We start from the raw sequence: 57,671 nt of genomic DNA, 5'->3' as shown, positions 1-57,671 counted from the left end.
TAGTCTCCCGAATCATCATCGCCATTATTCTAGGCGTTGGTGTGGCTCTGTTATTTCCTGAAGCTGCACCTTCCTTAAGCCTGTTGGGTGATCTGTTTATTAAGGCACTAAAATCCGTCGCGCCAGTTCTGGTTTTCATTCTGGTTCTTGCATCAATTGCAAATTTCCAGGTTGGCCAGACCAATTCAACGATAAGACCTATTATGCTGATGTATGCTGTCGGCATGTTCCTGGCAGCATTAAGCGCTGTGATCGCCAGTATTTTATTTCCAAGCACATTGTTCCTGGATATTGCAGCGCAAGGTGATTTACAGCCGCCAGGCAGCCTAGGTGAAATTCTCAAAAATTTGGTGCTGAGCTTTGTAGCGAACCCGGTGGTTGCCATTGCTGAAGCGAATTTTATTGGAATTCTGGCATGGTCAATTGCGTTAGGAATTGCCTTCCGTCATGCATCACACACAACTAAAACCTGTTTAAATGACGCTGCCAATGCAATCAATTATGTAATTCGTCTGGTGATCAGCTTTGCGCCAGTGGGTATTTTTGGTCTGGTTGCCGTGACTTTTGCTGAAGCGGGCCTAGATACCTTGACCAGCTATGCGCATTTATTAGCTGTTCTGCTGGGTACCATGGTATTTGTAGCCTTGGTGATTAACCCGTTAATGGTCGGTTTCATTACCCGTCGTAATCCGTATCCACTGGTCTTTACCTGCTTACGTGAAAGTGGCATTACCGCGTTCTTTACCCGCAGTTCTGCTGCCAATATTCCGGTAAACCTGGACTTGGCAAAACGCTTAGGTGTGAAAGAGACTACTTCAAGCGTAGCAATTCCTTTAGGTGCAGCAATTAACATGGCCGGTGCATCAGTGACGATTACCGTGTTGTCTTTAGCTGCAGTAAATACTTTAGGTGTTAATGTTGACTTCACTACTATGCTAATTCTTTCTATCGTAGCGACTGTGTCTGCGTGTGGTGCTTCAGGTGTGGCTGGTGGTTCACTATTGCTAATTCCCGTGGCTTGTGGCCTGTTCGGGATTTCTTCAGATATCGCAATGCAAGTGGTGGCAATTGGTATGGTGATCAGTGTATTGCAGGACTCTACCGAGACTGCACTCAACTCATCTACCGATGTTTTATTTACAACAGCAGTAGACCGCGCTACAGATTGATTTTATATTGAAGAATCAAGATGTTTTTCTAATGATATTGCCATGCCATTACAGCGTTTACCATCGTGGGTTCAATTGGGTGCATTCTTCCTTGCGGTAAATGCCGGAATGATTAATGTATTAGGACTGGTGACCGTGTTGCATCAGTCCGTTTCACATATGACCGGTAACGTCAGTATGCTGGCGATGGCGCTGCTGGACTGGCAACCACGCCAGATTTTGTATCTGATTCTGGTTACGCTCTGTTATGTGATTGGCTCGATGTATAGCGGGCTGATTTTAGGAAATAGTCACTTTCGCTTGGGACGCCTGTATGGTTATCCTTTAAGCCTGGTGGCTTTTTTTATATTCATTTGCTGGCTGTTATTGCCCTATTTCCCGCGTTATGCCTTGTTATGGGCCTGTGTCGCGATGGGTGTACAAAATGCCATGGTCAGCCACTATAAAGGTGCGATTATCCGGACCACCCATTTGTCTGGTGTACTGACCGATTTAGGTCTGGCTATGGGCTATCGCCTGCGTGGTCTGGTAGTAGAATCCCGTAAAGTGATCCTGCATATGCTGATTCTGGCCGGCTTTTTGGTGGGTGGCATACTTGCCAGCTGGATTTATCCTTATTTAAAATTAAATGCATTCCTGGTCCCTACAGTGTTAAGCCTGCTGCTTAGCCTGACCTATTGGGTGATCTATTTACGTTATCGACATCAACACGACTAATTTCTGGAAATTCTCATGGTTAAAAATGCATTACAGGCACAATTGTTAAAGGCAGGCTTGGTCGATAATAAAAAAGCCAAAAAACTGTCTAAACAGGCTGTACATGAAAAACGCACAGGTGACAGTAAAGAAGCCGAAATCAAGGCCAAGATTGAGCAGGACAAACAGGAAAAGCTGGCTAAAGACCAAGCCATTGAACAGGCGAAAAAAGCCCAGTTGCAGGAAAAAGAACTCAAAGCTGCCATCATGCAGATGATTAACCAGCATAAAATCCGCGATACGGATGGCGAAATTAGTTATCAGTTTATTGATGACAGCAAGATCAAGAAAGTTTATATCAACCAGCAGATTTATAATGCACTGGTCGCTGGCAGTCTGGTGATTGCACGTGAAAATGAGAGTTATGCCTTCCTGCCTAAAGCTCTGGCGGATCGCATCAATTCAAAAATGGAAGGCTTTATCATCGTGAATAATTCAGAGAAAAATGAAGAAACTACTGATGAAGAAGATCCATATGCAGCTTATGTGATTCCTGATGATTTAATGTGGTAAACACATTTTCCTTAAAAGAAAAGCATAAATAAAAAAACCGGCATACTTGCCGGTTTTTTTAATCTGTTTCATTAAGTCTATGTCAGCTTGTCTTTTGCATATTCTTGTTTTAATAGATAGCAAATTTCACTCAATTCAAATCCTATGTGGAAACTTCAGATTTCATATAACAGGCTTTAAATGAAAGCGCTAATAACTAAAATTTAGTCTGTAAATATTCAATAAATCCCTCAATTTTCTTAATCACGTATAAGCAGATATGCAAAGGACTCACGTTATTTTGCTGAGCTTTTTCTACCCTATACTTTGCTCTTTCTAAGAGTGCTATTACATAATGTATAGAGCTTTTAAGAATTTTTTCGTATCTTTTTTTGAATACAAGTAACAATCAATTTTTTCAAAAGATTCATCATTAACCACTATCTCTAATATAGTGTTATTAATTTCATGGCTTATTGATTGCTCAATATGTTCCAGTTCATAGGAATGTAAGCTTGTGCTATAACTATTTGAAGATTTTTCATTTTTAATGATTAAGATTATATGATTTTAATCCTAGCACTATCCCCTAAAAAAAGTAAGTATATAAAATGTAAAATAAACATTAAGTTATGTTGAACTAACATAATAAACGCTATACCAAATTCTTTAATTCACTCTGACCTTTTTTAATTTTTTAAAGTTTAAAAAGAAGCATAGGAATACCAAGTTAGGCTGTTCTATCGATTTTTCACATTTCCTAGCCATTAACCAATCAATTTTCATTGATCTATTCAATCTGAATTAACCTCAAGGAAAAAAATACTGTTCCGATAAAATAAAAACAAATGCCTGAATAGTGATTAAGTTTGCAGCCTCTAAGAAAGATATGTTTTAAAAGGTTATCCAAGATTAAAAAATTGCGTTTAAACCTATAAACTCTAACAAATTTTTTGAGTTAAAGAGAAAGATCAGTTGGAACAGTTTAATTTTATTCAGAATATTCGAGATTGGGCCGATCAGTACCCATGGCTGGAAATGTTATCTTCACTGAGTATTGTGATTTTACTGGCCATCCTTGCCAATGTGTTTGCCAAACAGATTGTCGTACGCGGTATTCGTCAACTGATTTCCAAAATGCCCTTTGCCAATAATCAGATTTTTGCTGAACATAGTGTGATTCGCCGGATTTCCAATATTGTTCCGGCAATCGTGATCATGAACGGGATTACCACTGTCCCGCATTTATCCGATAAGGTGCAAACCTTTGTGCAAATGGGTGCTCAGGCGTTTATTTTCCTGACCATTGCTCTGGCACTCGGTGAGTTACTGAATATCTTTAACCTGATTTATCAGCGTAATCCCAAGTCACGCAACAAGCCGATTAAAGGTTATTTACAGCTGGTCAAGCTGATCATCTTCATTGTTTGTGGCTTGATGATTTTAGGCACTTTCCTGAAAAAAGATGTATTCACCTTGCTCGCTGGCTTTGGTGCGATGGCCGCTGTCCTGATGCTGGTCTTTCAAAATACGATTCTGTCACTGGTGGCTTCGGTTCAGATTTCATCTTATGACATGGTACGTATTGGTGACTGGATTGAAATGCCGACCCTAAATGCCGATGGTGATGTCATTGATATGTCATTACATACAGTGACTGTGCAGAACTTTGACAAGACTGTGACCACGATTCCGACCAATAAACTGGTGACTGATACCTTTAAAAACTGGCGCGGCATGCAGGAAGCGGGTGCCCGCCGGATCAAACGTTCAATTCATATTGATCAAACCAGCGTACATTTCATGACGGCTGAAGAACAGAACAAGCTGAAAAATTTTATCCTGCTGGATCAATATCTGAATACCAAATCAGAAGAACTAGAGAAGTTTAACCAGCAGCTCCAGCATCATTCACAATACAACCAGCGCCGTCTGACCAATTTAGGAACGTTCCGCGCTTATCTGGAATTTTATCTGCAACAGCATCCGGGTATTGCCAAAGATTTCTCATTGATGGTGCGTCAGTTACAACCGACCAGCGAAGGTTTGCCACTGGAAATTTATGCTTTCACCAATACGACGGTTTGGGCAGAGTATGAGAATATCCAGTCAGATATCATGGACCATATTCTGGCGATTATTCCGGAATTTGGATTGAAAGTTTATCAGGCGCCTTCTGGAAGTGATTTTAAAGAATCTTTTAACGCGAGTTCTTCATCTCCGATTATCACTTAAACTAACCTCTTAACTTAAGCCCGACATAATCTCTATTTCGGGCTTTTTTATTCTCAGTATTTAAAACGATTTCAAGCTCTTATTTTTAGTTTTCATATCAGCTGGCATAAATCTGGCATGAGTTTCTGCTCTGCAACCTAAAGTTTGATTTAGTTAAACATTTGTGGCAATTTCACTCAAATTCAGACTTCAAAAAGCAGAATCCTTTATAATCCTCGCAAAGAAAATACATGATAAGAGTACGTTAATGTTTCGATGGCTTGAACGGCTGGTAGACCCCTATCCCACCAAAAACCTGAATCAACCTTTACCCACCAGGTTTTTCCCCTTTGTCTGGCAAGCAGCTTATGGGGTACGCCGTTATTTGCTGATTCTAGTATTGTGTACCGCAGGTGCAGCCAGTTTTGAGGCCTTACTGTATTCAAAAATTGGTGATCTGGTGAACTGGTTGAGTCAAAGTCAGCCAGAGACTTTTTTAGATCAACATGCCAGCAACCTGACCTTATTGAGTATTATCTTGCTGGCCAATATCCTGTTTGCCAGTGCCCAGTCCCTGATCAAGCATCAGATTTTATACAGTAATTTCCCGATGCGTCTGCGTTGGCGCTTCCATAATTTATTGCTCAAACAGAGTTTGGACTTCTTCCATAATGATTTTGCCGGACGTTTATCGGCCAAAGTCATGCAAACGGCGCTGGCGATCCGGGAATTCTGGGTCATTTTGGGCGATATGTTGGCTTATGTGCTGATTTATTTCGTCACAATTAATATTGTTTTGGGTGCCATTTCACCCTTACTTATCTTGCCGCTTATGGTCTGGCTATTCTTGTTTATTTGTGCTGCTTGCTATTTCATTCCAAGATTAAGCAAAATTTCATCCTTACAAGCGGATGCGCGTGCAGTCATGACCGGACGTGTGACTGATGCCTATACCAATATTCAGACCGTAAAATTGTTTGCGCATGCGGGTCGTGAAAGCCAGTATGCCAAATCCTCTATGCAGGAATTTATGGTTACGGTGTATAAGCAAATGCGTCTGGGCGCTCAATACGAAATCAGCATTCTGATGCTGAGTGTTGTGCTATATGCAGGTGTGCTGGGTACTGCAATCTGGCTCTGGATGCAAGGTCAAGCGCAGCTCGGGATTATTGCAGCCACTACAGCGATGGTATTAAAGCTGAATAGTATTGCCGAGTTCATGATGTGGCAGACCTCTGCCCTGTTTGAAAATGTCGGTACCATTCAGGACGGGATGAAAACTCTAGGTCGTCGGATCAATATTCAAGACAAAGAAGATGCGAAAGAACTGGAGCTAAAACACGGTGAGATTAAATTTGATAATGTCACTTTTGCCTATAATGAAAAACCGGTCATTGACCAGTTTAATCTGACCATTCGCCCAGGTGAAAAAATCGGCATCGTGGGGCGTTCTGGAGCTGGTAAATCGACCCTGATTCAATTGCTATTGCATTTCTATCATCTGAATCAGGGCCGTATTCTGATTGATGATCAGGATATTGCCGATGTCACTCAGGACAGTTTGCGTAAAAATATTGCGCTGGTCACTCAGGATACGTCTTTGCTGCATCGTACCGTAGCTGAAAATATCAAATACGGTCGTCCGGATGCAACTGATGAAGAGATGTTTGAAGCTGTACGCAAGGCCAAAGCAGAAGAATTTATTCCGAATCTGACTGATTTGCGTGGCCGTAGAGGCTATGACGCCTATGTAGGTGAACGTGGCGTGAAGCTTTCTGGTGGACAGCGCCAACGTATTGCCATTTCCCGGGTATTCTTGAAAGATGCACCGATTCTGATTCTGGATGAAGCCACCAGTGCTCTGGATTCTGAGGTTGAAGCGGCTATTCAGAATAGTCTGGATGACTTGATGCAAGGCAAAACGGTTATTGCGATTGCGCATCGTCTTTCTACCATTGCGCAGATGGATCGTCTGATTGTGATGGATCAAGGTAAAATTGCCGAGCAAGGTACGCATGATGAACTGGTGGCCTTAAACGGAATCTATGCGCAGCTATGGCAGCGTCAAACCGGCGGGTTCTTGGTACAGCAACATGCCAAAACTGATAACTTACACGAAGCATAATCGCTCTATTCAGTAGTAGCTAAGCTCTACAACAGAAACCGAAGCATTCTATTTGAGTCACTTGAATAGCCATGCTTCGGTTTGCTTTTATGGGAATATCAACTATTCCACAAGCATTTTTAAATTCCAGATTATTCAAAAAACAGCCCTATTCTGAATTAATAGAAATCTGTAGGCTTAAAATTAAATCCCTAAAATATCTCTGGTTTACATTGATTTCCAACTTTAAGTTGAGCTACTCTGCTTGAAGTTGATTAAAATCTGCTTGTGGAAATTGCCACAGCTTTGTCCAACAATTTTTATCAAGAAAATGGCTTTTTCATGCCAATATGAAGTGAAAATAAAAAAATTTGAATGAGTGCAACGGATCGCGCATGAAAACAATAGCTCCACGCCAAGACCAAGGTATTCCAGGTGTATACGGTCTCTTGCTTCTCGATGTCATTTCCCGCTGGGGGTATAATAATGAGTCGCTTTTTAAGCCTTTTGGCCTGACCAGTGAACAGTTGGCAGATCCTGATTACCGTATTCCGACCCCTGTGGCCAATGAACTGGTCAAGCATGCCCTGAAGCTCACTGGTGAACCGACACTGGGTTATCACTTAGGTACCCAGATGCGGATTTCGATTCATGGCTTTATCGGTTATGCCATCATGACGGCGAATAATATTACCGAAGCTCTGGTGCTAGCGAACCGATTCATTCAGTTACGTTTACCCTTCCTGCAGCTATTTTTCTCGACCTTTGGCGCTAAGGCAACCGTACAGTTGCAAACTGATATTCAGCTGGAACCGCTTCGCACCGAAATTTCAATTGCCCTGATGATTGGCCTGATCAGTATGGCCAAAGCCATTACCGGGGTTAACGATGCAACCGGTGAAATCGACTTTGATTTCAAAAAACCGGAAGGTTTTGAGCGCTTCATGGCGAAATTTCCTACGCATCAGTTCCGTTTTGAACAGCCGCATTTAATTTTAAGCTTTGATAAAAGCTACCTGATGAACAAGTTGGTACACGCTGATCCGATTGCTAGCCAGATTGCGATTAACCAGTGTGAAGCTGAATTATCGGCACTTGGTGAACGGCACCGGATTGCCATGCGGGTACGGGATATTCTGACTCATTCCGAACAGCATTATCTGAGTATTGAAAGCGTAGCTGAACGGCTGCATATGTCGGATCGAACCTTAAAGCGTCAGTTGGCCGCTGAAGGTACTTCTTTCTCTACGCTAGTGGATGAAGTGCGCTACCGGCATGCCACTTCCTTATTATCCCGTACAGACTTTACTCTGGAGCAGATCGCTGATGAACTTGGCTATAGTGATGTGGCCAATTTTAGTCGGGCGTTTAAGCGCTGGAGTGGTCGTAGCCCGAGCAACTGGCGTAAAGATCCTTATTTATAAGCACGGATAAACCTTTTGTTTTGGCCAAAAAGAATGTATAAAACATATCAAAAATGATCTTAAGATTTTTAGGGAGTTATCAATGAATCATCCTTCAGAATTAAAGTACGCAAGTACGCATGAATGGGTACGCATTGAGGGTGATCTTGTTGTGACCGGTATTTCCGACCATGCACAGGATGCATTAGGTGATCTGGTTTATGTAGAAGCACCAGATCTTGACTCACATATTACTGCGGGCGAACAGGCTGGCGTGGTTGAATCAGTGAAAACTGCTTCTGATATTCATGCACCTGTCTCTGGTACAGTGGTTGAAATCAATGCTGCGCTTGAAGATGATCCTGACTTCATTAATGATGACCCGTATGGCAAAGGCTGGATCTATAAAATCAAACCGGACAATATGGCAGATGTAGAAAAGCTATTGTCTAATACAGAATATGAAGCTGGCCTATAAGCTACTTTGATTTAGTATGGAAAAATAAGAATCAGCCTGCGGGCTGATTTTTTTACGCATTGAAAACTTCGTATTTAAAGCTCACCATCAAATACAATGTATTTATATCGGAATTTTATTGTATTTTTCACACATTTTTCTTAAAGTCTTTGCTGTACCTGCTATCACTCGCATCAGATAGCTCAGGCTGCTTTATAAAAATAATATTCATGCTCATCGCAGCATTTCCCTATAGATCAATTTAGGAAAATTATGAAATCCAATCTATTGCCTTTATGGACCAAGCCTTTTGTGCTGTGTCTGGCCAATAACCTGTTTTTATTTATTTTCTATTTTGCACAAACCACGATTTTACCGATTTATATCCTGAAAGAATTAGGCGGAAACTTAGCCCAAGCTGGTCTGGCCATGACCTTGTTCATGATTTCAGCGATTGCTGTACGACCATTTAGTGGCCTAATTATTGAAAAATTGGGTATCCGTAAAACCCTGATTGTTTCTGGAATCTTTTTCAGTCTATTTTCCCTAGCCTACCTGCTTGCCGATCAGTTGACGACCTTATTTATCATCCGTTTTTTGCATGGGATCTGGTTTAGTATTTTGACTACCGTCTGTGTCCCTGTAGTAAATCAGTTTATTCCAGAACAGCGTAAAGGCGAAGGCATGGGCTATTACGTCATGTCAGTCAATCTGGGTATTGTTCTAGGACCATTGATTGGCTTAAGTCTGATTGAATACTGGTCTTATTTTCAGATCACAACGCTGCTTATTGCATTAGTTTTTATCGGATTTGCTTTCTGCTTAATGATTCCGGTCAAAGAGCCTGAGCACATCATTCAAACTATTCCTGAGAAAAAAGGACTGGTGTTGTCTGATGTTGTAGAAAAGAAAGCATTGCCTGTTGCTGTTCTGGCAGCTCTGATTTCTTTCTCTTATGCCAGCATCATGTCTTTTATTGCACCTTTTGCTGCCAGTAAAAACCTGATGGCTTATGCCAGTTTATTCTTTGTCGTATTCGCCATTTCCATGATGAGTTTACGTCCGATTACCGGAAAAATTTACGATCGCAAAGGTCCACAATATGTGATTTATCCTGCGCTACTCATCTTTAGCTTAGGACTCTTTTTACTCAGTCAGATTCAGACGTTGGGGGGATTCCTGCTGGCTGCGGTATTGATTGGTATCGGTTTTGGCAGCGCACAACCTTGCATTCAAACACTGGCCATTCAACGTGCACCGAAACACCGGATTGGTTATGCTACTTCGACCTTTTATACCTTCTATGATGTAGGAATTGCGGTCGGTTCGCTACTGATTGGGGCGCTTATTGCGACTTATAGTTATCAGTTCGCCTTTATTCTCTGTAGTTTACTCACCTTATGCAGTATTGTTTACTTTAAACTGGTCGTTCAAGTTAAGACTGCCTAATACAAGTTAATATCTAAATATAATAAAAAAACAGGCAGATGAACTGCCTGTTTTAATTCTGACACGAAGATGTATTTATTCAGATGCTGAAGTATTTTCCTGTTCTTTTTCTTCAGCTTTCGGTTCTTGCATCATCGTGAATTGTGTTGCTTCTCCAGCAGCAGGATTATCCTGGCGGTTGCTTTTCAGCTTGATCTGTAAACGTAATTCATTAGTCGAATCAGCATTACGCAATGCTTCCTCATAAGAAATCGCACCCTCGTTATACAGGTCAAATAAGGCCTGATCGAAAGTCTGCATGCCCAGTTCACGAGATTTGCCCATAATGGCTTTCAGCTCATGAAACTCACCTTTTAGAATCAGATCAGAAATCAAAGGTGTATTTAACATGATTTCAATTGCAGCCCGACGCCCTTTTCCATCCTGAGTACGAATCAGACGCTGGGAAATAATCGCCTTCATATTCGAAGATAAATCCATTAATAACTGATTACGGCGTTCTTCCGGGAAGAAGTTAATAATCCGGTCCAAAGTCTGGTTAGCATTATTGGAATGCAGTGTACCCAGACATAAATGTCCGGTTTCAGCAAAGGCAATTGCGTGTTCCATGGTTTCGGTATCCCGAATCTCACCGATCAGAATTACATCGGGGGCCTGACGCAAGGTATTTTTCAGCGCATTGTGCCAGGAATGGCAATCGACTCCAACTTCACGGTGAGTAATCATGGATTTCTTGTGTTTATGTACATATTCCACCGGATCTTCCACGGTAATGATATGCCCCGCCGAATTTTCATTGCGGTAGTCAATCATCGCTGCCAGAGAGGTCGATTTACCTGAACCCGTTCCTCCTACAACCAGTACCAGACCGCGTTTTTCCATAATCACGTGTTTCAATGATTCTGGTAATTTCAGTTTCTGGAAATTTGGAATTTCTGCCGTAATGGTCCGGATTACCATCCCGACCTGAAGCTGTTGTACAAAAACATTTACCCGGAAGCGCGATACACCCGGTACAGTAATCGCGAAGTTACATTCTAGTTCAGCTTCAAACTCTTGACGCTGTTTATCATTCATCAAGCTATAAGCAAACAGTTTGGTTTTTTCAGCAGTAAGAATTTGTTGTCCAAAGGGCTTCATTAAGCCCTGATGTTTAATACTCGGTGGAAAATCTGCGGTAATAAATAAGTCTGAGCCCCCATATTCCACTACTTTGGTCAGCATGTGATGCATGAATTTTTTTGCTTCGTCCAACAGTTCTGCCGTGAACATTCTCTTCCCCTGGAAATACACAATTACATGAATTTAAATGCTTGATTCATGCCAATATCATTTGATTTTTATTGTGCAGCGTTTTTTTTAAAGCCTCAAACAGATTTGATTTATAAAGAAAATATTTTTTAAAATTTATATGATGTAGTTCAATTAAATATCAATTAAGTAGACATATATTGCCTTTTAAAACCTATTTCATTTTAAAAGAATATTACAATGAAAAAGATCATATTCAGGATAAATGCAAGACGGTGAAACTGAATTCACCAGGCAAGTAAGGATAAAATTAAAAAATTAGATAGGTGGCCTAAAACTGCCTTGCTTAAAAGCCACCATTAAAGAAGATTTATGACTCAGTTCTATTGAACTGAATAGTAGTCTGTTTATTAAAAAGCCAAGATTAATCAGGAGAAAGTGCACGCGATCTGGACTGTTCCAGAAGTGAAATCTGTGCATTTTCTGCCTGTAAAACAGGATTAATACGACTGCTCTTCAGCTTGATTTGCAAACGTAATTCATTGCTGGAGTCTGCATTACGCAAGGCTTCTTCATAAGAAATAATGCCTTGGTTATATAAATCAAATAATGCCTGATCAAAGGTTTGCATGCCCAGTTCCCGCGAACGAGCCATAATCGTTTTAAGTTCATGGAATTCACCTTTACGAATCAGGTCAGAAACTAAAGGAGTATTTTGCAGAATTTCTACCGCAGCCCGACGACCTTTACCATCTTCAGTGCGAATTAGCCGCTGAGAAATCACGGCTTTGATATTAGCTGATAAATCTAGCAGTAACTGATTACGGCGTTCTTCTGGAAAGAAGTTAATAATCCGGTCCAGTGCCTGATCGGCATTATTAGAATGGAGTGTTGCAAGACATAAATGGCCAGATTCAGCAAAGGCAATTGCATGCTCCATACTGTCTGTATCCCTGATTTCGCCAATCACGATAACGTCAGGTGCCTGCCGCATGGTATTAATCAGTGCATTGTGCCAGGAAACGCAATCTACACCAATTTCACGCTGGGTGATCATCGAGTTTTTATGCTGATAGACATATTCCACCGGGTCTTCGATCGTAATAATATGCCCTTCAGTATGAGTATTACGATAATCAATCATGGCTGCCAATGTAGTCGATTTCCCGACACCCGTTGCACCAACTACCAGCACCAAACCACGTTTCTGCATGATGACCTGTTGCAATGAAGCTGGTAAGCCTAACTGCTCAAAGCTTGGAATATCTGTCGTAATGACCCGAATCACCATGCCTACATTGTGCTGTTGCTGGAAGACATTAACCCGGAAGCGCGACACGCCCGGGATGCTAATACTAAAATTGCATTCCATCACCGATTCAAATTCCTGAATCTGTCGCTCATTCATCAAGGCATAAGCAAACAAACGGGTCTTATCGGCTGTGAGTTTCTGCTGGCCAAACGGTTTCATTAACCCTTGCTGTTTGATACTGGGCGGGAAATCAGCTGTAATAAAAAGATCGGAACCACCATATTCAACGACTTTGGTCAGCATATGGTGCATAAATTTACGTGCTTCATCGAGCAATTCAGTTGTATACATAGCAAGCTTCCTAGGATCATTACTCATCCGCTGTTTAAAAACAGTATCAGGCTGACCTCTAATAAATTATTGTTATTGTTTATTTTTTTAAATTAATTATTTTTTATGAATTTTTTAAAATCGTTTTAATACTCATTGTTTTAATTTTCAAAATATCGAATTGTTGCTTTCAGCATTTAGAAAAATACTTCTGAACAACCATATCCGATCATAATATCTTTCCTCAACGAATTGAGGAAAGATAAGATCGTGAGTTTAAGCGCTACGCTTTAAACTTTCGCATCGCAGTGAATCAGCCATATTTAACAATAATTGCTCGGTTTTTGTCCAGCCCAGACATCCATCAGTCACTGACTGGCCGTAAACCATATCTTCAGAGATTTTCTGATTGCCATCGACCAGATGACTTTCGAGCATTACACCCCGCACATTGCTGTGCAAACGTTCAGCGACGATTTGCTCCAGCACTTCAGGTTGTAGCATTGGGTTTTTTGAACTATTACCATGACTGCAATCAATAACCAGGGCCGGCAAATCGGTTGAGTGTTTCGCTTTAATTTTTTCAATTTCAGACAACTGGTAGTTCGGACCACTATTTGAACCACGCAGGATCAAATGTGCTTTTGGATTCCCTTTTGAGCTCAGGATACACGGCAGACCCGATTGGCTCATGCCCATGAACTGATGTGGATTGGAAGCTGACTGAATAGCATCAAGAGCAATTTGAATCGAACCATCTGTCCCATTTTTGAAACCGATGCTGTACGGCATATGGCTGGAAATTTCACGGTGAATTTGTGATTCACTGGTACGCGCGCCAATCGCACCCCAGGCCAATAGATCATCGAAATACGCCGTTGCCATTGGACTTAAGATCTCTGAGGCAATCGGCAGGCTCATGCCAATCAGTTTTAGGTACAGTGCACGAGATTTTTCCAGACCCAATTGCATATTGGATGAGCCATCGAGTTCTGGGTCATACAGGAAGCCTTTCCAGCCTACGGTGGTACGTGGTTTTTCAATATAGGCCCGCATAACCAGGAAAATTTGATCAGAAACCTGTTCCTGAAGCTGTTTTAATTTTTCTGCATATTCCAGTGCGGAAGCTTCATCATGAATGGAACATGGTCCGGTAATCACCATTAAACGGTGATCTTTACCCTCTAAAATATTTTGAATAATTTGACGCTGTTCAGCGACTTGTACAGCCAATTGCGGAGACAGTGGCAATTGCTGCTTAAGCTGCTGTGGTAAAGCTAAAATGGTTTCTGTTTGATGTTGTTGTGATGTATGTGCAATATTCATGACTTTAAATCCTGGGACTGGCAATCAGTCCAAACTTTTATTTGAGCGTTATGGGTCTAATCGAAGATGTCGAAAGCGTCATTAGCTGGCTAAAGTAAGACCAATAAAAGTTGCTAAAGTATGAATAGTTAAAGTTTGTCATGGCTGTCTCCAAAAAATTGTTAAATCACATGCATAAAAAAACCTGATCAGGGTTGCCGATCAGGTATTAACTGGTGGGCAACCTTTTCATTGCCCAAACGCATTCAGGCAATTATCTAAACTGCCAGAAATAAAAATAAGCGTTTGAAATGATAGGTTGCTTTAACATGTTTATGTCTTTCATAAAAATGTGAATCTGAAATTAAAATACGCGCTCTATCCAGTTTTGACAAGTAGTAAATATAAAAAAATATTTATCAGTATTTATACTTTTACTTATCGCCCTAGAATTCTAACCTTTCAGATATTAATAATGGACAAAGTCGTGACGGTCAGCAGACTTTGCCCATTTCCTTAAAACCAAGAGCATATTAGATCTTGGTTTTGGCATTTGCAATTAACGGGTTACGCGATTCCATGCATCACGTACTGCAAATTTTGCCTGTTCCCAGTTCAAGCGTGACTGGCCTTTTGCCTGTTCCCATTTTACTTTCAGATCGCTTTCTACATCTTCAAAACGGGTATTGGCATCATATGCCCCACGGTTTTCATAACCGACACGATAGGCCGCATCATAGTCACGATCGTAATCTAAATCGCTATACGTGGTACGGGCATCTGAATAATAAGGGGTTTCAACAGCATTATCTCGCCAGAAAGCTGCTTCTTCAGTCGGGTTCACAGCTTCGCCTACGCCTTTACCTGCGAGACCACCGACCACTGCCCCAACAACACCGCCTACTGCTGCACCGACCGGACCGCCTGCTGCACCGACTGCTGCACCTGCAGCTGCACCACCGGCGGCACCTACGCCTGTGCCAATAGGATGTGCACCTGGCTCGCCGCTAATTGGATCGGCGTTTAAATCATCACGGACATCTTTAGGAGAATTTTTAATACGATCAAATCTATCATTCGACATAGAGCTTATCCTTATTCTTTAAAATGATTCTTAAACATGGTTTTAATCGCGTCTATCGATACGCTTCTATTCACTATAAGCATCTGGCATGTAATGACCTTAGAAGCCTTGTGTTTTTTAGGTAAAGCTCTGTGGTGCTTTGATAGGCAAATGTATCTGATATACCTTAATTATTAAAATAAAAAGGCCGGTGTTCACCGGCCTTTATGAAGTTTAAATCGCTAAATCATCTTAATCAAAATGAATCACGCTACGGATCGACTTGCCTTCATGCATCAAATCAAAGGCTTCATTGATCTGTTCTAATGGCATCGTATGTGTCACAAATGGTTCTAATTGAATTTCGCCTTTCATGGCCTGCTCAACCATGCCCGGTAATTGAGAACGACCTTTAACACCACCAAATGCCGTACCCATCCATTTACGACCAGTCACTAACTGGAATGGACGAGTCGAGATTTCTTTACCTGCACCTGCTACGCCAATAATCACAGACTGACCCCAGCCACGGTGTGCACATTCTAGTGCTGAACGCATTACGTCGACATTACCAATACATTCAAAAGAGTGGTCTACGCCCCAACCGGTCATTTCCACAATCACTTGCTGAATTGGCTTGTCATAGTCTTTTGGATTCACAAAATCAGTAGCGCCAAACTGTTTAGCCAGTTCGAATTTATCTGGATTGGTATCCACGGCAATAATACGGCCGGCTTTGGCCTGGCGAGCACCTTGTACAACTGCAAGACCAATACCGCCTAAGCCAAATACAGCGACGCTATCGCCTTCCTGTACTTTAGCAGTGTTATGTACTGCACCAATACCTGTAGTCACGCCACAGCCTAATAAACACACTTGCTCATGGTTAGCTTCAGGGTTAATTTTCGCCAGAGAAACTTCTGCAACGACTGTATATTCAGAGAACGTTGAACAGCCCATATAATGATAAATCGGCTGGCCATTATAAGAAAAACGGGTAGTTCCATCTGGCATTACACCTTTACCCTGAGTCGCACGAACCGCTACACACAGGTTGGTCTTACCCGATTTACAGAACAGACATTCACCACATTCTGCTGTGTAAAGTGGAATCACATGATCACCCGGTTTCAGACTCGTCACGCCTTCACCTACCTCAACGACCACACCCGCGCCTTCATGGCCTAAAATGGCTGGAAATACGCCTTCCGGATCATCACCAGACAAGGTAAATGCATCGGTATGACATACGCCAGTATGGCTAATTTTTACCAGTACTTCACCTGCTTTTGGTGGAGCAACATCTACTTCCACAATTTCTAATGGCTGACCTGGGCCAAATGCAACCGCTGCACGTGATTTCATGTAAAACGATCCTTTTATTACTGATTTACAGATGGTTAACAGTAACCTCTTTCTATTCGGAGATTCAACCATTAACATCACAAGTTGAGGAATAAAACCCCTATAACTAATGGAACATCAATGACTAAGCCCTCGTCAATTACATGTTTAAGTATTTTTGTTTTTAGCCTGACTATTTCTGGCTGTGAATTAGCTCCCAATACAGCAAAAGAAGAAGCTATTACTCCAGTACAATCGACCCACTGGATCAGAGAGGAACAACTGCCACAGATTCAGGAAGGGAAAACGGCTTATCTGCCTTTATATGACGGTTTTATGAGTATGGCGGCAAGGTTATATCTGATTAATCAAGCCAAATACCATCTCGACCTGCAATATTACATCTGGAAAGATGACTATATTGGCAACATGATCCTCTCCCAATTATTAAAAGCCGCAGACCGTGGCGTGAAGGTTCGGGTTCAGATTGATGACCAGAACGGAACTCAACTGGATGATAAGCTGCTGGCCTTAGCCCAGCATCCCAATTTCGAAGTCCGACTATTTAATCCTTATAAATTCCGTCAATTGCGTGCCCTAGATTACGGATTTCGTATGAAATATGTTAATCCGCGCATGCATAACAAACTGATTATTGCGGATAGTACGGCAGCGGTCACGGGTGGTCGGAATATCAGTAGTGAATATTTTGATGCTAGTGAGGATTTTCAGTTTAGCGATGTCGATATTTTCTTTGCCGGGAAACCAGCTCACGATGCGAATCAGACCTTTATCAAATTCTGGAACGATGATCTGAGCTATGATATCCGACAAGTTCTAAATGATTCGGGTAATCCACAACTTTTAAAACGACTAAGAACTGAATTTAAAGAAGATGAAGTCGATAAAAATGAATTGAAACGCCGAGTCGGTATTGCTGAACAGCAGATTGATGAGCAGTTGAGAAAGCGCCCAATCAAATGGGGAAATGCCTATTTTGTTGCCGATGCCCCTTCCAAGGTCCGTCGTAGCGCCCAGAATGGCGATTATATTTATACCCATATGCTGGAACTTATGGGTGAACCCAAAGATCATCTGGAACTGGTTTCTTCTTATTTCATTCCTACTCAGGAAGGTGCGGATTATTTAAGTAAACGTGCCCAACAGGGTGTCAAAATCAGAATTTTAACCAATTCGTTCCAGGCAAATGATGTCGCTTTGGTTCATGCCTATTATCAGCAATACCGTAAACAGCTGCTCAAGAATGGGATCGAGCTCTGGGAATTCAAACCTTATATTGAACGACCAAAACGGACCTGGTATGAAATTATGACCGGTAATATTATTCCGGCCAAAAATAAGAACAGCTCCAGTCTACATGCCAAATTCTTTGATCTGGATGGCATGGTATTTATCGGTTCCTTTAACTTTGATCCACGCTCTGCCTATTTAAACACTGAAGTCGGTCTGGTGATTGAATCAGATCAACTCCAAGATGAAATTACCAAGTCTTTAAACCAGTATTTACCCAGAATGGCTTATCAGCTGAAGTTAAATAAACAGGGTGAGATCATTTGGCTGGAACATCAGAAAAATGGTTCAGTGATTCAGCATAATCATGACCCTGAAACGACACAATTCCAGCGTTATATGATGAATCTGGCGACAAAATTCCCCGGAGAATGGTTGATGTAATGACAAATACATTGCAATCAAATTACATTTAGTGTGATTTTTCCTTAATTGATAGTTGGCTTTGGATATTTTGGATCTTTATTGGTGATAAGCTGAACAATATAAAATTGACTAAATCTATAAAGCAGGTTTTTATACTTATATTTTTCAGCTTATTTCTTATACATTAATCAGATCAATACCTACAAAGGTTTTACCTATTCCGTTGATTGCTCTAAAATTACACTTTTCCAGTATTTTGCGAATTTTCGCTTTCCACTCCCATGCAATTTTTTGATTTAAGTCGTCAGTTTAAACTCAGTGATATTCTCACCCCTGTTAAGACCTTGCAGGATCTGTCTCAACAAGAATGGTTTTTAGCCAAAATACGGGTTGAACATGACTGCCTGTCTGATTCGGACTTGGTCGAAGGTCAGGTCGTACTTAAATCTAATCAGAATATCCAGGTCGAACTGGAATGGCTGATTCAGGATACCGGTTATGAATTACAGGTGCTATTCAAAGGTGTTGAAACCGAAGCTTCTGAAGAAACACTGGTGATGGTTAAAGGCGCGCAACTGGTCGATGAACAACAGCAACTGATTTCTGCACAAGCTTTAAGTTTATGGATTGACGGGACATTACTCCCGATGTTGCCGAATATCCGCAAAGAAATTAAAGCGCGCTTAAACCTGTGGGATTATGTGGAATATGATGGTTAATTCATTTTTCCATTTCTAAAATTTGAAAGAGCCATATCGGCTCTTTTTCGTTTACAGGGAATTTACCTAATATATTTAATTGGTTAAATTGCCCTTGCCTGAATATTTTTATGGCAATGCCTATTTTAGACATACAGATTAAGCTTGATTAAAATAATAAAGAGAAAACATCGTGATTTCCCCTTCTGAATGGCAAAATATCCGTCAAGTTGTTGCAGATGCGCAGCGTGCAGCAATGCATTGTTCGATCGCAACCGTCAATCCCCAAGGCTTTCCTAGTATTACTCCGATCGGAACTGTCTTTCTGGATCAGCAGTCTAGTACAGGTTTGTTTTTTGATACCTACTCCACCACCTTCTCTGAAAATTTACAGCATCAGCCACTTGCCTGCATTCAGGCTGTGAATAGCAGCAAACTGTTCTGGTTAAGTTCCATGTTCAAGGGAAAATTTAAGCATTATCCCGGTGTACGTTTATATGCAGAGATTGGCTCTTTACGTCCTGCAACAGCGGAAGAGATTGAGAAAGTTGAATCTCGTATCTCTACATTAAAATGGAGTAAAGGTAGCAAACTGATCTGGTCCAGCTTTCATCATGTTCGGGATATTAAAGTTAAGGATTATCGCTGGGTCGAATATCCCAATATGCAGGTAGAAAATATTTAAATACTTTCTAAAAGTAAGCTTATTTCATAAATATACTTAATATTTATATTTTTTCATAACTCAAATTAGACCGACATGCTCGAACATCATCCGGTAACTATCTGCTTTCTTATCCAGAGCCAAAGGATAAGCCCGGGATGAAGATGGCATCCGGTATAGATACAGGTCACGGCCAAGAAAATGTGCCTGTGTTGGCTCACCTATACCGGGTTTCAACGTACCTTCAGGCATAGAGAGCATCAAAGTATCTGTGGCCTTGTCGCCTGTAGTCATGATGTGGTTGCAGTCCGGCATTTTCCCTAATAGATTTTGCAAATTCGTTGGCACTACAATTTCCAGAAATTTATCGGAAGCATTTCCCTTCAGGCGTCGGATCTGATAAGCACTGTCAAAAATCGCAATCCCCGTTTCAGTTAGAAACTCACGGATTAGATGTTCCTGAAATTTTTTATTAGGTAAGTCCAAAAAGTAATCTTTATTTTTAAAGAAAATTAATCCAAATATCCGCCACATATCATTTTGGTAATTCGGATAATAAAAATTCATTTTCCAGCGCGTTGCGGGTGGCGGAAAACTGCCCAACATCAATAATTTGGCATTGGGCGGTAAAAATGGCGGTAATGGATGGGTTTCAATATCCGACATAAACTGTTCCAGATTCAGGTATTTCAGTTATTTTAGAATGCCTGACGGATCTTGCTAGCGACTTCTTGTCCCCAAAGTGTATAAACTTCCTTACTTGGATGAAAACCATCTTTGGCCATTTGTAAATTCATGGCCCGATATTTTTCAATATCGTATTCAATCCATTGCATGTTGATCTGCTTGTTCACAAATTTTTCCAGTTGTTGGTTCATGTGTTTGGCATATTGACCAAATAACCAGGCCAAAGGATTCGGTAAAGCTGGGAACATGTTCATTGGAGGGACACCGGCTGCAATGACCAGTTTTGGATTAAACTTTTGCTGGATTTTGCCATAAAACTGTTCCTGCTTCTTGATCCAGACATCGGCAGGCATGAGCTTAGTCACATCATTCACGCCGACTGAAGTCACGACCACATCATAGGATTTAGCTTCAATCTGGTCTAAAGTACGAATGACCTTTGAGGTGGTATCGCCCGTTTTTGCCTGTAACTTCCATTCAATTTCAAAGTCATTTTTTAGCTCATTCAGAATCGCGCCAAGTAAGGCATCATTCTGATGATCTACCCCGACCCCTGCTGCTGCTGAATCACCCACAATCAGTAATGAAAGTTTTTTGCCTGTTCCTGTTTGACCTTCTCGTGCACCCTCTGGTTCTGGAAGTTTTATCGTATTTTTTTTGACACGGTTACCCTGAATTACGAGCGTGGGAATTAAGGCGATAGTGGCAGCTTTGAGCAACATAATGGACTAATTTATATAAAGATATGATTAATTTTACTGCAATTTATGGATTACGAGTAATACCTCAGCAGTCATTTTTAATGAATATTCACGTAACTTTAACTAGCAAAATAAAAAAATCCCGGCGTTTAACGGGATTTTTTTAATGTGGCTGATATATCAAACTTTATGATCATTCCAGCGGTTCATGCGCTTGAACGTCCCAATATCATTAAAGCGTACACCCACTTCTTTCATGACTTTATGCGCCGTTTTAGAGGTCAACTGACGTATATAAAAGGGTTCTTTGACCACAAAATGATGGATCGCATGAGTTGAACCGAAATTACAGCAAAATAACTGGAATGGCACCATCCACCATGGATTCAGTACCTGAGTCTGCTTGATGACATCGCGTGGATCAATATCACCATAATAATGCATATTGGAGCTAACGAATTGCAGGCTAAAAGAACGGATAAAATTCGGAATGATCCAAATTACTGCCAAGAAATTCACGAGCGGCATAGCTTCGATGATACTTTCCGACCAAAGCATTTCATAACCAAAGATTGGTGCAACGGCATTACCTACATGAAAGACTACAAATAAATAGCACAGACCATAATAAATCAAGCTTAATGGCAAGAAGCCTAATAGCTGAGAAATCATGGCAACTTTACGTTCTTTTTCAGGCTGTTTTTCCATAAAAAGATGAATCATTTTAAACATCTGAAAAGGACGCAAATACACTGACATCAACTGGTCACTGATCACTAGAATGCGGCGAACCCCCCATGGCATACCATTACTGATGCCACGTTCTTCAAGATCATATTCAGTGCCTGAATATTTATGATGATGCAAATGCATGCGTCGGCGAGCCCATGGGCTAATTGTATTTGGACGAGCCAGCCACACTAAAGCCAACATTAAATGATGTGCCCAAGGTGTTTTTTTGAAATACATATAATGAATCAGGTCATGTTCTAATTCATGTGTCAGTGAAGCAAAAATTGCAATTAGGGGAATGGTGAACCACGCAGAAAGATAACCATATCCATATGCCAATGCGCATGCGATCATCCCCGTCCAGGCAAAACCTAAAATACTCGCACCAATGAAATTCTGATGTTTAAGTATAGGATAACGGGTACGTATTTCTTCCCCGGCCTGTGTAACGATATTTCTGACCTTAGAGATTCGCTGTTGGTCAGTCATATCCGAAGATGTAGACATATGGACAACCTTTGATTTCTGAACAGTTGTACATTAAAGGAATTTATAAAAAAGAGAAGTTATCTTTCCACTTTCGCAGCGAGTATGTCCAAGTTTTGGGCAGTTTTAGTAATTTTTTTAAGATCAAGAATAAAGCAGAAAAATAAGGAGTATTTTCTATAAAACTTGTCGTCTAAAAATTCTCTTCTTAAAAATTTAATTATTTCTATTTTGATAGAATATTTATTTTTATATAGAAATAAAATTTATTCATCATCAAAGTCTTAGCTATTTAGAGAAGTTCAACTAACCTTATTCATCATATCTTTTACCTTTAAAGCCATTAATAAACTTATCTCATCTAATTTTTTTAATTCTAGAAAGTAAAAAAGCCCCTAATGGAGCTTTTTTTAATTGAAGTTTTAACCTAATTTATTGACTAATTTTAGCGGTAATATTTTCATTGCTAAACCAAGTGGCAACCAAGGCCATTTCGGTACATAGGCTTTGACTGGCGCTTTCTCAATTTCTTCTGCCAATAAACGTGAACCCGTTTTCTCATCCACTTCAAATGGTAATTTTTTCGCGCCTTCATTAATTTCAGTACGAATATAGCCTGGGAAAATGGTCGTGACTTTAATTGGTGTATCAATTAGCTCAGCACGAATGCCTTCAGCCAGATGTGCAACCCCAGCCTTACTTGCGCCATAAGCAGTCAAGTGTTTTGGCATACCACGCATTGCGCTCATCGATGAAATCATCACCAGATGACCGGAGTTTTGTGCGCGGAAAATTTCCACTGCAGCTTCACATTGTGCCAATGCAGAAATAAAGTTGGTTTCAACAGTAGCTTTATTGATCGCAAAATTACCTTTACCAATCCGGCGGCCTTCACCTACACCAGCATTGACAATAATCCGGTCAATGGTGCCAAAGTCTTCTTTAAAGGCACGGAAAACTTCAAAAACCTGATCATAATTGGTCACATCCAGTGTTTTGGCAATGACTTTAATATCATATTGGCTCTCGAGTTCCTGCTTCAAAGTTTCCAGACGTTCCAGACGACGTGCACAAATCGCCAGGTTATACCCTTTTTTTGCAAATTCACGTGCCATACCGGCACCAATCCCTGAACTTGCACCAGTAATTAAAATCGTTTTAGCCATATTTTTACCCTATCCCTTTATTTTATAAGGTGTTTTATCTTCAATAATTTTTAAATCCAGGTTAGCAGGTCTGGACGCTGTGCTTTAATAAAATGATGTTCATTCAAACTGAGTAGCTGGGGTTCATTTCCGACCAGACGCAATGTAGTAATGCTGGTATTGGTAATTGCCCAGTTTAAAGCGAAAGTTTTCTCCGGACTCAGACCCAGGATTTTGCCTACCGCCACAGAGATGACGCCACCCGAGGTATACACGATTGCATAGCGCGGTTTAGTTTGCGCAAGCTGATCACATAAGTTCTGCAAACCGGTTTCTACGCGGCTTTTAAAATTTGGCCAGGATTCATCATATTCATGGTGATAATCATCACAGGTCCAGCGAGCAATCGCTCCACTAAAGATCTTGCTCAGATAATCCCGTGGATTGGCATGTTCTGAGACATCCTGCTTCAGCAGTTCAGGCTGATTAAAACGCGGTTCATAACGGGCAAAGACCTGCTGATGATTAAACTCATTCCAGGCACTATCGGTCAAAATCTCGCTTTCAGGAAAACATTCATCTAAAGATAACTGTGCCGTCTGTTGATGACGTTGCATAGAACCAGCCACTACATACGGTGCTTCTTTCAGAATTTCATCAAAATAACGACCGAGCAATTTTGCCTGTAGTTCCCCATTTGGCGAAAGCTGATCATAACTGGCTGCCCCGAAAGATGCCTGTCCATGCCGGATCAAGTAAATGGTGGTCATTTTGGCATTAACTCTTTAAATTTCAGGATATATTTTTGTGCAATGTCATTGGCTTCAAGCTTTTGTAGACCAATCAGTTTTAAGGCACGAATATGCAAGGCATGAATGACTACCCAAAAATCCTTAAAGGCTGGATTGTTGGTTTGTTTGTGGTAATAACGATAATAGATCTGCTGAGCAATTACCGAGAGACGGAAAATCCCAAACACTTCATAGAATGTCCAGTTTTCCGGTTGCAGACCGGTTTTCTCCAGATAGTAATCCACCACTTCTTTACGGGTAAACATACCTTTTAAATTGGTGGGCTGACGACGTGTTGCTTTAAAAATGGCATTGTCCGTATCTTCTACCCAATAAGCCAAGGCAGAACCCAAGTCCATCAGCGGATCACCCAGGGTGGCCATTTCCCAGTCCAGCACCCCAATAACTTCAGTTGGATTTTCTGGATCCAAAATGACATTATCAAAACGCCAGTCATTGTGAATGACACAGGTTTTGGAATCAGATGGAATATTATCTTTCAGCCAGTTACGCACGTATTTAAAAGATGGAACATTTAATGTTTTGGCTTTTTCGTAACGTGCATCCCAGCCTTCGACCTGACGACGGCAATAGCCTTCACCTTTGCCTAACTTTTCCAGTTCTGTACCAGTGTAAGGAACTTGGTGTAGTTCGATCAGCTTATCAATCACATTAATACATAGAGTATGGATATCTGGTTCAGTCAGTTGTAATTCAGGCGGCAGCTTGGCACGCGGAATAATACCTTCAATGCGTTTCATCACATAAAAATCACAGCCAATGACTGATTCATCCTGACAAAGTGCCACCATTTCAGGTACGACTGGATAGTGTTCAGCCAAAGCTTTTTGTACATGATATTCACGTGCCATGTCATGCGCAGATTTAGCTTTAGTCCCTTGAGGCGGACGACGTAGAATCAAATCGGCATTGGCATATTGCAAACGATAAGTCCAGTTTGAAGCTCCACCGGAATATTGAGTAAGCTCTAAAGGACCTTCTACATTTACTCCTTGTTGATTTAACCAATCTGTGATGGCCTGTACATCCAGTTCCTCACCTTCACGAACTGATCCACCTACATCAATGACCGCCATAATTTTTCCTTAAAATCTTCTAATACGTTTCAATGTTCTGTATATAAAGCCAGCTTATTTTTTACGACGTGTGCTATAACCGCGTTTTGCCAGTTCCAGTTTGGCAATCATGCCTTTATGCACTTCATCCGGGCCATCAGCCAGACGTAAGGCACGGGCTTGGGCAAAGAATCCGGTCAGCGGTGTGTCACGAGAAACACCCGCACCGCCGTGGATCTGAATTGCCATATCCACGACTTTTTCCAGCACACTTGGCGCGACCACTTTAATTGCAGAAATTTCAGTCAGTGCTGCCATATTCCCTAAAGTATCCATTTTATAGGCAGCATACAAGGTTAATAATCGAGCCTGATCAATGGCAACGCGAGCTTCTGCGACACGTTCCAGGTTACCACCCAGTTTTAAAATCTCTTTACCAAATGCGGTACGGCTCATACCTCGGTCAATCATCAACTCTAATGATTTTTCAGCAGCACCGATGCAACGCATACAATGGTGAATACGGCCTGGCCCTAAACGACCTTGGGCAATTTCAAAGCCTTGACCTGCACCGCCAATAAAATTCGAAACTGGAACACGAACATTATCAAAGCTGACTTCGCCGTGGCCATGTGGTGCATCATAGTCACCAAAGACTGGAAGCATCCGTTCGATTTTTACGCCTGCAGTATCGACTGGAACTAAAACCATGGAATGCTGATGATGACGGTCTTTGGATTCATCCGGTGTATGTGCCATAAAGATGATGATTTTGGCATTTGGATCACCCAAACCTGAAGACCACCATTTACGACCATTCAAAACAATTTCATCACCTTCAACTACCGCCGTCGCCTGCATATTGGTAGCATCACTAGAAGCCACTGCAGGTTCAGTCATACAGAACACTGAACGGATTTTCCCTTCCAGAAGTGGCATTAACCATTGCTGTTTTTGTTCTTCAGAACCATAGCGCCACAGTACTTCCATATTGCCGCTATCTGGTGCATTACAGTTAAAGACAGTAGGTGCAATTAGGCTTCGTCCAGAAAGTTCAGCGATATGCGCATATTCCTGAACGGATAATCCCTGACCTAATTCTGGACAAGGCAAAAACATATTCCAGAGACCTGCCGCTTTGGCTTTATCTTTCAATGTTTCAAGTTCTGCCGGCCATTGCCATTTGGTCCAGTCACCGCCTTGATTCAGTTCATGCACCTGATGCCAGAAATCAGCCTCGACAGGTTCAATTTCATCAGTAATAAACTTTTTTGTTCTATTTAAATAATCCTGTGCACGTGCTGACAGCTCAAACATTGCTTTATCCCTCTGAATATTCTAATTCATACGCTTTACAACACCTTAACCCAAAACTTATTATGAATAAAATGATTTAATTCCATATAGTAGTATGCATAGTATTCATTCAAAAACCGTGATGGATCTACGAAATTTTCATCGTATTGATATTAATCTTTATCCACTTTTTATTGCCATTTACGAACAAAACAGTATTTCTAAAGCTGCGCAAATTCTATCGATAAGCCAGTCAGCGGCCAGTCATGCTTTACAACGTTTAAGACAGCATTTACAAGATGATTTATTTGTGCGAACTGGTAGCAAGATGCAACCTACGCCGTTTGCGGATCAGATCTATCCTGAAATTAAAAATGCACTTTTTACGATTCAGAATATTTCGATGCAGCATCAGCAATTCAGACCGGAATCGATTCATAGCTTAAAAATTGCTGTACATGACGAAATTGAACCCATGATCTTTCCTAAACTGGTTCAACATTTCCAAAAAATTAACCTGGATCTTCAACTGAGTAGCATGAAACTCGACCGTAAAAATATTGCTGCAGATCTCGCCTCTCAACAGGTCGATTTTGTTATTGATCTGGAGCAAAGTATTAGTGAAAAAATTCAGTTTGAACGACTGGTACAGGATGAATTCGTGGTCTGTACACAACGAACAGAAATGAATGAACAGATTTATCTGGCCTCACCTCATATTGGCGTTTCCTCACGCCGTACGGGAGTTTTAGTTGAAGATATATATTTAAGTCGAAAACATTATTCCCGACAGATTTTTTTACGTTGTCAGCACTATTCCACAGCCCTGCAAATTCTGGAACAGCAAAAGACTGCCATGCTGACAATTCCTAAAAATGTTTTGACTCATCTACAGTTAGCAAACTGTCTGAATATTTTTGACGTTCCTGTACAACTTCCGAAAATTAATATGGGGATGTATTGGCATAGAGATTTGCAGGAGAATAAAAGACATCAATTTTTGAGAAATGAAATTTATAAAATTTTTGCTTAGGCTATTTATGAGATAATTTAAACTTGCTTAGGCTATTTTTATTATCAGGTTTTAGGATTGAGATTGGCCTAATTTGATAGTGCTTAGGCTATTTTATCGGTACAAAACTAAACACTGATTGATGGCTTTTTAAGCCCTATGCGGAGTGGCTTTGATCTAAAATGGCTCAACTTTTAGCTGTGTTTATGCGGCTGTTTTTGCTGATTTGGATCTTGCCCTTGTTACATCTCTCCACCACCTGGCAAATTGTGCTGGGCTTCGCACTTCTGTGTTTTTCTTATTATTTGCTGCATAAAATTACGGTGTATTTAAAGGACCTATTTCGCCCCTTTAAGAAAGGTAAGAAATATTGGTGCCGGGTAAGTGCGGTCAGTGATGGTGACACCCTCACCTGCTACCGTTTTAATATCCGTCGCTCTGAGACCAAATTACGTTTTGCCTATGTCGATGCACCTGAATCTTCACAGGCCTATGGTAAGGAATCACTACGCCTAGTTCAAAGTATGGTTAAAAATAAAATGATTCGGGTACAAATTACGGATATTGACCGTTATGGTCGCTGTGTCGGTGTGGTCTATCATTATCGCAAGAATATCAATGAAGAGATTGTGAAACGTGGTGCGGCATGGGTTTATGAGGAATATATCCGGGATAAAAACCATTTACGCTATATGATGGAACTACAGAATAAAGCTAAAAAGCAGAAAAAAGGGTTATGGAAAAACAGCCGCCCTGTCCGTCCAAGTGTTTATCGTAAACAGATCAAAGCCTCATCTTGATATTTTAAAAATCAAAAATTTAGCCTATAAAAAGGGATTTGTACTAACAAATCCCTTTTCTTTGTTCATTTAATATACCTAATAGGCCAAATGCACCAGAAAGCGGAATGCCCCTGCAATAAGTGCTAGTGTCAAAAAACCTGCAAGCCATAAGCCGACAAACCATACTATCTGTTTGCGTGTCATAACTGCTCCTTAATGATAACCATCATCTCCAACACGTACCTTGTGTCGGAATACCCAATAGGACATACAGGTATAAATCACGATAATCGGAATCAGAATCAAGGCACCAATCAAGGCAAATAACTGACTATTTTCATGTGCCGCTGCCTGCCAGATCGTGACTGATGGCGGAATAATATATGGCCACAGACTAATCAGAAAACCGGTATATGCCAGGAATACCAGCACCAGCATATAGGAAAATGGACCTAGTTCACTGCGTCTTTTACAGGCGCGTAAGGCCAGCCAGGTAAACAATATGACCAAGATCGGTACGGGCATAAAGTAGGTAAATTGTGGCTGGCTGAACCAACGCTCCGCAATTTGCGGATGGGTCAACGGCGTATAAACACTAACAGCGCCTAAAATAATCAGTAAGGCTATAATCAGCTTCGGCATCAGTTTAAACATACGATCCTGTAAATCATCACCGGTTTTATAAATGAGCCATCCACAGCCTAATGCTGCATATAGCACCACGACACTGACTCCGGTAAAGATACTGAAGGGGCTAAGCCAGTCCAGACCACCGCCCACATAGACACCATTTCGTGTTTCAATTCCCTGAATATATGCACCCAGGATCATCCCTTGCAAGAAACTGGTAACGATCGATCCCCCAATAAAGGCTTTATCCCACCAGTGTTTGCTTTTATTCGCCTTAAAACGGAACTCAAAAGCGACACCACGAAAAATCAAGGCGATCACCATCAGGATAATGGGCATATATAGCGCTGAGAGTACCGTCGAATAAGCCAATGGAAAGGCAGCAAATAATCCGGCGCCCCCTAGAACCATCCAGGTTTCATTACCATCCCAGACCGGAGCGACCGTATTCATCATGACATCGCGTTCATCCTGATGCGGGAAGAATGGAAATAGGATGCCAATGCCCAGATCGAAACCATCGAGAATGGTATAGACCAGTACACCTAGGCCAATAATCGCAATCCAAATTAATGATAAATCAATCATTTTTTATCCTCCTGATCCGGATGTTCAGGAACCTCTTCAATACGTTCGCGAATACTGCTCAATGGTCGACGGGAAGCCTGAACCACATCGCTATCCGATTCATGGTGTGGTCTGGAATGAATAAATTCTGGACCTCTATGCATAAGGCGCAACATGTAGAAAATTCCCACGCCAAAAACGACGCAGTACACCACCACAAAGATAATCAGAGTCAAACCGACCTGTTCAGCGGACACTGGTGATAATGCATCTTTGGTCCGCATAATGCCGTAGACAACCCAAGGCTGACGGCCGACTTCTGTGGTAAACCATCCTGCCAGCATGGCAAGAAATCCGGATGGACCCATGATGAGTGCAAAACGATGCAGTCCACGTGACTCATAAAAACGTCCTCGGGTGCGTGACCATAGCCCCCATAATGCAAGCAAGAGCATCAACATACCCATCCCGACCATAATCCGGAAACTCCAGAACACGACCAGTGAATTGGGTCGATCTTCAGGCGCAAAATCTTTAAGCCCCGTGACTTTTCCATCCATAGAATGCGTCAGAATCAGGCTACCCAATTTAGGAATGCCAATAGCATATTTGGTTTCTTCCGCTTGCATGTCTGGAATCCCAAACAGGTATAAAGGCATTCCTTCATCATGATTGGTTTCCCAATGGCCTTCCATCGCGGCCAGTTTGGCTGGCTGATGTTCAAGCGTATTCAGACCATGCATATCCCCCACAAAAATCTGTAAAGGTGCAAGTGCCAGAATCAGCCACATGGCCATGGAAAATGAAGTTTTGACTAAAGGATCGCGACGGCCCTTGATCAGATGCCATGCCGCTGTTGAGGCTACAAGTAAGGCGGAGACCAGAAAGGCGGCCATTGCCATATGAGCCAAACGATAAGGAAAAGACGGGTTAAATACGATCGCTACCCAGTCTTGCGGGACGATCAGGCCATTTTCAATCGCAAAACCTTGAGGGGTCTGCATCCAGCTATTGGAAGATAAAATCCAGAACATGGAAATACAGGTGCCGACTGCGACCATTAAAGTGGAGAAAAAGTGTGCTCGTGGGCCAACCCGATCCCAGCCAAAGAGCATGATGCCCAGGAATCCGGCTTCTAAAAAGAACGCAGTTAAAACTTCATAAGCCAGCAAGGGCCCCGTCACACTTCCAGCGACCCGGGAAAACTCACTCCAGTTGGTTCCGAACTGATAGCTCATTACCACACCGGATACGACGCCCATACCAAATGCGACGGCGAAAATTTTGACCCAAAACTTGAACAGATCCTGAAAAATCGGATTTTTAGTCTTTAACCAGCGCCATTCCAGAATAGCCAAAAAACTTGCTAATCCGATTGAAATTGCAGGAAAGATAATATGAAAAGATACAGTAAAGGCGAACTGTATTCGTGCTAACTCTAATGCAGTTAAACCCAGAGTCATAAACTTCACCTATGCAGTGTTATTTGGCATATCTGCCCTTCAGTTATTAAGTGATGGATTTTTCTAGTGCTTAGGTAGCTTAGGCTGAATCATTCTTAAAAGTATGTAGTCTTTTGTTGATTGTTTTTTAATCAGGTTAAAGACTTGTAATAACTTAGTCAAAAAGACGTTAACCATGCAAAAATTTTCAAAATTTCCCTCTTGTCTAATTGAATAAAGAGGCGTAAATTAGGCACAATTTAGTTAGCCAGGTTAACTATATGTTTCAATCCTCTTCCAGATTTCGTTCACTGTTGCTGCGTTGCGCACGACTCATGAGTGATGAAATCAATACGATTTTATTATCCTCCCAACTTAATTATTCCTTATGGCAAGTGCTCTATACCATTCAATCCCAACAGCAATGCACGCTGGTTGATATTTCAAGCTATTTAAATGTTTCAAAACCAAGCATAACCAAACGTATCCAGCATTTAAGTGAACTCGACTTAATCTGCCAGATCGAAACCGAAGATAAACGTCAGAAATTATTTAAACTCAGCAAGCAAGGGGTTAAAACCTTTAACCTGTGTTCCAAACAGATTGATGCTTTTGAAGATCACTTACTGCAACAGATTGATGCAGATGATCTGCAAAGCAGTAAAAACACTTTGGTACAGCTGATTCAGCAATTACATCCTTCATCTCAGGAAACACCACAATGAGCCAAGATCAAGCCCGCTTATGGACCTCTAATTTCGTCCTGGTCAGTCTGGTTAATTTCCAGCTCGTTCTGGTGTTTTACCTGCTGGTGATTGTGATTGTCGGTTTCTCGGTCGCTGAACTGGGAGCATCGACTGCACAAGCCGGTCTGGTATCCGGTCTGTTTATTGTCGGAACACTAATTGGACGCTTATTTATTGGGAAATTGCTGAATCGTCTAGGACTAAAAAATACCCTGGTGATTGGCCTGACTGGCTTTTTGCTATTTTCCGGACTTTATATGATTCCGGCCAAACTAGAAGTGTTATTGGGTATTCGTCTGATACACGGCTTTATGATGGGTATGGCATCTACCGTACTCGGCACAGTAATTGCGCAAACCATTCCAGCAACACGACGTGGTGAAGGTATTGGTTATTTCAGTATGAGCAGTACGCTTGGTACAGCGATTGGTCCTTTTGTCGGGATCTGGCTGATGACGAATTTTAATTATCAGGTGATTTTTATCTTTACTACTATTGTTGCGCTCAGCTGCCTGATTTGCGGTCTGTTTATCCAGCCGCCGCGCCTTAAAGCGAGTGGTACATCGACTTCCTCTGTTCCACAATCTGCCAGTAAGCTCGCTCAGTATGTAGAGCCGAATGCCTTGCCGATTGCTATCATTGTCCTGCTGGTGGCTACCTGTTATTCAGGCGTATTGTCCTTTATCCACTTCTATGCCAAAGACATCAATCTGGTCGAAGCAGCCTCTTTCTTCTTCCTGATGTATGCTTTTGCCATTCTGCTGTCGCGTCCATTTACTGGCCCATTAATGGATCGTAAAGGTGAAAACATCATTATCTATCCTGCAATCGTGATTATGGCAGTAGGTATTCTAATGCTGAGTCAGGCACAAAACTCTGTGATGTTACTGGCGAGTGCCGCGTTATTAGGTTTTGGTTTTGGAAATATCCAGTCCGTGTGTCAAACTATTGCCGTGAAAAGTACCACCTTGCAACGGATGGGTCTGGCGACCTCGACTTTCTTTATTGCACTAGATGCCGGTCTTGGTTTCGGACCTTATTTCCTCGGTATGCTGCTGGATCAGGTGGGTTATCGTCAGCTTTATTTGTTTTCCGCAGTGCTTACCTTTAGTTGTCTGATCTGGTATTACCTGCTGCATGGCCGCAAGGTTAAATCGACCTCAGTCAAAGCATAAACCAGCTGATTCAAAAATTTTTAAACGGGCATTTAGCTCGTTTTTTATATCTCAATCTTTTAAATGACACTTATTTTTATCATTATAAAATATATAGTTTACATAATGTTAAATATATATTACATTTTGAATGATGTTGGAGTAAAGACATGTTAAAGAATGACATCATCGTGTTCCGTGCTAAAAAACGTTGGACACAACAACAGCTTGCTGATGCAGTGGCAGTCAGCCGCCAAACGATTGCCGCATTAGAAAAAGAGAAGTACAACCCTTCCTTGATTCTGGCATTCAAGTTAGCAAATGCACTTGAAACGACGATTGAGGAACTGTTTAGTTATGCCGAGGAAGTAACATGACACTATATTGGGTATTGATGGCTAGTATCTTAAGTATTGTGGTGGCTGTGATTTGCTGTGAAATATATAAAATACGCTTTGAATGCTCACAGGAAGCCAAAGACGAAAGAGGAACAATGATTTTATTAAAGCAGAAGTCATTATCCTATAACATTTTATTTTTGGGGATTAGTTCAGCCTTTTTGATCATCATCGGATTTGAAGGCTTCGGACTAAAATGGTTAGAACGTGAAGTTTTTATTTACTGGATTATGTTCACCGGCTTCCTGCAAAGCATCGCTTCAACCATTTATACGCATTATTTACGTAAAGACGTCTTTAGCTAATATGTATGCCAAGAGAGCTTTTCGAATCTCTCTTTTTGTCAAAATCTAGAAACGTCGACTAAAACGACGGCGATATTCTAAAGGTGTTAACCCTGTTTTCTTATAAAATAAACGCCGAAATGAACTTGGATCCTGATAGCCGACATTTTGCATAATCAGATCTATGGCCTGATCGGTTTCCTCAAGCCGTTTGCGTGCCGCTTCAATACGAATGGCTTGCAGATACTGATTCGGTGCAATATTTAGCGCCTGCTTAAAATGCCGGATTAAAGTACGAGTGGTGACATTAAAACGTTCTGCCAGCGCATTTAAAGTAAACTCTTCATGAAAATGCTGCTCTAACCAGTCCTGAACCTTTTGCACCAGTTCATCATGATGTGGTTGACCAATCTTCATTAAGAAATAAGACAATTGGCTATCGCGTCGATAATCAATCACAAAGGATTTGGCAGATTGCATGGCAACTTCAAAACCATAGAAACGTTCGATCAGATGCAAGCCTAGGTCAAACCAGGCCAAGCCTCCACCTGCACAGTAAATATTCTGATCCCGGCTAATCATCAGATCGGCATTGAGTTTGACCTGAGAATAACGTGCACGAAACATGTCCTGAAAGCCCCAATGCGTTGTCGCCACACGACCATCTAAAATACCAGCTTCTGCCAGAAAGAAATTCCCGGTGCAGTTTCCAGCGATTAAGGTGGATTGTGCATGAGCAGAAGTTAAAAACTGAATCAGGTCTGGATTTTCATCCAGTACCTCTTGTATAGGTGCGGCGATGGTCGGCACTACCAGAATATTTGCTGTTTGAATTTCTTGATATGAACAATGAGCTGGTAATTCCAGGCCGTTAATACAACGAATTGGTTGTCCATCTGGACTGGCGATCCTGACTTTAAACAGGCGTTGCACATTTTGCTGCTGAATCCGATTCCAGCTGACGCCAGCCATGGCGAATAAGTCGACGACACCTGTAATTGCTGAAGCCAAAGCACCATCAAAGCCTAAAATCACTACCTGTTGCATATTGTTCTATTTGTCGTTTTTCACCCGTTTCATGTCATTATTGACAATCCTCCTTGATAAATGCAACTGCTAGTCTTGATGCTATCTCAAGGATTACATATTCAGGACCGTACCGTGACTCAGCTGATTAATGATAAAAACCTCAATTTTCTGCTTTATGATGTCTTCAAACTTGAAGCTTTAACTGAACTGGAACGCTATCAGGACCATGACAAAAATACTTTTGATAGCATCCTAGAAACGGCAAAAGGCATCGCGACCGATTATTTTGCGCCGCATAATGCCAAGGCTGATCACCAAGAACCGAGCTTTGATGGCAAACAGGTGAAGACCATTGATGAAGTGAAAATAGCATGGCAACAATTTGCTGATGCTGGTCTACTCTGCGCCCAGCATGATTACGCAGACGGCGGCATGCAATTGCCGACTTTGGTGAATATGGCCTGTAATGCCTATTTCATGTCGGCAAATCCTTCGACTGTTGCCTACTCTTTTCTGACAGCCGCTGCAGCAAATCTGATTCAAGCCTTTGCCTCATCAAAACAAAAACAAATGTTCTTACCGCATATGCTTAGTGGCCGCTATGCCGGGACTATGGCGATGACCGAGCCAAATGTAGGTTCCTCTTTGGGAGATCTGACCACTAAAGCGATTCCTCAGTCAGATGGAAGCTACAAAATTAAAGGCCAGAAAATGTTTATTTCTGGTGGTGATCAGGACATTACTGAAAATATTGTGCATCTGGTTCTGGCTCGTATCCAAGATGCTCCGCAAGGGGTAAAAGGTATTTCCCTATTCATCGTGCCGAAATTCAAAACCAATACAGATGGAACTATAGGTGAATCCAATGATGTACAATTAGCTGGCCTTTTACATAAAATGGGTTATCGTGGCACCACATCAACAGTGCTAAGCTTTGGAGAAAATGACAATTGCTTAGGCTATTTAATTGGTGAAGCGGGACATGGTTTAAAATACATGTTCAAGATGATGAATGAAGCGCGCGTTGGTGTTGGCCTCGGTGCAGCCATGATCGGTTATCGTGGTTATCTGGAGTCTCTGGACTATGCCAAGAACCGTCCTCAAGGTCGTCTGGTTCACGAAAAGACACCTGATGCCAAGCCCGTGAATATCATTGAGCATACTGATGTCAAACGCATGTTATTGGCACAAAAATCTTATGTTGAAGGTGCTTTAGCGCTGTGCTTATTTGCAGCTCGTTTAATTGATGAACATCAGGCTGCACAAGATGAAGAGAGTGCCATTTTGCTGGATCTCATTACACCAGTGGTCAAGTCCTTCCCTTCTGCCTATGGTCCTAAAGCCAATGATCTGGCGATCCAGGTCTTGGGTGGTGCGGGCTATACGCGTGAATATCCGGTTGAGCAATGCTATCGGGATAACCGTCTTAATCCGATTCATGAAGGCACTTATGGGATTCAGTCTCTGGATCTACTAGGTCGTAAACTCTGGCAGCACAATGGCAAAGGCCTGACCCTGCTCATGCAACGCATCCAGAAAACCTTGTCTGAGATTCAGGATAGCAAGTTAACAGAACTGGCAGATGTCTATAAACAGCATCTTGTCACTGTGCAAAAAACCACACAGGTTTTAGGTCAGGCTCTGCATCAAGGCAAAGTTAGTGAAACTTTGGCCAATTCTGGCCTATATCTGGATATGATGGGCAAAACTATTATTGCGTGGCTGTGGCTGGAAATGGCCAATCAGGCTCAACTTAAATTTGGCACATCTTCTCAACAGGAAGATCAAGCCTTTCTGGCGGGTAAAATTCAGGCAGCTCAATATTTTATTCATTGGGAACTGCCTGAAATTGAACATCAGGCTAAGTTACTGATGAACTTCGATGACACCTGTTTGAAGATGCAAAGTGACTGGTTCTAAATAAAAATCAATAAAAAATGCGCCTCGAATGGCGCATTTTTATTTGTTTACATCATCAAGCCGCAGTGTCTTTTAGACCAAATTTCTTAAGCAGCTTGGCACGTTTCGAAGGCAGAATATTCGCTTTAGCCAGATCGCCTTGATAATGTTGATACACACGTTGATCCATCATCTTGTACCACAATGGTGGAATCAGTGCCGGTATCAGCATGGTGGCATAACCACTTGGTAATTCTGGTGCTTCATCAAAATGTCGCAATGCCTGAAATGGTCGGCTTGGATAGGCATGATGATCCGAATGGCGTTGTAACTGGTACAGGAACAGGTTGGTCACAATGTTGTTATTGTTCCAGCTATGTTCGGGCAAGGTTCGCTCATAGGTACCATCTGCTTTTTGCCCGCGTTTCAATCCATAGTGTTCGATATAATTCACGATCTCAAACAGGCTGATGCCGTAAAAGGCTTGGGTCAGCGTATAAGGAATGATTTTCTTGCCATACGTTTTCAGCATTAAGGCATGGTAACCTGCGCTCATCGCCCAGCCATGAAATAACTCATTTTCCAGACTAAAAAATTTTAAGCCTTTACGTTCCAAACGTCTTTTTTCTATCTGAATTGCTGATTTCAAGCCACCCAATACAGTACGTGGCCAGAAACGGTAAAAGGATTCTCCCATTTTCGAAGATGCCGGGTCTTCTGGCGTCGCCACCCGTTTATGATGTCCATAAGGATGCTCAATCCGGAAATGATTATAGGCCAGTGGCATCAGGCTGGCATGTGACCAGTAGTGATCTTTTTTCTGAGGGCGATGGCTCAGCTCATGTGCAGTATTCACGCCGATTCCATTAATCGCCCCCATAGAAACGCCAAGTAGAACCTGATCGACCAGAGAAACATTAGGACGGGATACGACATAGCCTGCAAAAGCATTGGCAGCCATTTGCAAAGGAATAAACACCTTCACGATCCGGTCATAATAAGGATCTTTGACCAATGCCTGAATCTGCTCATCATTTGGATTATTGGCATCATCACCAATTAAAGCATCTAATGTTGGGATAATCACATGTAATAATAAAGGCCCACCCATCGCAAAGACTTTTTTAGTGGCTTTGGGGCCAAAATGATAGCCAGCCAGAACTCCCATACCGATCACAGGCAAACCGGGACTCAGCAGCCAGCCAAAACGTTTTTTATCCAGTTGTAAACCTTTCAGTGCTGACGCATCCTGCGTGAACTGAGCTTTGCTAATTTGTGCAGGGGCATTCATTGCGACCCTCCTTTTTATGTTACTCTGCACATATAGTTGAATATTTCAGCATTAGCGAACAGTATTAAACGTCCAGAAAAACTATGTCAGCGTCTTTGGCGCAATAGGCCAAGTCTTGGCCTTAAATCACAAGACTGGGCTATTTAAATTTAATTAAATGAATTAAAACAAAAGAATAGAGTCAAGCATGGATGCTTTAAGTAAAATTTTTGATGATATTCATCTGGAAAAATCCGAATATCTCTACCTCAATGTGTTTCATCCAGGCGGGTTTGATTATCAGTATGAACCTTCCATGCTGGCTTATGTATTATTACAGGGTCAAGCGCAATTAATATTCAAAGATGGCGATCTGCTTGAGCTGCAACAAGGCGATCTGGTGTTATTGCCTGCTGGTTCTGCCCATCGGATTTCTAGTCCCGGTAATGCGGATTTTTCTGAACATCATTCGATCAATTCTTATTTTCAGACTCATGCACAGCAATGTGTGGATCTCAATATCACCCATTCAGCAGAACGCAGTTTTATCCTGGCGATTCGTTCCAATCTGGATATCCAGATGGCGAAACCGCTACTGAGTGCTTTACCTAAATTTCTGCACATTCAGCATATTCTGGGAGATACAGCACCAGAGTGGTTACAGGTTGGTTTGCAATTTCTGGCGCTGGAAACCCAGCAACTTCGTCCGGGACGGGACAAGATTCTGGATCATCTGGTCAGTATTTTACTGATTGAATGCGTGCGAGATTATATTTTGAATCTGGAAAATGCTTCGAGCTGGCTGAATGCTCTTTCGCATCCTGAACTATCTAATGCCTTGGCAGCAATTCATGGCAAACCAGAACAGCCTTGGACCGTAGAAAGCCTGGCTGAACAATGCCATATGTCGCGTTCCAAATTTGCCCAGCTGTTTACCCAGATTGTTGGTGAGCCACCATTGGCTTATCTGCAACAGCATCGACTTCGCCTGGCAGCACAATATCTCAGAAATAGCGGATTTAGCATTCAGCAGATCGCCTATCTGGTGGGCTATTCTTCGGAAACGGCGTTTAGTCAAAGCTTTAAAAAACAGTTTGAACAAACCCCGACCCGATACCGTATTGCCTGTCAAAAAAGCAAGACGCCTTTATTGGACTAAGGCTAGTACCGCTTTGACAGGATCTTCACTGTTGCCGGAAAGCAGCTGCTTGTGCATGGTGAGATGCTGCATCACCTGAATTTGAGCTGCTTCAATATCCATCAATTTTTCAATTTCAGCAGCCAGGTTTTCAGGCGTTGCTTCTGACTGGATTAATTCTTGAATGACTTTTTTACCAGCAATGATATTTGGCAATGAGAAATAAGGAATTTTGACCAGCAATTTGGCAATCTGATAGGTCAGCCAGTGCAATTTATAAAAGGTCACCATTGGACGATGCAATAACATGGCTTCCAGTGTCGCAGTGCCTGAAGCTAAGGCAATAATATTGGAAGCATTCATGACTTGGCGGCCAATTTTTGACTCGCTACTGGTATTTTCCATCAGGCGGATATGCGCTTTTAAACTGTCCGGATATTGTGCCAGCAAGTTTTCAATCTGCTGTTTGCGCATCTCATCAATGGCGGGAATCAGAAACGTATAATCCGGGTATTTCTGATGCAGAATTTTGGCTGCATCCAGTACCAATGGTCCTAAACGTTCAATTTCCCCACGGCGGCTCCCTGGCAGCAGTGCAATATATTTTTGTGCAGGATCTAAACCCAGTTCTGCCTGTGCTTCAGCCAGATCATTGTTGAGGGGTAACTGGCTTGCCAATGGATGACCGACAAAGGCAGCCGGAACATCCCATTTCTTGAAAAATGCTTTTTCAAATGGAAAGAGACACAGCACCAGGTCAATACTGGCCTTGATACCATGTACCCGGCCTTGACGCCATGCCCAGACCGAAGGACTGACATATTGCACGGTCTTAATCGGTAACTGTTTTTGCTTCAGGGTTTTGGAAAGACGCAAATTAAAATCAGGCGCATCAATACCGATAAACACATCGACTGGATCTTTCGTCCAGGTCTCGACCAGACCATCACGAACCGCAAACAGTTTTTTAATATCTTTCAGGACTTCAACAATGCCCATGACCGAGAGAATATCCATTGGATAGTAGCTCTTGAAGCCTTCAGCCAGCATTTGCGGCCCGCCAATCCCTTCAAATTCTGCATCAATACCCTGCTCTCGAAAACTACGGATGAGCTTCGCACCAAGCGTATCTCCCGATACCTCTCCCACCACGATTCCGATTTTAAGCTTCCGATTTTGCAAGTGTATTCCCTCAAATGAGACAAATTAATTCCGTTCAGATTCTATCATAAAGCATGATTTGAGCATGCCTAAGTGTTGAACTCACAAATCTTGGCTACCTCAAATAATTAAACTACTGGAATCTGGACAATGCGCGCGCCTTAGCCCAGCTTAAAAATTAAAATAAATTTAAAGCGGCTGATCTTTAAACAAATAAATAAAAAGGCATTTTGCAGAAGCTTTATCAATTTTCATACTTAGCAATAGAAAGGTATGCTAGATGATTCAAATTAAAATATAAATCAGGATGAATTACTTTAAATTTTATAGTCTTTATCTCTTTTTAGAATAAGCAAATCAATAATCAAGACAACGACTTATATTTAAAAGTCATAAGATATGCTCGTTTTTTGATTTTGGCATATATGCATGTTTGGTCCGATTGAATTTATTTTAGCAGGTGTATTGGTTGGTTTCTGTGTTGGGATTACCGGTGTCGGTGGCGGTTCGTTGATGACCCCAATCCTGATTACACTGCTTCGGGTTGAACCGCATATCGCGATTGGTACAGACCTTCTTTATGCCGCAATTTCTAAATTCTGTGGTTCACTGGTTCATGCTAAGAAAATGAATATTGTCTGGCCTATTGTGATCTGGCTGGCGATCGGCAGTATCCCTGCCTCATTTGTGACCCACTGGGTACTAGAGAATTATCTCAGTCAATCGACACATTATAAAGCAACGCTGACCATGGTATTGGGCTTTATGCTGACCCTTACTGGTGCATCTATTGTATTCCGCAATTCTATTGAAAAGTTCTTTAATAAATACCGCAAACAAGAACTGCCTGATATGACTCAGGATCTAGACAAAGTTGACTTTAAATCTGGCAATAAACGTGTCTTGATCGTGATCATGGGTATTGTACTGGGCGTGTTTGTGACCCTGTCATCTGTCGGTGCCGGTGCTTTCGGTATTATGGCCTTGATCCTGATGTTCCCGAATCTACCCATGATCCGTATTATCGGTTCGGATGTAGTACATGCTGTACTTTTAACTTTAGTCGCAGGTCTGGGCCATATGAGTGCAGGTAATGTAGACTTTACTTTATTAGGCTGGTTACTTTGCGGTTCTATTCCAGCGATTGTGATTGGAACACTGATCAGTTCACGTATGCCAGAGAAAATTATCCGTAAAATTCTTGGGATTACCCTGTTCTGTCTTGGCGTGAATTTCATTGTGAATCCAGTCAAGTCAAAACCGGTGCAACCCGCCCAACCTGAATTGGTAACAGCAGTAGAAAAAACAGCTGCTGTTTAAACTAAATCATGGATTCATCACTTTTTTTTCAAAGAAGTATTCATCTTTTTTATAACAAAGTGACGCATCATTCATGTTATATTCAGGCTATTAAACAACCTTTTGTATGATCAAACCAGTGACGGCAATGAATACACTACAGTCAAAACCTATTTCAGCATCAGATATTGATGACGTGAATATCCAAAGCATGATTCCTTTGGTAACACCTGCTCAGTTGAAAGCAGAGTTACCTTTGACTGAAACTGCTTATCAAACCGTACTGCATGGTCGTGAAACGATTCGTAATATCCTGGATGGCAAGGATAAGCGTATTTTTGTAGTGATTGGTCCATGTTCAATTCATGATCCAGCGGCTGCGCATGAATATGCTGAACGTTTAAAAGCTTTAAGCGAAAAAGTAAAAGATAGCCTGTATATCGTAATGCGTGTTTATTTTGAAAAACCGCGTACAACTGTAGGCTGGAAAGGTCTGATCAATGACCCTGATATGAATGACTCTTTCAATATTGAGAAAGGTCTGCGTATCGGTCGTAAACTGTTACTGGAGCTGAATGAACTTGGCCTGCCATGTGCAACAGAAGCACTGGATCCAAACTCTCCACAGTACTATCAGGATTTAATTTCATGGTCAGCGATCGGTGCACGTACTACCGAGAGCCAAACTCACCGTGAAATGTCTTCTGGCCTGTCTTCACCAGTCGGCTTCAAAAATGGTACAGACGGCGGCTTAACTGTTGCGACCAATGCAATGCAATCTGTTAAACATGGTCACAGCTTCCTGGGTCTAAATGACCAAGGTCAGGTTGCGGTGATTCGTACTTCAGGGAATCCATATGCACACGTGGTTCTACGTGGCGGTAATGGCAAACCTAACTACGATGCAGGTTCAGTTGCAGATGCTGAGGCAGCTCTTGCGAAAGCCAAAGTCAGCGGCAAGATCATGATTGATGCCAGCCACGCAAACTCAAATAAAGACCCGTACTTACAACCGCTTGTCTTAAAAAATATTACTGAACAAATTCTTGATGGAAACAAGTCAATTGTTGGTATTATGGTAGAAAGTTACCTGAAAGGTGGCCGTCAGGATATTCCTGCCAATCTTTGTGATCTGGAATATGGAAAATCAGTGACTGATGGCTGTATCGATTGGGAGACCACAGAAAAAGTGTTGCTTGACATGCATGAGGCATTGAAGGACGTTTTACCTAATCGTTAAACGAACTGACAAACGCCATCGACAAGATGGCGTTTTCATTTCTGAACAAGGAAAATTTTATCTGATGAATGAAATTGAAACTGCATTAAGTCAAATTGAAAATTTTCAGTTCATCCATGACCATCTGTTCAGCTCTGGTCAGCCGACAACTGAACAACTGAGGTTGATTAAAGAATACGGCGTATCCACCGTAATCAATGTGGCATTAACAGATAGCGATCATCATCTGTTACATGAAGATAAAATTTGTCTTGATCTTGGCCTGAACTATATCCAGTTGCCGATCTCCTGGGAAACCCCTTCGGATAGCCAATGCCTGCTGGTACTGGATCTGATTGATCATCTGGTCAAAGAACAAATGGTCTGGGTACATTGTACGCAGAATTATCATGTCAGCTGCCTGATGTATTTATATCGTCAATACTATATGGATATGGACATGCCGACTGCACAGGAATATCTGCATCAGCTCTGGGAACCGAATGAAACCTGGACCGGTTTAATTCATGCGGTTGCCCTACAGCTGCAAGGCCGTAAAGCAACACAGGAACTGGAATTATCCCTGATTCATCCTAATAACTTCGGTTGATGTTATTTGTAATGACTGATCAGAACAGTTGCCATAGACAGAATACCTTCCTGACGACCAGTAAATCCTAATTTTTCAGTGGTTGTGGCTTTAATACTGATTTGAGTCACATCCACATCCAGTACATCGGCAATGCTCTGACGCATTTCCAGGTTATGTTTAGCCAGCTTTGGACGTTCACAAGCTACAGTGATGTCAGCATTATTTAGGCGATAACCACGATCCAAAATTAGCTGATAGACATGCTTTAATAAAACCTTGCTGTCTGCACCTTTAAACTGCGGATCGGTATCTGGAAAATGCTGGCCAATATCGCCTAGCGCCAAGGCACCTAGCAAAGCATCACAAAGTGCATGTAAAACCACATCACCATCAGAGTGTGCTTTCAAGCCATGCGTATGTGGAATCTGAATACCTGCCAGAGTGACAAAATCACCTTCTTCAAATGCATGTACATCCAGTCCCTGACCAATACGAATTTGTGCAATCACTTTTATATCCTTTAGAAATAACTGATTGAAATCTTGTACACGACGTTTCTATTTCGCTATAGTTAGACCTAGCGTAACACAGTGAAAGTATAAGCGATCATGCTACTGAAAACTGATATAAATATGATGAAAATAATGGGACTTTTACTCGGGACAGGCCTTTTTGCTAGCAGCATTCATGCTGAATCGCTGGACTGTAGCAGTCATCATAACAATAACGCAGCCATGAAAAAGATCTGCTCAGTCTCTCTTGATGAACCGCGTGAAAAACTGACAGATCAATATTTTACCGCCTTTCTGATTACAGATGCGCCTGTTCGCTTATTACAAGATACCCAGCAGCTATGGAGTACACGCTTACAGCAATGTAAGACGCTGGACTGCTTTAAACAGCAATTTGACCAGCGTCTGGATGACCTCAATATTTATATTTCCTTGAATCAGAGCCTAACTCAGCACTATCTCAAGTTTGAACAGGGCCAAATGGCCAAACAGCCAATTCATCTCAAGATTCATCAGCTGACGAAAGACCGCATCAAAATTGAAGGAATTGCTTACCGCAATCCGAATAATCGTGCAGAAACCCAGACCATTCCTTTTCTAGCTTATACCACGACCGAAACTAAAAGCCAGATTACGGATAATGAGCATGACTGCAAATATAACTTTAACTATAGCAAGGCAATTTTGACGGTCAGTACCGAACAAAAAGGCTGTGAGCGCTTTAGTGGTATTTATCGTTTATATGATTAAACAGCTGACTTTTTTTATCTATTGATGTCCTGAATATGTATTTAAAAATTTAAACTAGAAATTCCCTCTCCTTAAAGGAGAGGTTTTTATAAAGATTCCCTTTATCCTAACCTTCTTTCTCAGGTAGAAGAAGCTTAATGAATAAATAATTATTTTTTGATCTTTAAAAATAGCCCGTAAGCGGGCTATTTACTTAGGCCGGGTAATGCTGAGCTATTTCTTGGCTAATCATAGCTGCGGTTGCCGCTGATAATGTCCAGCCTAAATGTCCATGACCGGTGTTGTAAAAGACACGTTCCTGTCTACCACGGCGCACCACTGGCATCATGTTCGGCATCATGGGACGCAGACCTGCCCACGGCACCACATGTTCAGTACATAGATCGAAATTGCGTTGTGTCCAGTCAATTAAAGGCTGAATTCGGTCAACACGAATATCCCGATTATAACCATTAAATTCCGCGGTTCCTGCAACACGTAAGCGGTCTTTACCTAAACGTGACAAGACGATCTTGGCGCTCTCATCTAGCAGACTGACCCAAGAAGCATTTTGCTGACTTTGCTCATCATTCAGCTGTACGGTAATTGAATAGCCTTTTACCGGATAGACATTCACTCGCTCACCCAACAGATCTGCCAACTGATAACTGCTTACGCCTGCACATACCACAATGGCATCCGCCTGAATCTCGAGCACATCTTCAGCATTGGCATGCACATTTTCAGGGCTTGGTCTGCATTTAACCGTAATATGCTGTGCTTGGTGATCGACCGCAAATACATCCTGACCAAATTCGAAGTTCACCCCTTTTTTCATACAGGCATTTGCCAGTCCAGTACTGAATTTATGAATATCTCCAGTCGCATCACTCTGGCAATAAAACCCGGCATAATAATCTCCAGTTAATGCAGGTTCAATCTGCTTGATTTCTTCATTGCTGATGGCATTACGTTCCAGACCACCACTACACAACAGATCATTGACCTTAATTGCGACATCATAATCAGCTTTATTATGGTAGAAATCGTAGAATTCCGCGCTTTTCCAGATCAAAATCAATCTGCTCAATTTCGGCAATTTCAAACAGACGTTTTCTGGCCAGTAATGCGATTTTTACCGTTTCCCGGGTATTGGTTTCATAGTTTTTAATATGACCTAGAAATTCCATCAGCCAGCTATATTTATGCAGACTAAAAGAAGGATTAAGCAATAGCGGTGCGGTTTTTTGTGACATCCATTTGATGCCTTTCAACACAGTGGCTTTTTGATTCCAGACTTCTGCATTACAGGCAGAAAGTTGCCCGCCATTAGCAAAGGATGTTTCCATCGCGGGATAAAGATGACGGTCAACCACCGTGACCTGATAACCGAGTAAGGCGAGCTCATAAGCTGTTGTTACACCGGTAATGCCTGCCCCCACCACAATAACATGACGCATAGACACCTCTCCTCAATATGTGATGTCTTTCCCATCTGTCATGTGTACCTGAGAGCTTCGGTGACTGCATCATAGCTGTATGCAGCAACCTTCCCCCTTCGGTGAGTGATTCAACACTTCTCTCCAGAGTTTAATATATTATTGCAGTCCTTTTGCCTGAGAGTTTCCTGGGACCTTGCTCCTTCGGCGAATGCAGTAGCATTTCTCTCCTGCAATAATATTTTTATTATCCTGAGCAATTTATATACCATCTTATCGGAGACTACAGTTTTTTATTTATGTTAATTCACGTGATTTAAGTGGTAACGATACTTTCAATAAATTTAGAAGAAATAACACTATCTATTTCAAACGAATTTTAAGATTTTAATTTGGTTTTTTGCCTCATTTTCCTACGTCATGCTGCAATGCAAGGCATTTAAGAAAAGCAATAATGTTAATAATTGCTTAGGCTATTTATAGGATTGATTTAATATTAGACTTTAATATATGGCCGACTTTCAGATCCTAAAATTAAATTAACCAGGAAAGAATCAACATGAGAGATCCAGCCGCGACTACCGTTTGCATACTGATAATACTGGCCATGAACTGGCTATCTCCGCCATAGACACGCGTCAGTACATAGGAAGCTGAAGCAGTAGGTAAAGCAAAAAACAACACCAGTACCTGGGTGGTTAAAGGATCAATATCAAATAATTGGCAGACAAAGAAAGCAGCAAGTGGCATTCCTAATAAACGTCCAAAAGTCGCCAGACCTAATGGGAAGATATCTCGCTGGAAGCCTTGGAACTGTAAGGCAGCCCCCACACACATCAAGCCAAGCGGCAAACTGCATAAGGCAATCTGTTTTAAGAATAATTCAAACCCAGCCCAGAGTGATAAGCCTGAAAGATTAAATAGGCCTCCAACAAGAGAACCTAGAATTAAAGGGTTCTTTAACAGATCAATCAGGATTTTGAAGATCTGCATATCTGAACTACGGGTAAATGCCAGTACAGATAAGATATTGACCAGTGGAATACATAACACCATCACTACGGCGAAAATGGTCATGCCCTGCTGATGAAATAAAGCATTCACTGCTGCAAGTCCGATATAGGTATTAAAACGCAGGAGTGCCTGCACATAGACCCCAAAACGTGCATAGCCAATCTGATAAATCTTGCGCATCACATATAGAGCAATACTGACCACTGCCATAAGGCTAAAGACCACCAGAACCACATCTTTAATGACTGCCATTTCAATCTTGGCTACGGCCAGATTTAAAAATAGCATGACTGGAAACAGGACAAAATAATTAAGTTTTTCTGCCCCACGCCAGAAACTATCTTCCAGCCATTTCCTTTGTTTTAATACATAGCCCAAAGTAATCAGGCCAATAAGCGGAAACAGTACAGTGAAGATAGTCTGAAACATTGAACAACTCATGATATGGGTTTTGCGGCAATCGCATCCAATTCAATTGCCTGTCAATGAGCAAGGATACAACAACCGGCTCGTTTCAAGATAAAAATAGTGGAAAATTCAATGGATAATAAATAAAAAACACTCTCGCTGGCTTTAATTAAAATACGCTTTAAATCCAACTTTCATCTTTTGCAACATTTAGTGCATCATTTTTAGTCTTTCAAGCTCCTCATAAACCTTTGCATCAAGCTTCGGACGGACTTTTTCAAACTTAACTTTTAACAAATCCAGGCTTCTTAAGAGCATCCTAAAAATGAGTCTCTCACGGCCTAAATCATCTGTTGCCTTAAAAGTTGTTGGATCAATCCTTAAACGGAAATCCATATTTCTACGTTTAAATGAATAAAAAATACGTTCATCAAAACTATCATTTCCCATTATAATTTCAATGCACTTCCATTTATCTATCGGAATATCATACGACTTATTTTGTAGTTGAGCATTTAAGGCATTTTCTACTGCGTTACGTGCTTTATTTTCGAGATCAAGATGATCTTCTGTTAACACTTCCCTACTTAATTCAGCACTTAACCATACTTCCATTCATATATCCTGTCATTATTCTTATTAAACACACTTAGAATCAAACATAGATTCAAATAACTTCATCAATCTTTTCGAGACTCTTTTCTAAAATCACCAGATTTAAATCTACTAAAGGCTGTCCAACATCTGCATCCAGTGGATAACTCTCTGTTTTGCCGGTTTGGTGATAACCACGACGCTCATAATACGCGATTAATTCAATGCGAACATTAAGAACAGACATTCTAAGTTTTTTGAAAGGTATTTTTTCTCTAGAGTATTGCTCAGCGAAATCTAACAATATTCGGCCATAACCTGAATTTTGCCGGACTGGGTCAATAGCAAAACTGCCGATTTCAAAACAATCTGGCAAGTGTGTCAGACCAATACAACCCACCAGTTGATCATTATTTTCCAAGACATAAAGTTCGAAATCAGGCCGTGCTAAAAGTTCACTTAACTGAGCCTCATTAATTCGATCACCTAAAAAAATGTCATGTTCATGCGTCCAGCCCAAATTAGATCGATAAGCTGTATTGATCAACTTAACAATGCTTTGAATGTCCGTAGCTTGGGCTAAACGAATATTGTTATTTTTCATTTTATAAATATAAAAAAGCCAGACCGAAGCCTGACTTTAATTTCATTTGCTTCTATAAAGCAAATTATTTAGGTTCAATTGGCTCAAACGGCGCAACGACATCGGCATTTTGTGCACGATGGCGCATGAAGTGATCCATCAAAACAATTGCTAGCATCGCTTCAGCAATTGGGGTTGCACGTACACCCACGCAAGGATCATGACGGCCTTTGGTCAGGACATCCGTATCTTCACGATTAATGGTAATGGTTTTACCCGGAGTTGTGATGGAAGCCGTTGGTTTCAACGCAATCGAAACACGAATATCCTGACCGCTAGAAATACCACCCAAGATACCGCCAGCATGGTTCGCCAGGAAGCCATCTGTTGTGAGTTCATCACGGGTTTCATGACCGAACTGCTCAGTCACACCAAAACCATCACCGATTTCGACACCTTTAACAGCATTAATCGACATCATGGCATGCGCGATGTCAGCATCCAGACGATCAAATACTGGCTCGCCCCAACCCACGGGTACTTTAGACGCAATGATCTCGAGTTTAGCGCCACAACTAGTACCTTGTTCACGCAAAGACGTGACCAGTGCTTCAAAGCGCGGCACCGCATCAACATCACCACAGAAGAACGGGTTATTTGGCACTTCGTTCCAGTCCAGTTTTTCTGCTTTTTCAGTACCGATTTGGGTCACATGACCACGGATTTCAATACCAAATTTCTCAAACAGGAATTTCTTGGCAATCGCACCTGCTGCTACACGCATCGCAGTTTCACGCGCACTCGAACGGCCACCACCGCGATAGTCACGAAAACCATACTTCTGGGTATAGGTATAGTCTGCATGACCCGGGCGGAAAGTTTGCGCGATATTGCCATAATCTTTCGATTTCTGGTCCGTATTGCGGATTAAAAGACCAATTGAAGTACCGGTAGTTTTACCCTCAAACACACCTGAAATAATTTCAACTTCATCTGGCTCTTTACGCTGTGTTGCAAATTTTGAAGTACCCGGCTTACGACGGTCCAGATCCTTTTGCAAATCCGCTTCAGACAGTTCAATCCCTGGTGGAACCCCATCAATAATGGCCATTAAGCCAACACCATGAGATTCACCACAAGTCGTTACACGGAAGAGTTGCCCTATACTATTACCTGCCATGTCAACGACTCCTTATGAATTAACAGATTGAATGAATAAATCACGATATTGACGGCATTGGGCTGCAGTCAGTGCAAAGATACCTGAACCACCACGTTGGAACTGCAACCAGTGGAAATCAACGGTATTGAAGTTTTGCTTCATCGCCCATTCAGAATTACCCACTTCAATCACGATCAAACCATCTTCAGTCAGATAATCAGCTGCTTGAGCCAGCATCTTGCGAACTAGATCCAGACCGTCTTGACCAGCAGCAAGCGCAAGCTCAGGCTCATGATGGAATTCCTCAGGCAAATCAGCCATATCTTCCGCATCGACATACGGCGGATTAGATACGATTAAATCGTACTGATTTTCGGCTGGAATTTTTTCGAACAAATCCGATTCAAGCAATGCGATCTGATATTGCTTGTCATGATGCTCAGTATTAATTTGTGCAACTTCCAATGCTTCTTTGGAAATATCGGTGGCATCTACTTCCGCTTCAGGGAAAGCATAAGCCAAGGCAATTGCGATACAGCCGGAACCGGTACACATATCTAGAATGCGTTGTGGTGTCTTCGGATTCGGGTTTTCCGGCAAGTTATTAACCGCTTCACCCATTTGACCATGTTCGCCCAGGAAATAAGGAGCAAAACGGTTTTCAATCAGCTCAACGATTGGCGAACGAGGAATTAATACACGTTCATCAACATAGAATGGCTTGCCGAAGAAATAGGCTAGATTCAATAAATAAGAGGTTGGAACACGTTCATTAATGCGGCGTTCTAGCAAGCTCAAGAACTCAGCCACTTCGCTTGGCAATAATTTAGAGTCCAGAATTTCAGGATCTGCATTCCAGTCCAGTGACAAGGTTTGTAGAACCAGCGCTGAACTTTCAGCAAAATAATCTTCTGTACCTTGACCTAAGTGCGCATCGTATTGACGTAATGCTGTAACCCCAAAACGAATAAAATCACGAATGGTAGTTAAATTTTCAGCGGCTTCCTGCAAATGTTCAGGGCTAATAGTCGGTCGATCCACTTAAGGCGTCTCCAAGGTCATTTTTTAAAACGCCTTATGATACCTTGTTTTGAGGTCTTTTATAATGCCAAAACCATGAAAAACCCGAATTCTCCATGGTTTATCAATGACAGATCTTCTGAATTTCAGGCAGATTAGAATCCTACTTTTTAAGATTTATCGGTATTTCCGGAAGGATTTATTAACTTAAAATCAGTTTAAGCACCGGCACGATAAGAACGCAATTGATACAAATTCGCCTGATCTTTTACCATCTCCAGCGCACATTGACCCTGTTTAATCTGGGCATATTGGGTATTCATAGTCAGCTTGCATTGCTGTGACAGTTTGCGTTCCCACACTGTATGCTGATCACGAATATTATTACGATAACCCGCATTCAATTTCAGATAAGTCTTATAGTTTTTCTTTAGACGTTTATTCTGTGCTTTTAATTCTTTTTTCACACATTTCTGCAGTTTAGCTGTATTGCCATAACTAAAGTTCATGCACTGGGTATATTCCTGAGAATAACCTGTAGCCGCCTGAACCTGTAATGCCATCGTCCCCAAACAACCTACCATTAATAAACATGCAAAACGCATAGTATCCCCTTCACCAAAACTGGCTTGTTTCCAATCAATATTGAATAATGAATCTTGTTTAAATTATTGCCTGATACTAACTGAGTCCTTGATAAAATCCTATATTTTTCTCGCTTAAAAAGATGTCACAGTTCTTTGGTTGAAACTTGATTTTATGGCCGCATATAATTCGGCAATGATGTCCAAACGAGCCCAGATCTTATGAGCTATAAGCACAACAATCTTATGGCCATGCGCCAGAACTACTGGAATGACCAGTTATCCAGTCAGGTGCAGCAGGAAAAGGTATTTTTACAAACCACATTAATGCAGCAAGGCGTATTTAGTAGCGCGACTTTGGAAGATGCCAAGTACCTGTTTTTCAGTTTGCCAAGCATCATTATTGTGAAGGGTTATGCGCTGGGTTTTATGCATGAAACAGTCCAGAACCTAATTCATCAACATATTCAAACAAATAAACAACAGTTACAACAACGATCTGAATTAAAAATTCAATTTCAAATGTCATAATATTCACCCTACACTGGTCAAAACGGCAAGCGATATGCTCTTGCCGAGATTTTCACCGTGAATTCAGCGGCTTAAACTTTTTTAATACGTGCAGACACGGTAATATCCACTACAATGATTTATTCCGCTTTATGCTGATAAAAGGATTGAGTTTACATGTCAGATCAGAACGATAAGCTTAAACAATTGAAAACTTCCTCAATGGATCGACGCTTATCGATCGCAAAGGCATCTTTGCTGGCAGGTACGCGCTGGGCAGCATCCAGTGCGGGTTCTATGTTCTCGAGTGAAGAAGAAAAAGAAAGAAGACGCAAAAAAGCCATGAAAGAACAGGCCGATTATCTGGTTGCAGAAATTGGCAAGCTTAAAGGTTCAATTGTCAAAATTGGCCAGATGATGGCCCTGTATGGCGAACATTTTCTGCCAGAAGAGGTCACTCAAGCCTTAAATACGTTAAATAATAAAACAGTTGCTTTGGCGTGGCCGGCGATCAAAGCCCAATTACAACAGCAATTAGGTTCCAAGCTAGATGATCTGACGGTTGATCATGAGCCCCTAGGTACCGCCTCTTTGGCTCAGGTTCACCGTGCTGTACGCAAGTCAGATGGCATGGAACTGGTGCTTAAAATCCAGTACCCGGGTGTAGCTGAGGCTATTGATTCTGATATGAGCCTGTTTAAGAACATGCTCAAATTGACCCGTATGGTGCCGCAAACCCGTGAATTTGATCAATGGTTCGATGAAGTTCGTGAGATGATGCATCGTGAGGTCAATTATAAAATTGAGGCGGATACGACCCGTCGTTTCTGTAAACGTCTGCAAAATGATCCACGATATATCGTACCGACCATCATCGATAACTATTGTACTGACCGTGTTCTGTGTATGACCTTTGAACGTGGTGTACCCATCAATAGTCCAGTAATGTTGTCTCTACCACAGGAACGTCGTAATAAACTGGGTGAGGCTTCCCTTGAAATCGCAGTACGTGAGATTTTTGAATGGGGGGAGATGCAGACTGACCCGAATTTCGGCAATTATCTGGTACGTCTAGGTGATGGCGAAAATATTCAGGACAAGATTGTGCTTCTCGACTTCGGTGCAATCCGTCAATTTGACCAGCATCTACTCAATGTAGCGCGTAACCTGATCCAGGCCGGTTATCATCATGATTCAGACATGATGGTGAAAGCCATGACCGGTTATGAATTCTTTGATTCTATTCCGCCTAGCATCAAACCGGATATGGCGAAAGTCTTCCTGTTAGCCACAGAAGCCTTCAGCTCGCCAATGAACAATAAAGACCTGCCTCCAGGTGTGATGGATGAACATGACCGCTATAACTGGAAAAAAAGCCAGCTTCATAGCCGGGTAATGCAGCAAGCTTCTAAATCCATGGCTTCACGTTATTTCAGTGTACCGCCTAAAGAATTTATGTTTATCAGCCGTAAGTTCATTGGCGCTTATACCTTCATGACGGTGATTGATGCGAAAACTAATGTACGCGCAATGATTAAACGTCATCTCTAAACGACTAAGTTATTATTAGCCTTATATAAGACCCGGATGATTTTGTCATTCGGGTCAATTTTTGATAAAAACCTAATTTTTCTTATTTTATTTTTCTATTTAGTTTCAATATTTTAATTCTTCAAATCCCCTCTTTATTTTAATTATAAATTGACAATGATTCATGTCATTGATGACATGGTTTTTTCTAGAACTGCATGTCAACATCAGGCAAATAAGATAACACCCCGTAGGATAATTAGAATGAACAATATGGTGAACAAAGCACAAGGATTTGGCTTGTCCATCCTGACCAAAGTGGCTGGAAGTGATTTACTCGACCAATTAAAGCTGCGTAAATTTTTAGAAAAATCTCTTTATCAAAGCTCTAAAGCAGGTTTTAAAACACTCAGCCAGACTCAGAAAATCCTGAAATCTGGTCAGAAAATTCAAAGACAACGTTTGCCACATCAGTCCAAATCCCTGTTTGATCTGAATCTGACTGAAGAACAGCAAATGACCTGCGAGGCAATGCAACAGTTTGCCAGCGAAGTCCTTTATCCTTTGGCACATGATGCAGATCATCATGAAATCTTCCCAAAGGAACTCTGGCAATATTCAACTGATCTGGGTCTTAATTTTTATGCGCTGCCTGAAACTCTAGGTGGCGTAGCTGTAGAACAGAATATCGTCAGTAATGTCCTGATGGCTCAACAGTTGGCTCAAGGTGATTTCAGTCTGACCGCTGGTCTGCTTTCTACTTTTAGTGTGATTAATGCGATTACCCGTTGGGGTTCAGAACAGGTTCAGGCTGAGTATTTGACTGCATTTGCCGATGATCCTCATCTTAAAGCTACCTTCGCAGTACAAGAAGCAACAGCTGCCTTTAATCCTTATCAGTTAAAAACTCAAGCAACGTCGAATGGAGATCACTATTTAATTAATGGTGAAAAAACCTTGGTGATGCTCGGAGAAACTGCTGATATCTATCTGGTCAGTGCAGATCTGAATGGCAAAACCGAAGTATTTATTGTGCAACGCAATAATACCATTACTGCACAAAAATCTCCGGCTATGGGCTTGAAAGCCACTCAAACTGTGAATCTCAAATTTAATAACACACCGGCACAACGCTTGGGAGATGACGATTTTGATTACACCGCTTTTCTTGATCTAGGCAATTTAATATGGTGTGCCATGGCGGTCGGTATCTGTGAAGCGGTTAAAAAATACTGTGTGCAATATGCCAATGAACGGACAGCCTTTAGTGAACCAATTTCCCATCGGCAAAGTGTAGCTTTTATGATTGCAAATATGGCGATTGAAATTGATGCCATGCAAATGCTGATCCTGAATGCCGCCAGTCTTGCAGAATCTGGTCAAGACTTTCATCGAGAAGCTTATCTGGCCCGTCTGCTCTGTGCAGAAAAATCCATGAAAATTGGCACAGATGGCGTACAGATTCTCGGCGGACATGGCTTCACCAAAGAACATCCGGTAGAACGCTGGTATCGGGACTTAAGAGCAACAGCAATCGTACATTCTGGCCTTCATGCCTGAGCAAAGAATAAGGAAAAAAATAAATGAACTTGCAAAATCCTAAAAAATTCAAATTGCTGATTGATCAGGCACATGAAGTTGCCCTGAATGTACTCCGCCCTATTTCACGCAAGTATGACAAAGCTGAACATGCTTATCCGAAAGAGTTGGATATGCTTGCCTCTGTCGTCGATGGTATGAACCAAGGCAGCGAAGGCATGAATGCAGGAGCTGCGGTCAATAAACGCGGTGATAGCGATGAAAGCAATAAAAATGGCGTCAATATGTCGACAGCACTTAGTATTGTCGAAATGTGTTATGGTGATACCGGACTGCTTTTATCCATGCCGCGTCAAGGGTTAGGAAATTCAGCCATTGCTGCCGTTGCTAATGACGAACAGTTGCAACGCTTTCATGGTATATGGGCAGCGATGGCGATTACTGAACCAGGCTGTGGTTCGGATTCAGCTGCCATTCGTACCACTGCCATTAAAGATGGTGATGACTATATCCTCAATGGTGAAAAAATCTTTGTCACCTCTGGCGAACGTGCAGATGCGGTTGTCGTCTGGGCGACTTTAGATAAAAAACTTGGCCGTGCTGCAATTAAATCCTTTGTCGTACCCAAAGGCACACCCGGCATGAAAATCGAGCGTCTGGAACATAAGCTAGGCATTAAAGCCTCGGATACGGCTGCAATTAGTTTTATTGATTGTCGTATACCTGCTGCTAATTTGCTTGGACATGCTGAAATTGATGTGGCCAAGGGTTTTGCTGGGGTCATGGAAACTTTTGATAATACCCGCCCACTCGTTGCAGCGATGGCAATTGGTTGCTCTAAAGCTTCTTTAGAGAGAACCAAGGAAATTTTTAAGGATCAGCTAGATTCTGAGTACCATACACCTTACTTACAAACATCGAATATTGCAGCGCAGATTTATCGTATGGAAGCCGAATGGGAATCTGCCCGTTTATTAATGTTAAAAGCTGCGTGGATGGCGGATAATCGTAAGCCTAATTCCCGTGAAGCTTCTATTGCTAAAGCCAAGGCGGGTCGTATCGCGAATGAAATCACTTTGAAATGTGTCGAATTAGCAGCATCTATAGGCTATAACGAGGCAGAACTTTTAGAAAAATGGGCACGTGACTCCAAGATTCTGGATATTTTTGAAGGAACTCAACAGATTCAGCAACTCATTATTGCTCGACGTGAACTAGGTAAATCTTCAAGTGAATTAAAATAATCAAAAACTGGAAATACTTCTTTATTAAAGAACGAATCATCAAAAAGAATGGATTTTTTATGGTTTTCGAACTATAAAATTTCCATCCTTTTTCATGTCATGACCTATGTATTCTATTCGTCCTTTACAACCTCAAGATAATGCTCAAATTGCCAAGATTATTCGTGAAGTTTCCGTAGAATTCGGACTTGCAGCAGAATCCGGTTTTGCTGTCGGTGATTCAATCCTGGATAACCTGTATGAAGTATATCAGCAGCCAAATGCAGCTTATTGGGTCATTATCGATGAGCAGGATCAAGTCTTTGGTGGCGGAGGTATTTCGCCATTACAGGGTGATCAGAGTATTCTAGAAATACAGAAAATGTATTTCTTACCCATTATTCGTCGTTATGGATTTGCAAAAAAGATTTTAAATCTGACCTTTGACTTTGCTCATGAGCAGAACTTTAAACGAATCTATCTTGAGACTACTGCAAGTCTTTGGCAGGCAGTGAAGCTTTACGAAAAATTAGGTTTTGAACATCTCGATCATCCCGAAGGCAATACAGGTCATAGTGCAGCTTGTGAAATCTGGATGCTAAAAACTTTAGACTAAGCTTTCTTGTGCATCTAAACACATACACTTTAAAGAAAAGCCTGAGATACAAATTCGACTGTTAATTGGCTTTTCTTTAAACAATTCTTCATAAAAAATTCATTATTCAATAAAATCTAATTTGTCTTTGTAAACAAATCATCTAATTTCTTGACGATTTTCATACATCTTCCTAAGATCAATCTAATTTTAAAAATACAGGGAAGCTGAAAGTTGTTGGGCAAATTTTCTGGCAAAAACTATTCATTATTAAAGGTCTTAAATCCTACTACTTTAAAAATTGGGATACTTGGTTTAAGTACAATATTAATAAGTGCTTGCTCCTCACTAGGGGGTAATTCCTTAGAAAAACGCTCTGCTAAACTGTCTCAAGGAATTCAGACTGCATATGCTGTGCCTGCGATAACTGCTACTCGCGTTTCACCTTTAATTATTCAAAATGCCGAAAGACATAGTCTAGATCCCTTGCTAGTAGCAGCCGTGATTCGACAGGAATCTACCTATCGCAGTCAGGTCGCTTCACCTGCAGGTGCTGTGGGTCTTATGCAAATTGTTCCGCGTTATTGGCAATCTACATGTGGACCTGATTTATTTAATGAAGCAATAAATATTGGATGTGGGAGTTATATTCTGTCACGTTATCAGGAATCTAGTGGCAGCCTAGAAAAAGCGCTGGGCTATTATAATGTAGGCCCTACTGCCTATGAGAAAGATCGGAAAATGCGTAAACAAGGCAAAAAATATGCAAAAGAAGTTTTAACGCACCAGAAGCAACTTAAAAAATCGATGTAATTAGAACGTACTAATGATTAATTAAATGCATTCCAGAAATATTAATCCATAAATAAAAAGGCTTAAATTTATTTAAGCCTTTTTCTATTTCATCTTTATTTTTTCTATAAAAAAAGCCCCCTGCATGAGCAGAGGGCTTTTGGAATAATGAGCTGGCGATGACTTACTCTCACATGGGAGACCCCACACTACCATCAGCGCTAAGAGGTTTCACTTCTGAGTTCGGGAAGGGATCAGGTGGTTCACTCTTGC

The 57,671-nt window shown here is 41.5% G+C and carries 53 protein-coding genes, 1 rRNA gene, 2 pseudogenes and 1 riboswitch (1 of these 57 running past the window's edge); of the genes and pseudogenes, 29 read left to right on the top strand and 27 right to left on the bottom strand.

What is annotated here, in order from left to right; all coding sequences use genetic code 11:
- The 3 genes in view from sstT to FTV12_RS10395 are tightly spaced (at most 42 nt apart) and all read left to right on the top strand, a layout consistent with a single transcriptional unit that may run on beyond the window.
- Nucleotides 1-1,169, top strand: the 3' portion of a protein-coding gene (gene sstT / locus FTV12_RS10405; RefSeq protein ID WP_004785593.1) for a serine/threonine transporter SstT. Its footprint begins 28 nt before the window's first position; the window shows 1,169 of its 1,197 coding nt (coding positions 29-1,197); its start codon lies off the left edge, out of view; its stop codon occupies nt 1,167-1,169.
- 42 nt (nt 1,170-1,211) lie between these two features.
- Nucleotides 1,212-1,886, top strand: a complete 675-nt coding sequence (locus FTV12_RS10400; RefSeq protein ID WP_104426089.1) for a YoaK family protein — start codon at nt 1,212-1,214, stop codon at nt 1,884-1,886.
- A 15-nt stretch (nt 1,887-1,901) separates the two neighbouring features.
- Entirely contained in the window at nt 1,902-2,438 is a 537-nt protein-coding gene (locus FTV12_RS10395) for a DUF2058 domain-containing protein (RefSeq protein ID WP_104426088.1), read from the top strand.
- A gap of 196 nt (nt 2,439-2,634) precedes the next feature.
- On the opposite strand, the pseudogene FTV12_RS16635 reads toward FTV12_RS10395, so the two are convergent.
- A pseudogene (locus FTV12_RS16635) lies at nt 2,635-2,962 on the bottom strand (hypothetical protein).
- A gap of 430 nt (nt 2,963-3,392) precedes the next feature.
- Between FTV12_RS16635 and FTV12_RS10390 the strand changes: the two are divergent.
- The 5 genes from FTV12_RS10390 (at nt 3,393) to FTV12_RS10370 (ending at nt 10,044) form a co-directional block, all read left to right on the top strand.
- Nucleotides 3,393-4,652 carry a mechanosensitive ion channel family protein gene (locus FTV12_RS10390; RefSeq protein ID WP_125278616.1) on the top strand — a complete coding sequence of 420 codons (1,260 nt, stop codon included), beginning with the start codon at nt 3,393-3,395 and terminating at the stop codon, nt 4,650-4,652.
- Between the two features lie 247 nt (nt 4,653-4,899).
- Complete coding sequence (locus FTV12_RS10385) at nt 4,900-6,756, top strand: ABC transporter ATP-binding protein (RefSeq protein ID WP_179992608.1); 1,857 nt, start codon at nt 4,900-4,902, stop codon at nt 6,754-6,756.
- Nucleotides 6,757-7,130: 374 nt separating this feature from the next.
- Nucleotides 7,131-8,159 (top strand): AraC family transcriptional regulator, encoded by a 1,029-nt coding sequence (locus FTV12_RS10380; RefSeq protein ID WP_104426084.1) that lies wholly within the window; start codon nt 7,131-7,133, stop codon nt 8,157-8,159.
- A gap of 82 nt (nt 8,160-8,241) precedes the next feature.
- Nucleotides 8,242-8,616, top strand: coding sequence for a glycine cleavage system protein GcvH (gene gcvH, locus FTV12_RS10375; protein ID WP_104426083.1), 375 nt, complete (start codon nt 8,242-8,244; stop codon nt 8,614-8,616).
- A 252-nt stretch (nt 8,617-8,868) separates the two neighbouring features.
- Nucleotides 8,869-10,044: an MFS transporter gene (locus FTV12_RS10370; RefSeq protein ID WP_179992609.1), complete on the top strand. Its 1,176-nt coding sequence runs from the start codon at nt 8,869-8,871 to the stop codon at nt 10,042-10,044.
- Nucleotides 10,045-10,119: 75 nt separating this feature from the next.
- Here FTV12_RS10370 and FTV12_RS10365 read toward each other — a convergent pair whose 3' ends face one another.
- The 5 genes from FTV12_RS10365 to FTV12_RS10345 form a co-directional block, all read right to left on the bottom strand.
- Complete coding sequence (locus tag FTV12_RS10365) at nt 10,120-11,316, bottom strand: PilT/PilU family type 4a pilus ATPase (RefSeq protein ID WP_125278619.1); 1,197 nt, start codon at nt 11,314-11,316, stop codon at nt 10,120-10,122.
- A 403-nt stretch (nt 11,317-11,719) separates the two neighbouring features.
- Nucleotides 11,720-12,898, bottom strand: coding sequence for a PilT/PilU family type 4a pilus ATPase (locus FTV12_RS10360; protein ID WP_180011007.1), 1,179 nt, complete (start codon nt 12,896-12,898; stop codon nt 11,720-11,722).
- A gap of 255 nt (nt 12,899-13,153) precedes the next feature.
- Complete coding sequence (locus tag FTV12_RS10355; RefSeq protein ID WP_180011009.1) at nt 13,154-14,203, bottom strand: 3-deoxy-7-phosphoheptulonate synthase; 1,050 nt, start codon at nt 14,201-14,203, stop codon at nt 13,154-13,156.
- A gap of 538 nt (nt 14,204-14,741) precedes the next feature.
- Nucleotides 14,742-15,266 (bottom strand): hypothetical protein, encoded by a 525-nt coding sequence (locus FTV12_RS10350; RefSeq protein WP_159122907.1) that lies wholly within the window; start codon nt 15,264-15,266, stop codon nt 14,742-14,744.
- Between the two features lie 231 nt (nt 15,267-15,497).
- The gene (locus FTV12_RS10345; protein WP_166138145.1) at nt 15,498-16,610 is read right to left on the bottom strand and encodes an S-(hydroxymethyl)glutathione dehydrogenase/class III alcohol dehydrogenase; all 1,113 of its coding nucleotides are present in this window, start codon (nt 16,608-16,610) and stop codon (nt 15,498-15,500) included.
- Nucleotides 16,611-16,730: 120 nt separating this feature from the next.
- On the opposite strand from FTV12_RS10345, the gene FTV12_RS10340 reads away from it, so the two are divergent.
- The 3 genes from FTV12_RS10340 (at nt 16,731) to FTV12_RS10330 (ending at nt 19,649) form a co-directional block, all read left to right on the top strand.
- The gene (locus FTV12_RS10340; protein WP_180011011.1) at nt 16,731-18,284 is read left to right on the top strand and encodes a phospholipase D family protein; all 1,554 of its coding nucleotides are present in this window, start codon (nt 16,731-16,733) and stop codon (nt 18,282-18,284) included.
- A 263-nt stretch (nt 18,285-18,547) separates the two neighbouring features.
- A complete protein-coding gene (locus FTV12_RS10335) occupies nt 18,548-18,985 on the top strand; it encodes a hypothetical protein (protein WP_125278624.1) in 438 nt (145 codons plus the stop codon).
- Between the two features lie 172 nt (nt 18,986-19,157).
- Nucleotides 19,158-19,649: a pyridoxamine 5'-phosphate oxidase family protein gene (locus FTV12_RS10330; protein ID WP_180033989.1), complete on the top strand. Its 492-nt coding sequence runs from the start codon at nt 19,158-19,160 to the stop codon at nt 19,647-19,649.
- Between the two features lie 60 nt (nt 19,650-19,709).
- On the opposite strand, the gene FTV12_RS10325 is transcribed toward FTV12_RS10330, so the two are convergent.
- From FTV12_RS10325 to FTV12_RS10295, 7 genes are all read right to left on the bottom strand, one after another.
- Nucleotides 19,710-20,294 carry a uracil-DNA glycosylase family protein gene (locus FTV12_RS10325; protein WP_180011016.1) on the bottom strand — a complete coding sequence of 195 codons (585 nt, stop codon included), beginning with the start codon at nt 20,292-20,294 and terminating at the stop codon, nt 19,710-19,712.
- Nucleotides 20,295-20,326: 32 nt separating this feature from the next.
- Nucleotides 20,327-21,037, bottom strand: a complete 711-nt coding sequence (locus tag FTV12_RS10320) for an SGNH/GDSL hydrolase family protein (RefSeq protein ID WP_179993226.1) — start codon at nt 21,035-21,037, stop codon at nt 20,327-20,329.
- Nucleotides 21,038-21,196: 159 nt separating this feature from the next.
- On the bottom strand, nt 21,197-22,255 hold the full coding sequence (locus tag FTV12_RS10315) for a fatty acid desaturase (protein ID WP_179993227.1): 1,059 nt from the start codon (nt 22,253-22,255) through the stop codon (nt 21,197-21,199).
- A 401-nt stretch (nt 22,256-22,656) separates the two neighbouring features.
- Nucleotides 22,657-23,400, bottom strand: coding sequence for an SDR family oxidoreductase (locus tag FTV12_RS10310; protein WP_179993228.1), 744 nt, complete (start codon nt 23,398-23,400; stop codon nt 22,657-22,659).
- A 50-nt stretch (nt 23,401-23,450) separates the two neighbouring features.
- Entirely contained in the window at nt 23,451-24,149 is a 699-nt protein-coding gene (locus tag FTV12_RS10305) for a histidine phosphatase family protein (protein WP_034702771.1), read from the bottom strand.
- The gene (locus FTV12_RS10300) at nt 24,146-25,267 is read right to left on the bottom strand and encodes a phosphotransferase family protein (protein WP_180033988.1); all 1,122 of its coding nucleotides are present in this window, start codon (nt 25,265-25,267) and stop codon (nt 24,146-24,148) included. Before FTV12_RS10300 ends, FTV12_RS10305 begins: the two co-directional genes overlap by 4 nt.
- Nucleotides 25,268-25,321: 54 nt before the next feature.
- Nucleotides 25,322-26,563 (bottom strand): acyl-CoA dehydrogenase family protein, encoded by a 1,242-nt coding sequence (locus FTV12_RS10295; RefSeq protein WP_159122898.1) that lies wholly within the window; start codon nt 26,561-26,563, stop codon nt 25,322-25,324.
- A gap of 94 nt (nt 26,564-26,657) precedes the next feature.
- Here FTV12_RS10295 and FTV12_RS10290 point away from each other — a divergent pair, with 94 nt between their 5' ends.
- On the top strand, nt 26,658-27,575 hold the full coding sequence (locus FTV12_RS10290; RefSeq protein WP_180011020.1) for a LysR family transcriptional regulator: 918 nt from the start codon (nt 26,658-26,660) through the stop codon (nt 27,573-27,575).
- 161 nt (nt 27,576-27,736) lie between these two features.
- Nucleotides 27,737-28,354, top strand: coding sequence for a thermonuclease family protein (locus tag FTV12_RS10285; RefSeq protein ID WP_180011023.1), 618 nt, complete (start codon nt 27,737-27,739; stop codon nt 28,352-28,354).
- Nucleotides 28,355-28,549: 195 nt separating this feature from the next.
- Here FTV12_RS10285 and cydB read toward each other — a convergent pair whose 3' ends face one another.
- Nucleotides 28,550-29,554 (bottom strand): cytochrome d ubiquinol oxidase subunit II, encoded by a 1,005-nt coding sequence (cydB, locus tag FTV12_RS10280; protein ID WP_034702762.1) that lies wholly within the window; start codon nt 29,552-29,554, stop codon nt 28,550-28,552.
- The gene (locus FTV12_RS10275) at nt 29,551-30,996 is read right to left on the bottom strand and encodes a cytochrome ubiquinol oxidase subunit I (protein ID WP_005235865.1); all 1,446 of its coding nucleotides are present in this window, start codon (nt 30,994-30,996) and stop codon (nt 29,551-29,553) included. Before FTV12_RS10275 ends, cydB begins: the two co-directional genes overlap by 4 nt.
- A 260-nt stretch (nt 30,997-31,256) precedes the next feature.
- Here FTV12_RS10275 and FTV12_RS10270 point away from each other — a divergent pair, with 260 nt between their 5' ends.
- The 4 genes from FTV12_RS10270 (at nt 31,257) to FTV12_RS10255 (ending at nt 33,578) form a co-directional block, all read left to right on the top strand.
- On the top strand, nt 31,257-31,700 hold the full coding sequence (locus FTV12_RS10270) for a MarR family winged helix-turn-helix transcriptional regulator (protein ID WP_179993230.1): 444 nt from the start codon (nt 31,257-31,259) through the stop codon (nt 31,698-31,700).
- Nucleotides 31,697-32,896 carry an MFS transporter gene (locus FTV12_RS10265; protein ID WP_159122894.1) on the top strand — a complete coding sequence of 400 codons (1,200 nt, stop codon included), beginning with the start codon at nt 31,697-31,699 and terminating at the stop codon, nt 32,894-32,896. The genes FTV12_RS10270 and FTV12_RS10265 overlap by 4 nt, the downstream gene beginning before the upstream one ends.
- Before the next feature lie 149 nt (nt 32,897-33,045).
- Entirely contained in the window at nt 33,046-33,252 is a 207-nt protein-coding gene (locus FTV12_RS10260) for a helix-turn-helix transcriptional regulator (RefSeq protein ID WP_034702754.1), read from the top strand.
- Nucleotides 33,249-33,578, top strand: a complete 330-nt coding sequence (locus FTV12_RS10255; RefSeq protein ID WP_052026307.1) for a hypothetical protein — start codon at nt 33,249-33,251, stop codon at nt 33,576-33,578. Before FTV12_RS10260 ends, FTV12_RS10255 begins: the two co-directional genes overlap by 4 nt.
- A gap of 45 nt (nt 33,579-33,623) precedes the next feature.
- On the opposite strand, the gene FTV12_RS10250 is transcribed toward FTV12_RS10255, so the two are convergent.
- Nucleotides 33,624-34,604, bottom strand: a complete 981-nt coding sequence (locus tag FTV12_RS10250; RefSeq protein WP_179993231.1) for a GlxA family transcriptional regulator — start codon at nt 34,602-34,604, stop codon at nt 33,624-33,626.
- A gap of 78 nt (nt 34,605-34,682) precedes the next feature.
- Here FTV12_RS10250 and FTV12_RS10245 point away from each other — a divergent pair, with 78 nt between their 5' ends.
- Nucleotides 34,683-36,506 carry an acyl-CoA dehydrogenase gene (locus FTV12_RS10245; protein WP_179993241.1) on the top strand — a complete coding sequence of 608 codons (1,824 nt, stop codon included), beginning with the start codon at nt 34,683-34,685 and terminating at the stop codon, nt 36,504-36,506.
- A gap of 55 nt (nt 36,507-36,561) precedes the next feature.
- Here FTV12_RS10245 and FTV12_RS10240 read toward each other — a convergent pair whose 3' ends face one another.
- Nucleotides 36,562-37,776 carry an alkane 1-monooxygenase gene (locus FTV12_RS10240; protein ID WP_179993232.1) on the bottom strand — a complete coding sequence of 405 codons (1,215 nt, stop codon included), beginning with the start codon at nt 37,774-37,776 and terminating at the stop codon, nt 36,562-36,564.
- 187 nt (nt 37,777-37,963) lie between these two features.
- Between FTV12_RS10240 and FTV12_RS10235 the strand changes: the two genes are divergently transcribed.
- Nucleotides 37,964-38,914, top strand: coding sequence for an AraC family transcriptional regulator (locus FTV12_RS10235; RefSeq protein ID WP_159122888.1), 951 nt, complete (start codon nt 37,964-37,966; stop codon nt 38,912-38,914).
- On the opposite strand, the gene lpxB is transcribed toward FTV12_RS10235, so the two are convergent.
- On the bottom strand, nt 38,903-40,075 hold the full coding sequence (gene lpxB, locus FTV12_RS10230) for a lipid-A-disaccharide synthase (protein ID WP_179993233.1): 1,173 nt from the start codon (nt 40,073-40,075) through the stop codon (nt 38,903-38,905). The genes FTV12_RS10235 and lpxB overlap by 12 nt on opposite strands.
- A 408-nt stretch (nt 40,076-40,483) precedes the next feature.
- Between lpxB and FTV12_RS10225 the strand changes: the two genes are divergently transcribed.
- From FTV12_RS10225 to FTV12_RS10215, 3 genes are all read left to right on the top strand, one after another.
- On the top strand, nt 40,484-41,374 hold the full coding sequence (locus FTV12_RS10225) for a sulfite exporter TauE/SafE family protein (protein ID WP_125278642.1): 891 nt from the start codon (nt 40,484-40,486) through the stop codon (nt 41,372-41,374).
- Nucleotides 41,375-41,501: 127 nt separating this feature from the next.
- The gene (locus FTV12_RS10220) at nt 41,502-42,593 is read left to right on the top strand and encodes a 3-deoxy-7-phosphoheptulonate synthase (RefSeq protein WP_180033987.1); all 1,092 of its coding nucleotides are present in this window, start codon (nt 41,502-41,504) and stop codon (nt 42,591-42,593) included.
- Between the two features lie 64 nt (nt 42,594-42,657).
- Nucleotides 42,658-43,182: a protein tyrosine phosphatase family protein gene (locus tag FTV12_RS10215; RefSeq protein ID WP_125278644.1), complete on the top strand. Its 525-nt coding sequence runs from the start codon at nt 42,658-42,660 to the stop codon at nt 43,180-43,182.
- A 2-nt stretch (nt 43,183-43,184) separates the two neighbouring features.
- On the opposite strand, the gene ispF is transcribed toward FTV12_RS10215, so the two are convergent.
- A complete protein-coding gene (gene ispF, locus FTV12_RS10210) occupies nt 43,185-43,673 on the bottom strand; it encodes a 2-C-methyl-D-erythritol 2,4-cyclodiphosphate synthase (RefSeq protein WP_034171374.1) in 489 nt (162 codons plus the stop codon).
- 99 nt (nt 43,674-43,772) lie between these two features.
- Here ispF and FTV12_RS10205 point away from each other — a divergent pair, with 99 nt between their 5' ends.
- On the top strand, nt 43,773-44,426 hold the full coding sequence (locus FTV12_RS10205; protein WP_125278645.1) for a hypothetical protein: 654 nt from the start codon (nt 43,773-43,775) through the stop codon (nt 44,424-44,426).
- A gap of 193 nt (nt 44,427-44,619) precedes the next feature.
- On the opposite strand, the pseudogene FTV12_RS10200 reads toward FTV12_RS10205, so the two are convergent.
- The 7 genes and pseudogenes from FTV12_RS10200 to FTV12_RS10170 all read right to left on the bottom strand — a co-directional run bounded on the left by FTV12_RS10200 (nt 44,620) and on the right by FTV12_RS10170 (nt 51,230).
- Nucleotides 44,620-45,865: pseudogene (locus FTV12_RS10200) on the bottom strand (D-amino acid dehydrogenase).
- A 134-nt stretch (nt 45,866-45,999) separates the two neighbouring features.
- Nucleotides 46,000-46,087: riboswitch (glycine riboswitch) on the bottom strand.
- Nucleotides 46,088-46,378: 291 nt separating this feature from the next.
- A complete protein-coding gene (locus tag FTV12_RS10195) occupies nt 46,379-47,287 on the bottom strand; it encodes an AEC family transporter (protein ID WP_179993235.1) in 909 nt (302 codons plus the stop codon).
- A 189-nt stretch (nt 47,288-47,476) separates the two neighbouring features.
- Nucleotides 47,477-47,881: an Imm44 family immunity protein gene (locus FTV12_RS10190; RefSeq protein ID WP_257218452.1), complete on the bottom strand. Its 405-nt coding sequence runs from the start codon at nt 47,879-47,881 to the stop codon at nt 47,477-47,479.
- A gap of 52 nt (nt 47,882-47,933) precedes the next feature.
- Nucleotides 47,934-48,464: a GNAT family N-acetyltransferase gene (locus tag FTV12_RS10185; RefSeq protein WP_179993236.1), complete on the bottom strand. Its 531-nt coding sequence runs from the start codon at nt 48,462-48,464 to the stop codon at nt 47,934-47,936.
- 64 nt (nt 48,465-48,528) lie between these two features.
- A complete protein-coding gene (gene aroC / locus FTV12_RS10180) occupies nt 48,529-49,623 on the bottom strand; it encodes a chorismate synthase (protein ID WP_179993237.1) in 1,095 nt (364 codons plus the stop codon).
- Nucleotides 49,624-49,635: 12 nt separating this feature from the next.
- Nucleotides 49,636-50,646 carry a 50S ribosomal protein L3 N(5)-glutamine methyltransferase gene (prmB, locus tag FTV12_RS10175; protein WP_179993238.1) on the bottom strand — a complete coding sequence of 337 codons (1,011 nt, stop codon included), beginning with the start codon at nt 50,644-50,646 and terminating at the stop codon, nt 49,636-49,638.
- A gap of 197 nt (nt 50,647-50,843) precedes the next feature.
- Nucleotides 50,844-51,230 carry a lysozyme inhibitor LprI family protein gene (locus tag FTV12_RS10170; protein ID WP_179993239.1) on the bottom strand — a complete coding sequence of 129 codons (387 nt, stop codon included), beginning with the start codon at nt 51,228-51,230 and terminating at the stop codon, nt 50,844-50,846.
- A gap of 201 nt (nt 51,231-51,431) precedes the next feature.
- Between FTV12_RS10170 and FTV12_RS10165 the strand changes: the two genes are divergently transcribed.
- The 6 genes from FTV12_RS10165 to FTV12_RS10140 all read left to right on the top strand — a co-directional run bounded on the left by FTV12_RS10165 (nt 51,432) and on the right by FTV12_RS10140 (nt 57,419).
- Complete coding sequence (locus FTV12_RS10165) at nt 51,432-51,740, top strand: hypothetical protein (protein ID WP_004785493.1); 309 nt, start codon at nt 51,432-51,434, stop codon at nt 51,738-51,740.
- Nucleotides 51,741-51,896: 156 nt separating this feature from the next.
- Complete coding sequence (locus FTV12_RS10160) at nt 51,897-53,270, top strand: AarF/ABC1/UbiB kinase family protein (protein WP_005235905.1); 1,374 nt, start codon at nt 51,897-51,899, stop codon at nt 53,268-53,270.
- 252 nt (nt 53,271-53,522) lie between these two features.
- The gene (locus FTV12_RS10155; protein ID WP_180033990.1) at nt 53,523-54,809 is read left to right on the top strand and encodes an acyl-CoA dehydrogenase family protein; all 1,287 of its coding nucleotides are present in this window, start codon (nt 53,523-53,525) and stop codon (nt 54,807-54,809) included.
- A 23-nt stretch (nt 54,810-54,832) separates the two neighbouring features.
- On the top strand, nt 54,833-56,032 hold the full coding sequence (locus tag FTV12_RS10150) for an acyl-CoA dehydrogenase family protein (RefSeq protein ID WP_125278651.1): 1,200 nt from the start codon (nt 54,833-54,835) through the stop codon (nt 56,030-56,032).
- A gap of 106 nt (nt 56,033-56,138) precedes the next feature.
- Nucleotides 56,139-56,627, top strand: coding sequence for a GNAT family N-acetyltransferase (locus FTV12_RS10145; protein ID WP_179993240.1), 489 nt, complete (start codon nt 56,139-56,141; stop codon nt 56,625-56,627).
- Nucleotides 56,628-56,840: 213 nt separating this feature from the next.
- Nucleotides 56,841-57,419: a lytic transglycosylase domain-containing protein gene (locus FTV12_RS10140; protein ID WP_166138226.1), complete on the top strand. Its 579-nt coding sequence runs from the start codon at nt 56,841-56,843 to the stop codon at nt 57,417-57,419.
- Between the two features lie 150 nt (nt 57,420-57,569).
- Here the strand turns inward: FTV12_RS10140 and rrf are convergent.
- A 5S ribosomal RNA gene (gene rrf, locus FTV12_RS10135) occupies nt 57,570-57,671 on the bottom strand; the annotation flags it as partial.

Source organism: Acinetobacter sp. YH12233 (genome assembly GCF_013417725.1).
Lineage (GTDB): Bacteria > Pseudomonadota > Gammaproteobacteria > Pseudomonadales > Moraxellaceae > Acinetobacter.
Note: the sequence above shows the minus strand (reverse complement) of the source record. Positions and strands in the feature narration are given on the sequence as shown.

What these genes read in the sequence shown, in the direction of transcription:
- FTV12_RS10400 (WP_104426089.1), top strand. Translation starts at nt 1,212, where the DNA reads ATGCCATTACAGCGTTTACCATCGTGGGTTCAATTGGGTGCATTCTTC.
- FTV12_RS10395 (WP_104426088.1), top strand. Translation starts at nt 1,902, where the DNA reads ATGGTTAAAAATGCATTACAGGCACAATTGTTAAAGGCAGGCTTGGTC.
- FTV12_RS10385 (WP_179992608.1), top strand. Translation starts at nt 4,900, where the DNA reads ATGTTTCGATGGCTTGAACGGCTGGTAGACCCCTATCCCACCAAAAAC.
- FTV12_RS10380 (WP_104426084.1), top strand. Translation starts at nt 7,131, where the DNA reads ATGAAAACAATAGCTCCACGCCAAGACCAAGGTATTCCAGGTGTATAC.
- gcvH (WP_104426083.1), top strand. Translation starts at nt 8,242, where the DNA reads ATGAATCATCCTTCAGAATTAAAGTACGCAAGTACGCATGAATGGGTA.
- FTV12_RS10370 (WP_179992609.1), top strand. Translation starts at nt 8,869, where the DNA reads ATGAAATCCAATCTATTGCCTTTATGGACCAAGCCTTTTGTGCTGTGT.
- FTV12_RS10365 (WP_125278619.1), bottom strand. Translation starts at nt 11,316, where the DNA reads ATGTTCACGGCAGAACTGTTGGACGAAGCAAAAAAATTCATGCATCAC.
- FTV12_RS10360 (WP_180011007.1), bottom strand. Translation starts at nt 12,898, where the DNA reads ATGTATACAACTGAATTGCTCGATGAAGCACGTAAATTTATGCACCAT.
- FTV12_RS10355 (WP_180011009.1), bottom strand. Translation starts at nt 14,203, where the DNA reads ATGAATATTGCACATACATCACAACAACATCAAACAGAAACCATTTTA.
- FTV12_RS10350 (WP_159122907.1), bottom strand. Translation starts at nt 15,266, where the DNA reads ATGTCGAATGATAGATTTGATCGTATTAAAAATTCTCCTAAAGATGTC.
- FTV12_RS10345 (WP_166138145.1), bottom strand. Translation starts at nt 16,610, where the DNA reads ATGAAATCACGTGCAGCGGTTGCATTTGGCCCAGGTCAGCCATTAGAA.
- FTV12_RS10340 (WP_180011011.1), top strand. Translation starts at nt 16,731, where the DNA reads ATGACTAAGCCCTCGTCAATTACATGTTTAAGTATTTTTGTTTTTAGC.
- FTV12_RS10335 (WP_125278624.1), top strand. Translation starts at nt 18,548, where the DNA reads ATGCAATTTTTTGATTTAAGTCGTCAGTTTAAACTCAGTGATATTCTC.
- FTV12_RS10325 (WP_180011016.1), bottom strand. Translation starts at nt 20,294, where the DNA reads ATGTCGGATATTGAAACCCATCCATTACCGCCATTTTTACCGCCCAAT.
- FTV12_RS10320 (WP_179993226.1), bottom strand. Translation starts at nt 21,037, where the DNA reads ATGTTGCTCAAAGCTGCCACTATCGCCTTAATTCCCACGCTCGTAATT.
- FTV12_RS10315 (WP_179993227.1), bottom strand. Translation starts at nt 22,255, where the DNA reads ATGTCTACATCTTCGGATATGACTGACCAACAGCGAATCTCTAAGGTC.
- FTV12_RS10310 (WP_179993228.1), bottom strand. Translation starts at nt 23,400, where the DNA reads ATGGCTAAAACGATTTTAATTACTGGTGCAAGTTCAGGGATTGGTGCC.
- FTV12_RS10305 (WP_034702771.1), bottom strand. Translation starts at nt 24,149, where the DNA reads ATGACCACCATTTACTTGATCCGGCATGGACAGGCATCTTTCGGGGCA.
- FTV12_RS10300 (WP_180033988.1), bottom strand. Translation starts at nt 25,267, where the DNA reads ATGGCGGTCATTGATGTAGGTGGATCAGTTCGTGAAGGTGAGGAACTG.
- FTV12_RS10295 (WP_159122898.1), bottom strand. Translation starts at nt 26,563, where the DNA reads ATGTTTGAGCTGTCAGCACGTGCACAGGATTATTTAAATAGAACAAAA.
- FTV12_RS10290 (WP_180011020.1), top strand. Translation starts at nt 26,658, where the DNA reads ATGCATAGTATTCATTCAAAAACCGTGATGGATCTACGAAATTTTCAT.
- FTV12_RS10285 (WP_180011023.1), top strand. Translation starts at nt 27,737, where the DNA reads ATGGCTCAACTTTTAGCTGTGTTTATGCGGCTGTTTTTGCTGATTTGG.
- cydB (WP_034702762.1), bottom strand. Translation starts at nt 29,554, where the DNA reads ATGATTGATTTATCATTAATTTGGATTGCGATTATTGGCCTAGGTGTA.
- FTV12_RS10275 (WP_005235865.1), bottom strand. Translation starts at nt 30,996, where the DNA reads ATGACTCTGGGTTTAACTGCATTAGAGTTAGCACGAATACAGTTCGCC.
- FTV12_RS10270 (WP_179993230.1), top strand. Translation starts at nt 31,257, where the DNA reads ATGTTTCAATCCTCTTCCAGATTTCGTTCACTGTTGCTGCGTTGCGCA.
- FTV12_RS10265 (WP_159122894.1), top strand. Translation starts at nt 31,697, where the DNA reads ATGAGCCAAGATCAAGCCCGCTTATGGACCTCTAATTTCGTCCTGGTC.
- FTV12_RS10260 (WP_034702754.1), top strand. Translation starts at nt 33,046, where the DNA reads ATGTTAAAGAATGACATCATCGTGTTCCGTGCTAAAAAACGTTGGACA.
- FTV12_RS10255 (WP_052026307.1), top strand. Translation starts at nt 33,249, where the DNA reads ATGACACTATATTGGGTATTGATGGCTAGTATCTTAAGTATTGTGGTG.
- FTV12_RS10250 (WP_179993231.1), bottom strand. Translation starts at nt 34,604, where the DNA reads ATGCAACAGGTAGTGATTTTAGGCTTTGATGGTGCTTTGGCTTCAGCA.
- FTV12_RS10245 (WP_179993241.1), top strand. Translation starts at nt 34,683, where the DNA reads ATGCTATCTCAAGGATTACATATTCAGGACCGTACCGTGACTCAGCTG.
- FTV12_RS10240 (WP_179993232.1), bottom strand. Translation starts at nt 37,776, where the DNA reads ATGAATGCCCCTGCACAAATTAGCAAAGCTCAGTTCACGCAGGATGCG.
- FTV12_RS10235 (WP_159122888.1), top strand. Translation starts at nt 37,964, where the DNA reads ATGGATGCTTTAAGTAAAATTTTTGATGATATTCATCTGGAAAAATCC.
- FTV12_RS10225 (WP_125278642.1), top strand. Translation starts at nt 40,484, where the DNA reads ATGTTTGGTCCGATTGAATTTATTTTAGCAGGTGTATTGGTTGGTTTC.
- FTV12_RS10220 (WP_180033987.1), top strand. Translation starts at nt 41,502, where the DNA reads ATGAATACACTACAGTCAAAACCTATTTCAGCATCAGATATTGATGAC.
- FTV12_RS10215 (WP_125278644.1), top strand. Translation starts at nt 42,658, where the DNA reads ATGAATGAAATTGAAACTGCATTAAGTCAAATTGAAAATTTTCAGTTC.
- FTV12_RS10205 (WP_125278645.1), top strand. Translation starts at nt 43,773, where the DNA reads ATGCTACTGAAAACTGATATAAATATGATGAAAATAATGGGACTTTTA.
- FTV12_RS10195 (WP_179993235.1), bottom strand. Translation starts at nt 47,287, where the DNA reads ATGTTTCAGACTATCTTCACTGTACTGTTTCCGCTTATTGGCCTGATT.
- FTV12_RS10190 (WP_257218452.1), bottom strand. Translation starts at nt 47,881, where the DNA reads ATGGAAGTATGGTTAAGTGCTGAATTAAGTAGGGAAGTGTTAACAGAA.
- FTV12_RS10185 (WP_179993236.1), bottom strand. Translation starts at nt 48,464, where the DNA reads ATGAAAAATAACAATATTCGTTTAGCCCAAGCTACGGACATTCAAAGC.
- aroC (WP_179993237.1), bottom strand. Translation starts at nt 49,623, where the DNA reads ATGGCAGGTAATAGTATAGGGCAACTCTTCCGTGTAACGACTTGTGGT.
- FTV12_RS10170 (WP_179993239.1), bottom strand. Translation starts at nt 51,230, where the DNA reads ATGCGTTTTGCATGTTTATTAATGGTAGGTTGTTTGGGGACGATGGCA.
- FTV12_RS10165 (WP_004785493.1), top strand. Translation starts at nt 51,432, where the DNA reads ATGAGCTATAAGCACAACAATCTTATGGCCATGCGCCAGAACTACTGG.
- FTV12_RS10160 (WP_005235905.1), top strand. Translation starts at nt 51,897, where the DNA reads ATGTCAGATCAGAACGATAAGCTTAAACAATTGAAAACTTCCTCAATG.
- FTV12_RS10155 (WP_180033990.1), top strand. Translation starts at nt 53,523, where the DNA reads ATGGTGAACAAAGCACAAGGATTTGGCTTGTCCATCCTGACCAAAGTG.
- FTV12_RS10150 (WP_125278651.1), top strand. Translation starts at nt 54,833, where the DNA reads ATGAACTTGCAAAATCCTAAAAAATTCAAATTGCTGATTGATCAGGCA.
- FTV12_RS10145 (WP_179993240.1), top strand. Translation starts at nt 56,139, where the DNA reads ATGTATTCTATTCGTCCTTTACAACCTCAAGATAATGCTCAAATTGCC.